A 53,601-nucleotide genomic window follows, 5' to 3' on the forward strand; every position below is an offset into this window, starting at 1 on the left:
GACCCCCTCACCCCGCTCGCGCTGGCGCGCGAGTCGCCCTCTCCCCTCGGGGGAGAGGGGCTAAGCAGTGCACAACCCTTAGCCGACATGGAGTGAAGCCGTTCGAGCGTCTAATAAGGCGATCCATCCTTATGAACGAAGCGGCCGTCCGCGTTCGTGCTCATCATGTCGATATCCGAGCAGGTGGTGACATCCGCCGGGTCGCGCGATCCGATCTCCAGATAGACGGCCGTTTCGCCCAACCTGTTGACCAGGTGGTGGCCATTGCCGCTGTTGCCGGGAAACGCAGCGCATTCCCCCGCGCGCAACAGTGTCTCGCCGCCGTCCTCGACCAGGGTCAGCTCGCCTTCCAGCACGACGACGAACTCGTCCTCGTGCGAATGCCAGTGCCGCTGGCTCGACCAGCCGCCCGGCGGCAGCCGCATCAGATTCACCCCGAAGGCGCTCAAGCCCCCCGCATTGCCGAGCCGCTGACGAATGCGATCGGAGCAAGGCCGGTCGAACGGCGCCGGATAGCCGGAGCCCAGTTGCTTCGGGACCGCGTCGATGTCGATCTTCGGCATGGGCCCGTGCCGGTCAGGGCCTTGGCCGCGCGAGGCTCACTGCCCGTCCGGCAATTCGCCGTTCGCACGGGCGCGGCGTTCCTCGCGGGCCTGGCGAAGCATCTGCTGGTAGCAGCCGGTCCAGCCCCCAGCGCCCGAGGGGGTGCAGCTGTTGATCCCCGACGCGCCAACATATTCCATGCTGCGCGCGCGCGCCGCCCAGCTCTGGCTTTCGGGGCTCGGCTTGATCCGGCGCAGCTCTTGCGGGATGCGGTAACGCTCGCCTTCCGAACGGCGGACGCAGATCGTGTCGCGCGGGCAGCTGTCGTTGCCGAAGATGACCAGCACCTGTTCGTTGGAATTGCGCTGGGCCTGCGCGGGCGCGGCCGGCAGCAGCAGCGGAGCGCCGAGCGCGATGGCGGCCAGAGTCTTCTTCAACATCGCAGACACTCCTCAGATACGCTTGGACAGAGCGATGGCGGCGCGACAGCCGAGCCGGATCGCGTGGAACATGAGCGGGTAAGCGGGCGCCCGCTCGGCGCCGGCGGCGAGCGCGTGATCGCGGTGCGCGACCTCGTCCGCCCGGAATTCGCGGATTCGATCCGACAGCTCGGGATCGGTGTCGCCGAGCGCTTCGAGCTGCTGGCCGTAATGGCGGTCGATCTCGGTCTCGATCGCGGCCGTGCAGGCCATCGCCGCCTCGGGGCCGATCGCGGCCGTGACGGCGCCGAGCGCGAAACCGGCAACATTCCACACCGGCTGCAGCGCGGTCGGGCGGACGCCCCGCTCGAGGATCATCGCATCGAAGCGCTTGCGATGCGCTTCCTCCTGCGCGGCCATGCCGGCAATGACGCGGGCCGCGGGCGCGCGGTCGCCGAGCACGGCAAGCTGTCCGGCATAGATGCGGGTCGCGCCATATTCGCCGGCCTGATCGACGCGCAGCATCGACGCGGCATCGGGTCTCTTGTCGCCAGGCTTCATGCGCGCCTCCTGTTACCCGCCAACAACGCCCAGATGGCGATCGCGGCTGCAAAGGAGAAGATCGCGTTGAAGCCGGCCAGCGACACCCCGCCGAGCGTCCATTGCGGCTGGTCGCATCGGATCAGCGGCGCGTTCATGATCGCCTTCAGCAGATCCTGAGCGTTGGCGGCGGACGGCCCGCGCGAGCATTTCGTGACGCCTTCCCACCAGCGATATTCGACGCCGGCATGAAACACGCCGATCGCGCCGGAAATCGCGATCGCGACCGCAGCAAGGAAAACGAGGGCACGCGACCAGCGCGGCTGTCCCGAAAGGCCATAGGCGAGCAGCGCGAACACGATCGCCGCCTCGTGCGGCCAGCGCTGCCAATAACACATCTCGCACGGATAAAGCCCGCCGATATGCTGCGACGCGAGCGCACCGCCCAGCAGGGCTGCCGGCGCGAGCAGGGCGAGGAGGCGGGCTTTGGCGAGGGTGGTCATTCAGTTTGCGCCCTAAACTCGGTTTGGCCTGAGCCTGTCGAAGGCCTCCCTTCTCCTTCCTTCATTTCGGAAAAAGAACAAGGGAGGGCTTCGACTAGCTCAGCCCAAACCGGATTTGGCGGCTAACAGGCTGAACCGGAGCTTACTTGCCGCGCGACGCCGTCTGGACCTGCGGCAGCTTGGTCAGGCGCTCCAGCGTCTTCACTGCATAATCGAGCTGGAAGTCCTTCACGCCCTGCTTCTCGAGCTGTTCCGAGGTGAGGCGGAAGCGCGGGTCTTCCTTCACGTCGTCCTCGAGGATCGAGTTGTCGACCTTCGCCTGGTTGATCAGGTGGCGGCGCAGGTCCGCCTCGCGGAAGCGCGGCCGATCCTTGTAGTCCGGGTCGCTGAGCTGCGGCACCAGCACGTCCGGTTCGATGCCGCCTTCCTGCACCGACCGGCCCGACGGCGTGTAATAGCGCGCCGTGGTGAGGCGGAGCGCGGTCGTCTGCGACAAAGGCAGCAGCGTCTGCACCGAGCCTTTGCCGAAGCTGCGCTCACCCATCACGATCGCGCGATGCTGGTCCTGCAGGGCGCCTGCCACGATCTCCGACGCCGAGGCGGAGCCGGCATCGACGAGCACGATCACCGGCGCGCCGTGCGTGTCGTCGCCGGGCTTCGCGTAATAGCGTTCGATGTCGTTCTTCTCGCGGCCGCGCTGCGAGACGATCTCGCCGTGATCGAGGAACGCGTCGGAGACCTCGATCGCTTGGTCGAGCAGGCCGCCGGGGTTGGAGCGCAGGTCGACGACATAGCCGGCAGGCTTATGGCCGAGCGACTTTTCGATGCCCATGATCGCGGCGCGGACGCCGGCGCCGGTGTTCTTCGAGAAGGCGTTGATGTTGATGACGCCGACATCGCCCTTCACTTCCCATTTGACCGGCTTCAGCTCGATCACTTCGCGGGTCAGCGTCAGGTCGAACGGCTTGTCGCGGCCGGGCCGGACGATGGTGATCTTGAGCGTCGTGCCGGGCTTCCCGCGCATTTCCTCGACCGCCTCGTCCAGCGTGCCGCCATAGAGCAGCTCGCCGTTCAGATGCGTGATATAGTCGCCGGCCTTGATCCCGGCCCGCGATGCCGGCGTGTCTTCGCTCGCCGCGATCACCTTGACGGCGCCGTCCTCCATCGAAACGGTCAGACCGAGCCCGCCATAATTGCCGTCCGTCTGCGCCTTCATCGACTGGAAGTCGGTCGCATCGAGGAACGAGCTGTGCGGATCGAGGCTCGCCAGCATGCCGTTGATCGCGCCCTTGATCAGCGTCTTGTCATCGACCTTGTCGACATATTCGGCGCGCACGCGCTCGAACACGTTCATGAACTGGTCGAGTTCCTTGTACGTGTCGTTGTCGACGGCGGCGAGGCTGGAGGTTGCCAGCGGCACCAGGGCAAGGGCGCTGGCCAGGGCGGTGGCGCGGAACAGGGGACGGAACATCAAACACTTCCTGCCGGAGTTATCGAATCGAGAATATAGGCTTTTCGACGGGTGTTAAAGGTTAACCGACGAGAGTCGTCGGATTAACCGGCTTGCCGTCCTGCCGGAGCTCGACGGTGATGCCGTTCCGTCCGGCGCGGCCGAGCGGGCTGCCTTCCGCGACGGTGTCGCCGATCCGGGCGATATTGGAGGCAAGGCCGGTCACGATGCTCATATAGCCGTCGCCGTGATCGATGATCGCGATGCCGCCATAGCCTCGGTAGAGGCCGGCGAAGGTCACGCGGCCGGCAGCAGGCGCGACGACGATCGCGCCTGGCTTTGCGGCGATCGACACGCCGCTCGCGCGCATCCCGGACGGCAACGCCTCGCCGAAGCCGCGGACGACCGAGCCCAGCACCGGCAGCCGATAGGACAGGCGCTGCGGCACGGCAGACCCGGCGGCGACCGGCAACGCGTCCGTTAGCTGCGCAGGACGCGGCAGCGGGCCAGGCAGGCTCGCGAGCCGATCGCGCAGCGTGCCCTCCGTCCCGAGCCGCCTGACCAGATCCTCAAGGTCGCGCGCGCTTTCGCCGAGCGCCAGCGCGCGTTCCGCCTCCAGCCGGGCGCTGCCGGCCAGCACGGCCGAGCGGCGGCGCTGTTCGACTTCCAGCCTGGCGAGGCGCTGCTGTTCGAGGCGGCCCTGGCGCTGCCCCTCGCGCAGAGCCGAAAGGGCAAGCGCGGCCTGCCGGTGCAGCGCCGCCGATCGGGCGACTTCGGCCCGCAAGCCCGCCGTCTGCGCCGCGATGCGGGGCGTCACCGTTCCTAAAACGGCGCGGACATGGACGAGATCGTTGAGGCTTCCGGGTTGCAGCAGCGTCGCGGCCGCAGGCCGACGCGCCATCGTCTCCAGTGCGGCGATCAGGCGCACGATCGGCTGTTCCTGGGCAGCCAGCCGTCGCTCCTGCCGGCGCTGAAGCCCGCGCACGATCGCGAGACGAGCCTCGGCCGCCTCGATATCCGCCTCCGATGCCTGAATTCGCGCGGCGACCGCGGCCTGCGCGGCCCGCGCCCGATCGGCCTGATCGAGCGCGGCGCCGGCCTGCGCCTCCAGCCGGGCCGATCGCGCACGCGCGCCATTCGCCTGGGCCTGGGCAGCAGCCAGCCGGGCGCGCGGGTCCGGCGTATTCTGGGCAGCCAGTGCAGTCGCGGCCACCAGCGTACCGAGCGCGAACCAGAGCTTCATCATCCCTCCCGGTGATAGGGATGATTGGCAAGGATCGACGTCGCGCGAAAGAGCTGTTCCATCAGCATCGCGCGGGCCAGCAGGTGCGGCCAGGTCGCAGAGCCGAACGCGAGCAGCAGGTCTGCGGACTGGCGTTCGCCTTCACCGTGACCGTCCGCGGCGCCGATGAGAAAGCGGCATTCGCGCTTTCCTGCATCGCGCCATTTTTCGAGCCGCCTCGCAAACTCAACGGACGTCAGCTGCTCGCCGCGTTCGTCCAGCGCGACCGTCACGCCGTTCGGATCGCGTGGAGGCACGCGCCCGCCTTCGTCCGGCAATTCGGTCAGTTTCAGCGGCCAGGTTATGCGCTTTTCATAGCGCGCGACCAACTCGGCCTCGGGCCCGCGTCCGATCCGGCCGCGCGCGACAATGTGGAGCAGCAAGACCTATGCGTGCGCGGGGTTGGGCGGCTGCGGAGCTTCGCCGAACGCCCACATCCGCTCCAGATTGTAGAAGCTGCGCACTTCCGGGCGGAACAGGTGGACGATCACGTCGCCGGCATCGATCAGCACCCAATCGGCCGCGGGAAGGCCTTCGACGCGGGCGCCGCGGCCAAGCTCGCCCTTCATCCGCTCGACGAGCTTTTGCGCCATCGAGGCGACCTGGCGGGTCGAGCGGCCGGATGCGATCACCATGTGATCGGCAATGCTGCTCTTGCCCTCCAGGGGAATCGAGACGGTCTCGATCGCCTGATCGTCCTCCAGCGAGGACAGGACGAGGTTGTGCAGCGCCGAGACCGGATCGGCCTCGGGCGTACGGGAAGCGAGTGACTGTGCGGCCAAGTGGGTTCCTCAGCTAGAGTGCGTTCGTCGTGAAAGATCAACGCGTGAGAGCGCGCGGCGGTGCCAATGAGGGTCGGCCTGGCGGATGCGGGTCGCCGAACGAGGATCGGGGACAAAGCGCAACAGCACGAGCGCCGGCGGTCTCCAGTTCGTCCAGTTCCTCAGATCGGCCACGGGCCGGACGAAGCGCCGCAACCAGCCCATCGCGGGTGCCGCGTGGGCAGCCCGGTTATACCCCGGCCGCGCAATCACCGCAATCGGAACCCGCCGGGCGATCTCTCGCCACGCGCGCCAGTGATGAAATTGCAACAGATTGTCCGCGCCCATCAGCCAGATGAATTTGTGGCTGGGGTAGCGGCTTTTCAAGGCTGCGAGCGTGTCGACCGTGTAACGCGTGTCAAGCTCCGTCTCGATCGCGGTCGGGCGGATGCGCGTGCCGCGCGCCTGGGTGCGCGCCGAGGCAAGCCGCACCTCGAGCGGCGCCATGCTCTCCGGGTCCTTCAGCGGATTGCCGGGCGAGACCAGCCACCACAGCTCGTCCAGCTCCAGCGCGCGGATCGCGAACAGCGAAATCGCCCGATGCCCGCCATGCGCCGGATTGAAGCTGCCGCCGAGAAGGCCGATGCGAGTCACAAAGGCGATCGCCAGTTTCGGCTCTGATGAACCACGCGCAAGATGCGCAGTTCGGTGCGCGTCACCCTGTAGATGATCAGGAAGGGTGTTCGGCCCAGCCTCCATTTACGGCGCGGCGACCCCTCGATAGGGGGTCCGCCGCCCGGCGTTTCCAGTAGAAAATCGGTCGCTTCACGCACGGCATTATAGAAGCCAACGATCAGATCGTCGCGCTCGCGCCAATAGCCCTCTATGTCGGCGATGTCCTGTTTTGCCGGGTCGGCAAAGACCAGACGCCTCACGCAGCTTCCGCGCGCTTCATGCGCGCCTGAGCAGCGGCGATGCGCTCATCGAACCACGCATCCATCTCTTCTTTCGTATAGGAACGGCCTTCGTCGATAGCGCGCTCGCCCTCTTCGACGAAATCCAGGAAGGATGTTTGTTCTTCAATATAGCTCTTGATTGCCGCCGCCAGTATCCACGAGCGCGACCGGTCCATCCGGGAGGCCAGCGCATCCAGCGTCTTTGCCAATTCCTCGGAAACACGCGCGGTGATGACGGCCGTACTCATTCCCGTCAATTAGCAGTTGTATACATCTGATTCAACCGCGCACCTGCCCCGATCCGCGCCCGGCCCATTTGTAGGTGGTGAGCCCTTCCAGCGCGACCGGGCCGCGGGCGTGGAGGCGGCCGGTGGCGATGCCGATTTCGGCGCCCAGGCCGAATTCGCCGCCGTCCGCGAACTGGGTCGAGGCGTTGTGGAGCACGATCGCGCTGTCCACTTCGGCGAGGAAGCGTTCGGCGGCCGCGGCGTCGGCCGTCACGATCGCATCGGTATGGCCGGAGCCGTGCGCGGCAATGTGCGCGAGCGCGGCGTCGAGGCCGTCGACGATCGCAACGGCGCAGATCGCCTCCAGATATTCGGTGCCCCAATCCTCCGCCGCCGCGGGGCGGATGCGCGGGTCGAGGGCCTGCGCGCGGCCGTCACCGCGCAGCTCGCAGCCGCGCTCCAGCAGCCCTTCGACGAGCGGGATTGCGGCAGGATAATCCGCATCGATCAGCAGCGTTTCCATCGCCCCGCAGACGCCGGTGCGGCGAAGCTTCGCGTCGATCACGATCGCTTCCGCCATCGCCGGATCGGCGGCCCGATGCACATAGACGTGGTTATTGCCGTCGAGATGCGCCAGCACCGGCACGCGCGCATCGGCCTGGACGGCGGCAACCAGCGACTTGCCGCCGCGCGGCACGATCAGGTCGATGCCGCCCGCGGCGCGGAGCATCGCCGAGACGAGCGCCCGGTCCGGATCGTCGACCAGCTGGATCGCGGCCTCGGGCAATCCCGCAGAGCTGAGGCCCGTCCGCATCGCCTGGTGCAGCGCCCGGTTGCTCGCCTGCGCCTCGGAGCCGCCGCGGAGGATCACCGCATTGCCTGACCGCAGGCAGAGCGCCCCCGCATCGGCGGTCACGTTCGGGCGGCTTTCATAGATGATCCCGACCACGCCGATCGGAATGCGGATGCGATCGAGCCTCAAGCCATTCGGCCGCGTCCGCGTATCGATCACGTCGCCAAGCGGAGTAGGCAGCGCCGCGACCGCCTCCAGCGCCGCGGCAATGTTTTCGACACGCGCGGCGTCGAGGCGCAAGCGGTCCTGCATCGCCGCGCTGAGTTTGCCTGCGCGGGCAAGATCCTCATCGTTCGCAGCGAGAATGGCAGATGCTCCGCCGCGCACTGCCGATGCAGCCGCCCGAAGCGCTTTAGCCGTTTGCGCCGGCTCGACGCGCGCGAGCTCGGCCGCAGCCGCGCGCGCCTGTTGCGCCATGTCGGCGATCCGGTTCTCGGCGGACGTCATCGACCAGCCGCCTAGCATGGCCTGCGTGAATTCTGCTACGCTCGCGCAATGACTGGGGTGGAAGCGACAGGGGATCTGGTCACCGGCGCATTGCTGGCCGGCGCGATCGAGCGGACGAGCGGGACGCGGAGCTACGACGACGCGTCGCATGCGCTTTGCCTCAATTGCGGGACGGCCCTGCTCGGCGACTATTGCCATCGCTGCGGCCAGCCCGGGCACGTCCACCGCTCGCTCTCCGCGATCTGGCACGATCTTGCCCACGGCGTGCTGCATTTCGAAGGGAAGATCTGGAACACTTTGCCGCTGCTCGCCTGGCGGCCGGGTGAGCTGACGCGGCGCTTCATTCACGGCGAGCGGGCACGCTTCATCTCACCAATGGCGCTGTTCCTATTCTCGGTGTTCCTGATGTTCGCGCTGTTCAGTGCAATCGGCGCGCATATGGAGGTGCCCGAAAACACGGCACCCACCGAAGTCGCGCAGGCCGCTGCGCGCGCCAAGATCCCGCAGGCCAAGGCAGAGCTGGAGCGGCTGAAGGCGCTTCGCGCCGCCGCCACGACGCCGGAGGAGCGGGAGCGGCTATCCAGTCGCGTCGAGAAAGCGCGGGAGGAGGTGGTCGGCCTGAGCGAGATTACCGGCTGGAAGGCATGGCAGGAAAGCAAGCTGCAGACCGGCTGGGCGCGGCTGGACGCGGGTCTTGCCAAGGCCAAGGAGAATCCGAACCTGGTCCTCTACAAGCTCCAGTCGAGCGCTTATAAATTCTCCTGGGCGCTGATCCCGATCTCGACGCCGTTCGTGTGGCTGCTGTTCGCCTGGAAGCGTCGCTTCAAGGTGTACGACCATGCCGTGTTCGTCACCTATTCGCTGTCGTTCATGTCGCTGATGGTGATCGCGCTCACGATTCTTGGCGAGATCGGCATGCCGGACGACGTTATCGCGATGGCGGCGCTGCTGATACCGCCGATCCACATGTACCGGCAGCTTCGCGGCGCCTATGGGATCGGCCGCTTCAGCGCGCTGGTCCGGCTCGCCGCGCTGCTGATCTTCGCCTTCTGGGCGCTGAGCGCCTATTTCTTCCTGCTAATCGTGATGGGCGTGCTCGGTTAACCTTCTCCATTTCGGATCAGTCTGAGCGCCCTTGATCCGATCCGGACCGTTGCCCGGCTTTCCCGGAGTCCGGTGCCTTCCATACGACGTGCCCGATGGAGCGAGCGAAACGCCGCCGGGTTCGCATTGTCGACAGTCTGGAGGCGGCGCGCGGGCTGTTCGCCCCGGCGCTGACGCGCGCCCGCGACGAGCGGCTTTATGTCGCACATCTGGATGCCGGGCGGCGTCTGATCGGTGTCCGCCTTCGCTTCGCGGCAGAGGGTGAGCCGATCGATCTCCCGGTCCGCGGCATCATCGCCGATGCCGTGGCGCTGGACAGCAACGAGGTGATCCTGGCGCATAACCATCCAAGCGGCGATCCGACGCCCAGCATCACCGATATCGAAACGACGCGAAGCCTGCTCCGGGCCGCGCGCCCGATCGGCCTGACGGTCCGCGACCATCTGGTGTTCGGCGGCGGCGATATGGTCTCGTTCCGCGAACGCGGCCTATTGTGAGCCGCAGCCCTTGATCGCGCGCGGCTCCGGACGCGGCCCACGGGCCTCGAACGCCGCGAAATAGCCGCCGGCATTCGGCATCGGCTCGATCCGGACGAGGCTGTAGCCGACCGCGGCGAATTCGCAGCGGAGCAGCGCGGGCGGCGTGCCGTGCGCCTCGGTCGGGCGATCCGCGTCGACCACGATCACCTGACCGCCCGCTTTCAACGAGGGACGCAGGTTCCACAGGAACTCATAGGGTTCCTCGATCTCATGGTACATGTGGATCATGAACACGCGGTCGAAGCTGTTCGGCGGCAGCTTCGGATCGGCGGCTTCGCCGAGCCTGACCGAGACATTGTCGAGCCGCTCGCGATTCACGCGTTCGGCCAGCGCATTGCGGACCTCGGGCACGATGTCTTCGGCGAGCACGCGGCCTTTCATGCCCACGCGTGCGGCGAGCCGGACGGTGTAATAGCCCTCGCCCGCGCCGATATCGGCGACCGTCATGCCGGGAGCGACGCCGGCCCGGTCCATCACCTCTTCCGCTTCCTTCAATCGGTCGCGGCTTTCCTCGTCCGACCAGCGGCTCGAGACGATCTTGGCGACCGGCCGATGCGCCTTGGGAAATTCGGACGCATGCTCCCGCGCCTCGGCCGCATTATGCTCTGCGGGCACCTGGCAGCCGCTCAGGAGCATCAGCGCGACCGCGGCAGAGAAGCGGTTCATTCCACGTCCTCGACGTCGACCTTTTCGCCCGTCACCCGCTGGCTGAGCGCAGCGGCCATGAACGGATCGAGCGCGCCGTCCAGCACGTCGCCGGGCGCGGTCGAAGTGACGCCCGTGCGCAGATCCTTCACCAGCTGATAGGGCTGCAGCACGTAGGAACGGATCTGGTGGCCCCAGCCGATATCGGTCTTGGTCGCGTTGGTCGCGTTCGCCTCCGCCTCGCGCTTCTGCAGCTCCAGTTCGAACAGTTTGGCGCGAAGCTGGCTGTACGCCTCGGCCCTGTTCTTGTGCTGCGAGCGCTGGCTCTGCGACTGGACGACGATGCCGGTCGGCAAGTGGGTGATGCGCACCGCCGAATCAGTGGTGTTGATGTGCTGCCCGCCCGCGCCCGAAGCGCGGAACGTGTCGATGCGCAGATCGCCTTCGTTCACCTCGATCTCGATATCGTCATCGACGACCGGATAGACCCAGACGCTGGCGAAGCTGGTGTGACGGCGCGCGTTCGAATCATAGGGGCTGATGCGGACCAGCCGGTGCACGCCGCTTTCGGTCTTTGCATAGCCATAGGCGTTCTCGCCCTTCAGCAGCAACGTCGCCGACTTGATGCCCGCCTGTTCGCCGGCGTGATAGTCGATCAGCTCGACCTTCATGCCGTGGCGTTCGGCCCAGCGCGTGTACATGCGCTGCAGCATGCCGGCCCAATCCTGGCTCTCGGTGCCGCCGGCGCCGGCATTGACCTCGACATAGGTGTCGTTGGCGTCGGCCTCGCCCGCGAGCAGCGCCGCGACCTTGTCGCGCTCGGCCCGCTCGGCGAGCCCGGCAAGGCTCGCCACGCCTTCATCGACCAGCGCTTCGTCGCCCTCGGCCTCGGCCAGCTCCATCAGCTCGACCGTGTCGTCGCGCTCGCGCTCGATCGCGCGCGTGGCGGCAATCGCCTCGTCCAGCCGACGGCGTTCGCGCATGACCGCCTGGGCCTGCTTCGGATCGTTCCAGAGCGACTGGTCCTCGACCTTCGCATTCAGCTCGTCGAGACGCCGCAGGGCCCGGTCCCAGTCAAGGAACCGCCGGAGCAGCGCGAGCGCGTCGTTGATCTGGTCGACATAGGCTTGCGCTTCGGCGCGCATTCGAGAGGTTCCTACACGTGGGGCCGGTCGAGGCTCCTAGTAAATCCCGCCCTCGCGCTCAAGGAACTCGCTATCGCGCGGACCCTGGCGGACGGGAACGTCGGGCGGAAGCTGCTTTTCCTTCGGCCTTGCAGCGATCTCTTCGCGGCGAATCGTGCGGCGCGGCTCGCTTTCCGGCTTGAATGCTTCCCAGATCACGGCCGGTTTCGGCTCGGTCAGCGACGGGAAGGTCCCGAACACCTTGCGGCCGGAGCGACGGTCGATCCGCACGAACCGGATGCCGGGCGCCGCGCGGAACGAGACGACCGGCATGTCCTTCAGCGCCTCGCGCGCGAATTGCTTGAAGATGGGCGCCGCGAGCGTGCCGCCCTGCGCATAGCCGCCCATCGCCCGCGGCTGATCATAGCCGACATAGGTGCCGGCAATCAGGTCGGGCGAACCGCCGATGAACCAGACATTGGTCGGGCCGCTGGTGGTGCCGGTCTTGCCGATCAGCGGCCGGTCGAGCTCGCGCAGGGTCTGGGCGGTGCCGCGCAGCACCACGCCTTCCATGATGTGGACGATCTGATAGGCCGTCATCGGATCCATCAGCTGTCGCCCGCGCAAGGGCGGACGCGGCATCGGCTTGCCGTCCCAATCCTTCGCGTTGCAGGTCCGCATCAACGCGCAGCGGCCGTCGGTTCGGTAGATGACCTTGCCGTTCCGGTCCTGGACATAGTCGATCAGCGTCGGCTTCAGCTCGCGACCGAGCGCCACCAGCTGCGAGACGGCATTGGTCATCTTCAGCGCCGTGGTCTCGCCGGCGCCGAGCGCGATCGACAGGAACGGCTTGTAGTTGCCGATCCCCATCCGCGCGATCGTGCGCACGACATTGTCCATGCCGGTCTGCGAGGCGGTGCGCACCGTCATCAGGTTGCGCGACTGCTCGATCGCCCAGCGCAGCGTCTGCGGGCCGGCATAGCCGCCCGAGAAATTGCGGAAGCATTTCTGCCCCAGCAGCGCCGACTGATAGACGCAGAACGGCCCGTCGACGATCAGGGTCGCGGGCGTCATGCCATTGTCGAGTGCCGCCGCATAGACGAACGGCTTGATCGTGGACCCCGGCTGGCGAAGCGCCTGGGTGGCGTTGTTGAAGCTGTGGATACGGCTGTCCCACCCGCCCTGCATCGCCATGATGCGGCCGTTATGCGGATTCTCCACCACCATCGCGCCGGACACGGCGGGGATCGAGCGCAGCGACCAGGTGCTGCCTTCCTGCTCCACCGCGATCACGTCGCCGGGATTGAGCGCGTCGAACGTGGTTCCGCCCTTGCCGGCCACCGGAATGCTCGCGGCCGACGCGGGCATCGTTCCGGTCTCGCCGCTCTGGAAGCCGATCTTCGCCTCGCCGCCCGTCTTTTCGAGCACGATCGCGACGTGCCAATTGGCATAGCCGGCGCCAAGATTGGCGGCGGCGAGGCGCTGAGCCCAATTGCCGTCGATCGGCAGCTTCTTGATCGGGCCATGCCAGCCCTTGCCGCGATCGTAGCGGACCAATCCGTCCCGCAGCGCCGTTTCCGAAAGCTGCTGGAGTCGGGGATCGAGCGAGGTGCGCACCCATAGCCCGCCTGCGTAGAGGCTGTTCGGCCCCGCTTCCGCATTCTCGCCAAAGCGATCGATCAGCTCGCGCCGGACCTCTTCAAGGAAATAGCCGGCATTGGCCTCGAACCGCGTGCCCTGGCGCGGCACCGTGCCGAGCGGCGAGGCGACCGCCGCGTCATGCTCGGCCTTGCTGATGAAGCCGTTGCGCAGCATCTCGCCCAGCACCCAATTGCGTCGGGCAAGCGCGCGGTCTTCGTGCCGTTCCGGATCGTAGTTGGACGGCCCCTTCGGCAGGATCGCGAGATACGCCATCTGCGGCAGCGTCAGCTCCGCCACGTCCTTGTCGAAATAGGCGCGCGATGCAGCCTGCACGCCATAGGCGTTCCGGCCGAGGAATATCTGGTTGAGATAAAGCTCAAGGATCTGCTGCTTGGTGAGCGCGTCTTCGATCCGATAGGCGAGCAGTGCCTCGCGCACCTTCCGCTTGTAGCTGAGCTCGTTGCCCAAAAGCAGGTTCTTCGCGACCTGCTGGGTGATCGTCGACGCGCCCACCGGACGGCCGCGATGGGTCAGGTTCTTGATGACCGCGGAAACGATCCCCGGATAATCGACGCCGCCATGGCTGAAGAAGGTCCGGTCCTCGGCGGAGATGTAGGCCTGCACCAGCTTCTGCGGGAACTCCGGATAGGAAAGCTGAACCCGGCGCTCGCGTGCATAAGAGTGGATCGGCGTGCCGTCGATCGCGCGGACGTTGGTCGGCAGCGGCGGCTGGTAGGTGCGAAGCTTGTCGACGGAGGGCAGGTCGCGCGCGAACATCACCCAGATCAGCGCATAGCCGAGCAGCAGCAGCCCGGCGGCATAGGCGATCCAGCGGAACCAGCGCCGCGCCCATAGCTCGCTCAGCTTTTGCCGATAATCGCCCGCCCGCTTCAGGGTAAAGCGCGAGCCCGCCGTCTCAGACTGTTCCATCCGATCCCGGCTCTAGCAAGTTTCGGCGGCTTTGGAACCGGATATCACCGCTGGGCGAAGCGCCTGGCGAAATGAATCTCGATCGCACGTGCAACCGCCGCGCCGACACGGGCGCGACCGTCCTGGGACGAGAGCAGGCCGCGATCGGCGTCGTTGGTGATATAGCCGGTCTCGAGCAGCACCGAGGGCACGTCCGGCGCCTTCAGCACGACCAGCGCGGCCTTGCGGTGGAAATCGCGGCGGAACGGCAGGACCGACTGCGCCTCTCGGTGAATCTGGTCCGTGAAGGCCGCGGCGTTTTCGAGCGATTCCCGCTGGGCAAGATCGATCAGGATCGAGGTGACGGCCTCGGGCCGGCCGCTGAGATTCACCCCGCGGACGATATCGGCCTTGTTCTCGCGATTGGCGAGCGCGGCGGCCTCGGCATCCGACGCGACTTCCGACAATGTGTAGAGTGTGGCGCCATGCGCTTCCTGGTCGTCGCCGGCGGAGTCCGCGTGGATCGACAGGAAGAGCGACGCGCCCAGCTTGCGCGCCATCTCATAGCGTTCGCGCAGCGCCAGGAAGCGATCGTCGCTGCGCGTGAGCGCGACCCGAACGCGGCCGTGCCTGGCGAGCGCATCGCGCACCGATCGGGCAACGGCGAGCGTCAGGTCCTTTTCCTGTTCGCCGGTCGCAGCCTTGGCGCCGAGGTCATAGCCGCCATGGCCGGCGTCGATCACCACCAGCGGCGCGCCTGCGGGACCGGCAACGCCCGGCATCGGCGGCGGCGGCGGCGGCGGGTCGAGCGGGATCGTCAGCGTGCCGCCCTCGCTCGCGGCCAGGCCCGGCGTCATCACCGCAAGCCCCGCCAGCCCGAGCAGCAACGCCGCTCCGGCCAGGCTCCGTGCGATCAATTTCGTGCCGACCCTCAACTTCCCACGCGTCCCAAAAGGTTTCGGCCGGATTTACCGTGTTCTGGTTAACAAAGCGACTAGTCGCGGATGACCGCCCAGGTGGGCGCGTGATCGCTCGCCTTTTCGCGGCCGCGATAGCTTTTATCGACGCCGGCATCGACGAGCCGGTCGGCCGCCTGCGGGCTCAGCAGCAGATGGTCGATGCGAAACCCCGCATCGCGCTGCCAGCAGCCGGCCTGATAGTCCCAGAAGGTCCAGAGCGGCGTGACCGGATGCCGCGTCTTCAGCGCGTCGGTCCAGCCCTGATACAATAGCCGGCGGAACGCCTGGCGGCTTTCCGGCTGCATCAGCGCGTCGTGCGCCATTGCCGAAACCGAGAACGTATCGGCGTCGGTCGGGATCACGTTGTAATCGCCGGCCAGCACGACCGCCCGCTCCTCGGCGAGCAATTCGGCAGCATGCGCGCAAAGCCGCTCCATCCAGAGCAATTTGTAATCGAACTTGGGACCGGGCACCGGATTGCCGTTGGGCAAATAGATCGACGCGATCACCACCCCGTTCACGTCGGCCTCGAGATAGCGGCTGTGGGTGTCGTCCGGATCGCCGGGCAGGCCACGCCGGCGCTCGACCGGGTCGGCGCCTTTCGCGAGCACGGCGACGCCGTTGAACCCCTTCTGGCCGTGCCACACCGCGCCGTATCCGGCCGCGCGCATCTCTGCTTCAGGGAAGGTTTCGTCGGAGGACTTCAGTTCCTGGAGACACACGACATCCGGCTTCTGCTCGTCCAGATACTCGATGAGGCGAGGCAGCCGGGCCTTGATGCCGTTCACATTGTAGGTGACGATGCGCATGGGAGCGGCGTAGCGGGCCGGCGCAATTCAGGAAAGAGCGCGACCCTAAACCGAGAAGCTCGATCCGCAGCCGCATCCGGAGGCGGCGTTCGGATTTTCGACCTTGAAGGCCGCGCCGCCGAGATTTTCGACATAATCGACCGCGGCGCCGCGCACGAGATCAAGGCTGATGCTGTCGACGACCAGGGTCACCCCGTCGGTCTCGACCTGGGCGTCGTCGCTTTCGATCGAATCGGCCAGGCCGAAGCGATACTGGAAGCCGGAGCAGCCGCCGCCTTCGACCGACAGCCGCAGGATCGCAGGCTTGCCCTGCCGCGCGGCAATGGCTGCGACGCGCTCAGCGGCGGAAGAGGTCAGCTGGATCGGATCGCTCACGGTCGCGATGTAGGAATTGAAAAGGCCGCCGGCAACATGGCCGGCGGCTCCTCTCCATTCCCGATAATCAGTTGGTGCCGATCGTGTCGCCGTCCGGGCCGCCCTGGGCCAGCGGCGCGGTCATCGCGTTGACGCGCTGCTTCATCGCAACCGCCAGTTCGGCCGAATCGAGATAGGGAACCGGGTTCACCGCGCGGCCGTCCATGCGGACTTCATAGTGAAGGTGGCTGCCGGTCGAGCGGCCGGTCGAGCCCATCAACGCGATCACGTCGCCGCGATGGACGCGCTGGCCCTGCGAGACGAGGATCTTCGACAGGTGGCCGTAGCGGGTTTCGAGACCGCGGCCATGCTCCAGCTCGACAAGATTGCCGTAGCCGCCGGTCCAGCCCGCACGCTCGACGATGCCGTCGGCGGTCGCATAGATCGGCGTGCCGGTCGGGCCGGGAATGTCGACGCCGGCGTGCATCGCCGCCGTGCCGCGGAACGGATCGGAGCGGACGCCGTAGAAGCTGCTGAAATTGAGGTTCGCGACCGGCTTCAGCGACGGCACCGACATGCTGCCCTGATCGCCCGACACGGTCTGGCCGACCTGGTCCATCTTCTTCCAGGATTGGAACAGCGCCTTGAACTGGGCGTCGCCGCTATCGGCGGACGCCGCCACCGACGTGGTTGCGATCGCAACCGCAAACACCGAACGCACCGCGCTCTTCACATTGAAAATCCGGCGGAACCGGTTTGCGCGCACCGCGTTGGCTTCGGTTGAGAACAAGACACGTCCTTCCGGCGACCTCTCGATCCGAGCGACCGCGTCGCGCCGGACCTGTGATTTCTTGCCTAGCGGTGCCCCCCGCTCGGCTTGCCGGACTTGTCTGCAATCAGCAGGTTAATGACAACCTACCATGTAGAAGTCTCGGGTTAGACCGGCTCGCTCGCGCGCCGAGTCGTTGAACGGAGGCTTCAAAACCCCGCGAAAATGCCGGGCGACCAGGGATTGCCAGGTCGAAACGGGCTCCAGTCCGGCCGATTCACACCCAAAATTGAACCAGCGCGTGCCGGCGCGGACGTGCCGTTCCTCATCGGCCAGGATGCGTGTCAGGATGCGCGCGGTGACGCGATCGCCCACGCTTTGGAAGCGCTCGATCGTCGCCGGCGTGATATCGAGCCCGCGCGCTTCCAGCACCATCGGCACCACCGCGAGGCGGGCAAGCGGGTCGTGCGCCGTCTCCTCCGCCGCCTGCCATAGTCCGTCATGCGCCGGGAGCGCGCCATAGAAGCTGCCGAGCGCACGCAATCGCCGATCCAGCAGCGCGAAGTGCATCGCCTCCTCGGCCCCGACCCGCATCCAGTCGTCCGCGAACGCGCGTGGGAACGACGCGCCGAACCGCCCGAGCATGTCGAACGCCAGGTCAATCGCGACGAACTCGATGTGCGCCAGCGCATGGATCATCGCGATCCGCGACGCTCCGGACCCGGCGCGCCCGCGCTTCGGCATGCGGTTGGGCGGAAGCAGCTCGGGCGCGTCCGGGCGTGCCGAACGGTCGGGCATCGCGGCCGAGAAACCATGGTCGAGCCGGCCCAAGCGCCACTCACGCGCGGCGGCGCGGGCGGCGCGGACTTTCGCGTGAGGGGTGGCTGTGGCGAGGACCGCGCGGGCGGCTTCGGAAACGTCGGTCATAGCTCCTCCCCGTTCCGGGGAGGATTTTCGTCACAGCTCCTGCGCCGCCTTCAGCACCTCTTCCGCGTGTCCCGGTACCTTCACCTTGCGCCACTCGCGCGCGATCCTGCCTTCCTTGTCGATCAGGAAGGTCGAGCGCTCGATCCCCATATATTTGCGGCCATACATGTTCTTTTCGACCCAGGCGCCGAACGCTTCCAGCAGCTTGCCGTCGGTATCGGTGCCGAGCGGGACCTTCAGGTCGTATTTCTCGGTGAACGCCTTGTGCTTCTTCGCCGTATCCTTCGAGACGCCGAGCAGCGCGACGCCGGCCTTTGCGAACGCCCCGGCAAGCGCGGTGAAGTCCTGCGCTTCCCGTGTGCAGCCGCTCGTGTCGTCCTTCGGATAGAAATAGAGCACCAGCGGCTTCCCGCGCCACGCCGCGAGCGTCGTCTCGGCCCCGTCCGGCCCTTCGAACGCAACCTCGGGCGCCTGATCCCCGATCATCCTCAATCCTCCTCAGCTCGCGCGACGATCCGCGCCCAACAGTCGCGCACGCTCTGCCGCGCCGCCGCATAGGCATCAAGCAGCGCGTCCCAGCTCTCGAACCCGCAGGCGCGGGCGACGAGCGCGCGCGCGGGAGGCGGCGGCTCCTGCGCGTCCGGCGCCACCAGCCGCAGCGTGACCAGCATCCGCGCAAGCACGTCGTGGGCGGCGGCAAAGTCTGCCGGCAGCAGCCCGGCCCCGATCAGCGCCGCGATTGCGGGCCCAAGCCGCGGGTCGAAACCGGTCCGGTGCTCCAGCTGGACCGCATGAACGCAGAATTCGAGATCGACGAGCCCGCCCTCGATCAGCTTCGCGTCGAGCGGACCGGCCGGCGGCTTGTGCCGCGCCATGTCGCTGCGCATCGACACCACGTCCTTCAGCAGCTGCCGCGTATCGCGCGGGCGATTCAGCACCGCGTCGATGACGGCCTGCACCCGCGCCCGCGCCGCATCCGACCCGAACACGGGACGCGCGCGGGTCAGCGCCATATGCTCCCAGGTCCAGGCGCTCTCGCGCTGATAGTCGGCGAAGGACTCGATCGTGACGGCCAGCAGCCCCTTCGATCCCGAGGGCCGCAGCCGCGTGTCGACTTCGTACAGCGGCCCCGCCGCCGTCGGTACGGAAAGCGCGCCCGTCACCCGTTGGGCAAGCCGGTTGTAATAGCGCGTCGCTTCCAGCGGCTTCGGCCCGCCGGAGGCCGCGTCGATCGTGCCGGTGAACAGGTAGATGAGGTCCAGGTCCGAAGCATGGGTCAGCGCCGCGCCGCCCAGCCGGCCCAGCGCGAGGATCACCAGCTCGCTGTCCGGCACGCGGCCGTGCTGCCGGGCATAGTCGGCCGCCGTGGCCGCGGCGAGCACGTCCAGTGCGGCTTCCGCGACCCGCGCATAGCCGGCAGCGACTTCGAGCGGATCGCTGGTCCCTTCGACCAGTTGCACGCCGAGCGCAAAACGCCGTTCGCCCACCGAGCGGCGGACATGATCGAGCAGCCGCTCGTAATCGCCCGCTTCGGCAGCGGCGAAGCTGGCGGCGAGCTCAGCAACGGGAGGGGCGGGATCGAACGCGGTCGCGTCGATCAGCCCGTCCAGGAATTCCGGCCGGCGGCCGAGCGCCGCGGCCAGGGTCGGCGCATGGCTCAATAGGTCGGCCAGCAGCCGCATCAGCGGCGGACGGGCGGCGAGCAGGCGGAAGAAATTGATCGCACTCGGCAGGCGGCCGACAATGTCGTCCATCCGGTGCAGCGCTGCCTGCGGATCGGGTGCGCGGCCAAGCGCTTCGACCAAGCCCGGCAGCACTTCCTCCAGCGCCTCGCGCGCGGCCGGGCTCTGGACCGCGCGCACGCCGCCGCCGCGCCAGCGCTCGATCACCGCGCGCGCCGCATCCGGCGGATCGAAGCCCGCTTCCGCAAGCGCCGGCGCCAGCGCTGCTCCGACCGGCAGTCCCGGCGCTTCGCCATCCTCAAGCGCATCATAGGTGCGGCCGACGCTCTCGACCTGCGGGCGGAGCAGGTCGAGCAGCGCGCCGAAGCCCGCAAGCCCGTGCAGCTGCGCGACATTGTCGAGCGCAGCCATGTCGCGCGGCAGCTCATGCGTCTGGCGATCGTCGACCATCTGGAGCCGATGCTCGATCGTGCGGAACAGGCGATAGGAATCGGCCAGCTCCCGCGCCTCGCCGCCGTCGATGATGCCGGCCGCCGCGAGCGACTGCAGCGCCGGGATCGTCGTCGGCGAGCGCAGAGCCCGGTCGCGACCGCCGTGGATCAACTGGTGGATCTGCGCGAAGAACTCGACTTCGCGGATTCCGCCGCGCCCGCGCTTCAGATCGTACCCCGGGCCGAACGCCTCGCGCCCATGCTGCGCGCGAATGCGGTGCGACATCGCCCGCATCTCCTTGACGGCGCCGAAATCGAGCGAGCGGCGCCACACGAACGGCCGGATCGCATCGAGGAAGCGCTGCCCCAGCGCCCGGTCCCCGGCGGCGGCGCGGGCACGAACGAACGCCGCCCGCTCCCACGCGACCGCGCTCGATTCATAATAGGAAATCAACGCGTCGATCGGCAGCGCGATCGGCGTCACCTCGGGCGACGGACGCAGCCGCAGGTCGACGCGGAACGCATAGCCGTCGGCGTCGCGCGCCTGGAGCAATTCGATCACGCGGCGGCCGATCCGCACCGCCGCCTCGGCCGGCTCCTCGCGCCCGCGATGGGGAAGAGTGGCGGGATCGTAGAGAAAGATCGGATCGATGTCGGACGAGTAATTGAGCTCGCGCCCGCCATGCTTGCCGAGCGCGATCACGGCAAAGCCGCGCGCGGGCTCGCCCGGCGTTCGTTCCTCGATCGCGGCGGCGATTGCCGCATCCAGGCTGCGGTCGGCGAGATCGCTCAGTCCTTCGACCACCGTTTCGAGTGGCAGCGCGCCCGCCAAGTCGCCGATCGCGAGCACCAGCGCGGTCCGCGTCCTCTCCAGCCGCAGCCGCCGGGCGACCGGAGCGCTCTCCAGTCCGGCAGCACAGGCGGCGAGCGCGGCAGCCAGGTCTCCGGCCCGCAGCAGCTCGGCCAGATCGGCATGGCGCTCCATTTGGGCGCGCAGAAAAGGGGCATGGCGCGCGGCCCGATCGAGAGCCTCGGACAGGGGTGCAGCGAGTGTCGCTTCCATGCCACAGTCTTTGGCCCGGCTCTGTTCCGGCCGCAACAACAAGGAAACCTTCACGCAGATCAGGGCGTTGGACCGGTTATGTTCAACCGCGGAAGCAGCGAACAGCCCATGATGGATGGCCGGTTTATCGCCGTTTCGAAGCCCAATCGGGCGGAAGGAATCGGCCGTGCGCTGCAGGTTGCGTTCCGGGACGGCTTCGAGCTTCCCGCCGAGATGCGCGGCTATCTCGACAAGCTAGATCACGTCGCGCTTTAGGGTGCGCACTAACTTTCGTCGTCTTCTTCGTCATGCTGGCCGCCGACGACGTCCACATCGCGGCTGAGGTCGTCGACCTGCCCCATGATCGTCTCGAGCGCGCCGCGGCCGCCATGACCCGGGCTTTCGCGCCGCGAAGGCAGCGAACCTTCGCTCAACAGCGCCTCCAGCGCGACACGGCCGCGCGCGACGCGGCTTTTGATCGTGCCGACCGCGACGCCGCAGATCTCGGCGGCTTCCTCATAAGCGAAACCGCCGGCACCAACCAGGATCAGCGCCTCGCGCTGCGGCTGCGGCAGGTGCATCAGCGCGCGCTGCATGTCCGCCAGCTCGACATGCCGGTCCTGGCTGGCCGGCGCGGCCAGCAGCCGGTCGGCGGCCAGATCGTCCCACTCGCCCTTGAAGCGCGCGCGGCGCATCTGGGAGAGATAAAGGTTGCGCAGGATGATGAAGGTCCAGGCGCGCATGTTGGTGCCGGCCTGGAATCGCTTCCTGGCGGCCCAGGCCTTCAGCAGCGTTTCCTGGACGAGGTCGTCCGCGGTATCGCGGTTGCCCGACAGTGACCGGCCGAAGGCGCGCAAATGAGGGATAACCAGGCCGAGCTGCTCGCGGAACTCGTCGTCCGACAGCGCCGCATGGGGAGCGGCGGCCGGTTCCTGGTCGTGATCGATACGTCGGGCGGTGGCTTCGGCCATTCAGAACCTTGGATGCGAGATGATCGTATGCACGCGCGCCAAAGGCGCGTCACACAAAATAGATGACGATGAAGGCGAGGATGACAAGGGCCAGCCCGATCGCGAGGATATAGCGGACCACCCCGGGCTTCGAGGCCGCGCGGGCTTCGGTTGCCGTACGATGGACTTCCTCTTCCGCCATTTTCATTTCGCCCCTGCCACGGATGGACCCCACGATAACGCAGCCAGCCGTGGCAGGTTCCGGCGCTCAGGCGGGAACGGTCGCCCGATCGAAGAAAAGTGCCTGCGCGATCGCGGCCTTGACGGTCGAGCGCTGGAACGGCTTGGTGATCAGGAAGGTCGGCTCGGGCCGCTCGCCCGTCAGCAGCCGCTCCGGGAACGCGGTGATGAAGATCACCGGCACGGTGAATTCGGACAGGATGTCCTTGACGGCGTCGATGCCCGAGCTGTCGTCGGCCAGCTGGATATCGGCAAGCACCAGGCCCGGACGATGCGCCTTGGCCTGCGCGACGGCTTCATCGCGAGTGACGGCGACGCCGGTCACTTCATGGCCCAGATCGCGGACGATCGTTTCCAGATCCATCGCGATGATCGGCTCGTCTTCGATGATCAGCACCTCGGCGCGGGTCTGCTCCTCGATCTCGGCGAGCGCTTCGGATACGAGCCGGTCGATTTCGTCGGCATCGGTGTCGATCAGATAGCCGGCATCCTCGGGCGTGAAGCCCTCCATCGCGGTCAGCAGCAGCGCCTGGCGCGGCAGCGGCGTGATGCGGGCAAGGCGCGCCCGCGCGATCGATTCGTTGTCGCTGCCTTCGCCGCCTGCTTCGGGCTCGTCGTCATTGGCGACGTTGACCGACCCCCAGATCGCCTGGAAGGTTTTATAGAGACCCAGCCGCGGGTCGACGTCGCGCGGAAATTGATCCGGCGCCTGGACGATCGCCTCCAGCGCCGCCTTTACATAGGAATCGCCGTGCTGCTGGCTGCCGGTCAGGGCGCGCGCGTAGCGACGAAGGAAAGGCAGGTGCGGGGCCAGTTGTTGACCAAGCGACATGTGGGCAAGACTCCAAGCTCTGTGGCCCGTCCAATGGATCGGGCTTCGCAGGCTTGGCAAGCCCCCTCCCCCCAAGCGCCGGACGGGAAAATAATTCTGGCGCGTGGGTGGAACAAACGAAACGCTATTTTGTTTCACGTCCGGCGTTCAGGCGGCTAATAGCGCCTGCGTCGTCCTTTGGTTATGTGATTCCTATACATTTCGGCCCGCGCCGGTTGTTGGGGGGTAGTGTTGGTTCCGAACGCCAAGCGCAAAGTTGAACGAAAGGCAGCGAAGCCGAAAGGCGGCGCGCAAGACAGCAGCGTCGGTCAGGCGCTTCGATCAGTGTACGAGAAGGCCATCGGGGAAGATATTCCCCAGGAGATGCTGGACCTGCTCGGCAAGCTCAAATAGCATTCGCCCATGGCCAGCGCTGCCCCCGCACGCGCGGTGACTGCAGCGGTTTTCGACCGGTTTGCCCGTCTCTCCGCCGGTTTCCGCCTAATCATATTGCTCAGCATCGCCTTGCTGCCGCTCGGCCTCCTGGCCATGCTCGCGTCGCTGCAGATTTCGCGCAGCACGGATCTCGAACGGCGTGCGACGGTCCGGATCGCCTCCACCGAAGGCGCACGACGGCTCGCCTCAGAACTCTCGATCGACGCGGCTGCGCTTGATTCGGCCGCCAACCTGCTGGAACGCGGCGGCAACGAGGCGACGACCTGCTCTCGAACGCTGAGCATACTCTCGACCTCGCTCAACGAGCCAACCCGCTTCGCGATCGTCACGCGGACCGGGCGGCTCGTCTGCGGCTCGGCGGCGGTCGCGGGGCGCCGCGCATCCCCGGACCAGCGCGACGACATCATCGCGAATCTGTCCAAGGATGGCCTGACGCTCACGATTCCCGGCGATACGCAGACTTATTTCGCGCTGGCCTTCTACCCGAGGGAGCAGCTTGCGGGGATCCTGAGGCCGACCACGTTCGTCGCGCCCTATAGTCTTTCGCTCACCAAGGGCGAGCAGACGCTGTCGCTGATCCGCGGCTACCGGCCGGGCGCGCTTCAGCGGCACGAGACGGTCACGACCGCGATTCCCGGCATGCCGCTGTCCCTGATGTTCGACGTGCGCAGCGTCCCGTTCACACCGGCCGAGATGCTGACGATGTCGCTGCCGGTCATCATGTGGCTGGTCGCGGTGCTGATCGCCTGGCTGGTGGTCAACCGGCTTGTGATCGGGCCGCTGGGGCAGCTGCGCGCCAATATCGCGAGCTATCAGCCGGGAGACATCGCCAATCCGCTGCGGCGCATGGCGATCCCGGCGCGCGAAATCGAGGAGCTCGGCGAAACTTTCCAGACGATCAGCCGCACCGTCGCCGCGCACGAGGACGAACTCGCGCGCGGCTTGGCGCGCCAGACCCGGCTGACACGCGAAGTGCATCACAGGGTGAAAAACAACCTTCAAGTCGTCTCCAGCCTGATCAACCTGCATGCGCGCGCGGCTCAGGGACCCGAGGCCAGCGCCGCATATGCCTCGATTGCTCGCCGCGTCGACGCGCTCGCGGTGGTGCATCGCAACCATTATGCGGAGCTCGAGGAAAACCGCGGCGTCAACCTCCGCTCGCTGATCGGCGAGCTCAGCGCCAATCTTCGGGCGACCGCGCCCGGCGAAGCCAATCGGCTCGCGATCCTGATCGACGTGCCGCCGGTCTATGTCGGCCAGGACACGGCCATTCCGCTCGCCTTTCTGGCAACCGAGTTGATCGAGCTGGCGATGACGATCAATCCGTCCGCGTCCATCCGTGTCTCGGTGCTGCGCCAAGCCGAGCCCGATTGCGCATGCCTGGTGGTGGGATCGGCGGCGCTGCAGGATTCCGAACAACTCCGCAAGCTGCTGGCAGGTCGCTATGGTCGGGTTCTCGAAGGCCTGTCGCGACAGTTGCGAAACCCCCTCGAACGCGAGCCGGAAGCGGGCTCGTTCAAGGTCTGCTTTCCGCTGGTGCCCGACGCCGCTCAGGGCACCTACGAATAATTCGAAAAAAAATTCGCGACGGCTGGAACCTGTGTCGTCGAAGCACGTTCTGCACTTCGGATAGTGACCTTTTGCCCCCCCGCTCTCGCTATCCAAGACAATGGGCCCGGACACGTCAGCCTCCCCCCGGTGACGTCTCCGGGCCCAAATTTTTCCGGAATCAGAGCCTCTTGATGGCGTTCCTTCCGGGCGCGGAACAGCTCCGCGGTTCGCGCATTTCACCCCCGCGCGTGCGAGGGTCGCGCCGAATAGGAGACAGACAATGCTTCGCAAATCGATCGCACTGGCCCTGGTCGCCGGGTCGCTGCTCGTTGCCGGTTGCAATACCGTCAGCGGCGCCGGCAAGGATCTTCAGTCGGCCAGCAAGGACACCAAGGACGCCATCAACGGGCGTTAGGATGATCGGGCCTCCTCGGCAGCTGCCGAGGAGGCCTGTTTCTGTCGGCGCTTTTCCGTGAACCAGATCGCGATCAGCGCGAACTCGTAAAGCAGGATCAGCGGCGTCGCGAGCAGCAGCTGCGAGACGATGTCAGGCGGCGTCAGCACCGCGGCGATCACGAACACGATCACGATCGCATAGCGCCGCCCCCGCACCAGCTGCGTGCGGGTCACGAGCCCGGCGCGTTCCAGCAGCATCAGCAACACCGGCGTCAGGAACGCCACGCCGAAGCCGAACATGAATTTGGTGACGAAGCTCAGATAGTTGCCGACACCCGGCAAAGCTTCCTGCTGAACGCCGCCGATATTGCCCTGGAAGCCGAGCAGGAAGTGAAGCGCGATCGGCATCGCCACATAATAGGCGAGCGCGGCGCCCATCGCGAAGAGCACCGGCGTCATGACCAGGAACGGTAGCAGCGCCTGCTTCTCGTTCTTGTACAGGCCGGGCGCGACGAACTTCCAGATCTGGCTGGCGATCACCGGGAAGGCGATCATGATCGCGGCGAAGAAGGCGACCTTCACATTGACGAAGAACGCCTCGAAAATGTCGGTGTAGATCAGCCGACCTTGCCCCGCCTTTAGCAGCGGCTGCACCAGGAAAGCAAAGATCGGCCGCGCGAAATAGAGGCACGCGCCGAAGGCGACGGCGAGTGCGGCGAGCGACCAGAGCAGCCGCCGTCTCAGCTCGATCAGATGCTCAAGCAGCGGCGCGCGCGTTTCGTCGATATCCTTCACCGCTCACCCTCGGACTCGACAGATGGCGGCGGTGTTTCGGCGACGGGTGGCTCGACCGGTGTCGGTGGCGTCTCCGCGGGCGAGGGCACCGGATCGGGCAGCGGCAGCATCTGCGGCGCGTCCTGGGCCGAGGGATGCTCGCGCATGATCCGCTCATTCTCTTCGGCCCATTTCTTTTCCATCTCGGCGAGTTCGGACTCGCGGATCATGGTGTCGATCCCGGCGCGGAAATGGCGCGCGACGCCGCGCGCGCGGCCGACCCAATAGCCGAGCACACGCATCGCCTTGGGCAGATCCTTGGGGCCGATCACCACCAGCGCGACGACGGCGCAGAGCAGCAATTCGGTGGGGGCGATATCGAACATTGCCGCGCGATCTAGGCGATTTGACCCGCTGCCGGAAGGGTATTGAAGGTCACGCGGGTGTTCCTAGATTTCCGTAGCGTCAGGCGGCCTTCTGGAGCCTGGCGGAGTACGGCGTCGCCATTCGGGACGCAAAGGCAGTCAATTTGCTCATGAGGAGACTTTGATATGCGTAGCTTTGACCTGACTCCCTACCGCCGTTCGATGGTCGGCTTCGACCGCCTGTTCGATCTGCTCGAGAACAGCGCGCGCAATGCCGCGTCGAGCGACAACTATCCGCCGTTCGATCTCGAACGGCTTGCCGAGGACCGGTATCGCATCACGCTTGCCGTCGCAGGCTTCAAGAACGACGAGATCGACATCACCGCGCAGCAGAACCTGTTGATCGTCGCCGGCCAGAAGGAGGCGAGCCAGCAGGATCGTTCCGGCATGCTCTATTCCGGCATCGCCAGCCGCAGTTTCGAGCGGCGTTTCGAACTTGCGGATTTCGTCCGCGTCGGCAGCGCCGATCTGGCCGACGGCCTGCTGACGATTGAGCTGGTCCGCGAAATTCCTGAAGCCATGAAGCCGCAGAAGATCGCGATCGGGGGCGAGGCTGCTCGGGAATCGAACGTCCGCACGCTCGAGAACGAAGCCGCCTGAATGAAATTGGGGCGGCCCTCCCCCTGGACGGGCCGCCCCTGTTCGCGGAAGACATGACGACGGGAGCGCCGGGCCGGGACCTACATGCCCGGAGCCTGCGCAACGGCCTGCAAGCTACTCGGCCGCCATCGCGATCTCTTCCAGAACCTCCATGTCGAGGACGCGGACGCGCCCCTGCTCCAGCGCGACGATGCCGGCATCCGACCAGGCGCCGAGCTGGCGATTGATATTTTCGCGGCTGATGCCCGCGAAGGCGCCGAGCTCGCTCTGGCTGAGCTTGAGCGCCACGCCTTCGGCCCCGTTCTGCATCAGCCGCTGGAGCGACCGGGCCAGCCGAGGGCCGGAGGCATAGGCGCGGTCGCTCTCGATCGTGTTGTTCGCATTGCGCAGGCGGCGCGCCATTTCGCGCAGCAGCCGCCAGGCGACGCTGGGGTGCTTTTCCAGAACTTCGCGAAAGGCGTTCGAACTCAGCTTCAGATACTGGCCCTCGCCAAGCGCGGTCACGCTCGCGGTGCGCTCGCCGCCGTCCAGCAGCGCGATTTCGCCGATGACGCTGCCGGGCTCCAGATAATCGAGGATGATCTCGCGGCCATTCGACGCGACCATGCTGACGCGGATCGTGCCGTCGAGCAGGATGATCAGGTAATCGCCGCGATCGCCCTGGTGCAGCAGCACGTCGCCCTTCTTCATCGGGCACAGCGCCGCGCGCGCCAGAAGGTCCTGCAGCTCGGCCGCGCCCCAGGCGGAGAGCAGCGCGCTGCTGGACATGATCCGCGACAGATCCTCGGCGTTCATCACCATTCCCGGCCAAGACACGACAATAAGCCTACGCAACAAACGGGTCCTTTGTCCCCGATTCGCCGCCTCGACGCTGTGACACGTGTCACATCGCGGGGCGCAGGACCAAATCTTCACGACTGAGTAAGCGTTTGGCGCGACAAGAATGGCGCGATGTTCGGCTATTCCAGATTGTTCCGCAGCCGCTGGAAGGCGCTGCTCTGGGCGGCAGGCGTCATCTGGTTCGCAGTCCAGATCTGGGCGCCCGACGACTCGGCGGCGACACCCGCGCCGGACGCGAATGTGCAAAACGTGCTGGAATAGCTTTCGTCCGGCGACCGAAACCCCTATCTGATAACGCATGCCATCCCTGCTCGAACGCTCATCCGGCCGTGAGCGGCTGCGCATCGTCTGCGCACTCGGCTTCTGGGTCGCGACCTATCTGCTCTTCCTCACCTGGAATCAGCTGCAGGATGAATATCCGCTTGTCGTCTTGCAGGGGCGCCGGCTGTTCTCGACTCTGCTGGGCGGATTGCTGTTCTTCGGCTTCACCCGGCTGGCCGATCGCGTGGCCGGTCGCAGCCTCCGGGATCGCACACTGATCCTCGGCACGGCCGCGTTCGGCTGCTGCGCCGCGATGATCATCGGGCGCGCCCTGATCGACATGGTCCTGGCCTCGATCTCCGACGAGCCGGTGACGGCGTTCGAGCGCCACGTTCGCTTCACGATGATCTGGGCAGGCTATTTCACAGGCGGTGCACTGGCCTTTCTGAGCTTCGCGCCCGCCATCGCCGCGCGCGTTCGCGACAACGCAGAGGAACCCGCCGGCCCCCCTCCCGCCAATGCCAACGACACGGACTGGCCGGATGCCTTGTGGGTCAGCCGCGGCCGCGAAACGGTGCGGGTGCCGGTCGACAGCATCGAATGGATCGAAGCCGAAGGCGATTATGTCCGGCTCCACGCGCGGGCGGGCGGCGGTCTGCTGCGCGCGACGCTGAGCGGGCTGGAAACGAAGCTCGATCCGGCGGTGTTCGCGCGCGTGCATCGGTCGGCGATCTGCCGCAGGAGCGCGATCGTCGCGATGCTGCGCAAGCCCTCGGGTGCGATCGCCGTGCGCATCGACACCGGGGCGGAAGTGCCGGTGGGCCGCAGCTACCGCGATGCCGTTGCCGAGCTGCTCGGCCCCACGCGCGAGACCCAGGCCCGCGTGTCCGCGTGACGTTCGGCGCGTAAGCCTTACGTTCGCCGTGCCATTGTGACGTCTGCCGCAGCGGCGGGGGCTCCATCGACCTTCGATTCCTAACGCCGGCCACTTGCGGCAGAGCCGCCTCGTCCTGCCCGGCGCCGCTCCCCCAACCACCCCCACGTGCGTCGGGCAGGACTTCAGGCCATCGGATCAATGAGCCGCAAACAGGCCGGAACGGCGAACCCCCGGGCGATTGCGTGTGAAGGCGAGCGTCGGGTCGATCGGGCCGTCGAAGGCAATGCCGATCGCGATGCCGTCGCCCCAGCGGACATGCCCGACAATCGCCCCGATACCCGGCAACTCGATTTCGATTTCGTCATTGGGCCGCGGCGGGTAGGCGCATTCGCCCTTAAGCCCGCGTGCCGAAATATTCCGAACCGTAAGCGGCATCCGGTTGCGGCTTCCCGCCCGGCCGATCACGCCGCGCAGATACACCGAATAGCGGCGCTCGCGGGTGATCACCTCCCCGTTCCCGATCGCGACGGTTTCGAGCTGCGGATCGTTATCCATCCGCAATGACTACGCCTGCTAGAATGAAGGCTTGGTAAACGCCGCATTGACCATGGAAACCGTTTCGCCTGCGGCTCGTTAGCCCTGCGACGGGGAAACAGGAGGAATGGGATGCGTACGACAATCCTGGCTGCTGCAACGGCCGCGACTCTGCTCGGCGGCTGCGCCACGACCGGCTATGGTGGCCGCGGCTATTACGCCGATCGCTATTATCGCGACGATCCGCGCTACACCGAGCGCGTGCTGACCGACAATGATATGGTCTATGTCGGTCGCGACGGCCGCTATTACTGCAAGCGCGACGACGGCACCACCGGCCTGATCGTCGGCGGCATCGCCGGCGGCGTGCTGGGCGGCATCATTGCCCCCGGCGGTTCGAAGACTCTCGGCGCGATTCTTGGCGCCGGCGCCGGCGCGCTTGCCGGCCGCGCGATCGACAAGAACGACGTCCGCTGCCGCTGAAGCGGCCGCTCGCTTCCATCGGGCGCAGGTAGCCGCTACCTGCGCCCGATGAACACGCTCCCCTCGCCGCCGGTCGCGGCACGCCGTCCGCACAGCATCGATCATCACGGGGTCTCGATCGAGGATCCGTATGCTTGGCTGCGCGACGCCGGCTATCCGGACGTCACCGACGCGGACGTGCTCGCCTATTTGAATGCCGAGAACGCCTATTTCGAAGCGGCGATGGCGCCGCACCAGGCCCTGGTCGACACGCTGTTCAAGGAAATGCGCGGCCGCATCAAGGAAGCCGACGAGTCGGTGCCGCAAAGGGACGGCGACTGGCTCTACTGGCGCTCGTTCGATGAAGGCGCGCAGTACCGCAAATGGTGGCGCTCTCCGGCCGCCGGCGGCGAACGGCACCTGATCCTCGACGAGCCGGCGCTTGCCGAAGGGAAGGAATATTTCCGCCTCGGAGCCATGGACGTCAGCCCCGACGGCCGGCTGCTCGCCTATGCGATCGACGACAATGGCTCGGAACGGTTCACGATCCGGATCAAGAACCTTGAGACCGGCGAGCATTTGCCGGAGGCGATCGAGGGCACGCTCGGCGGCTTCCTGTTCGCGGGCGACGGCGTCTCGCTGCTCTATGGGCTGGTCAACGAGCATTGGCGGATCGACGTCGCCAAGCTGCACCGGCTTGGCACCCCGATCGCCGAGGATGTCGAGCTCTACCGCGAAGCGGACGAGGGTTTCCAGGTCGGGCTCGGCCTCACCCAGTCCCGGCGCTGGATCGCGATCGGCACCGGCGACCACGTGACGAGCGAGGTCCGCCTGCTGCCGTTCGACGATCCCACAGCCGCGCCGATCCTGGTCGCCGAACGCAAGCCCGGCCGCGAATATGACGTCGAGGAGCATGACGGCACGCTGTTCATCCGCACCAACGACACGCATACCAATTTCCGGCTGGTCACCGCCCCGGTCGAGCGCCCGTCGGAATGGACCGAACGCATCGCGCCCTCGGCCGATTTCTACCTGACCGACGTCACCACCTTCGCCGGTTTCTTCGTGGTCGAGGGGCGCGAACACGGCCTCGATCGCATCTATCTGCATGACTATGCCGGCGGGCCGGGCAAGCAGATCGACTTTCCGGAAGCCAGCTACTCGGCCGGGCTCGACGACAATCCCGAATATCAGGTGGCGAAGCTACGCCTGTCCTACGAGTCGATGGTCACGCCGGGCACGGTGCTCGACTATGACGTAGCGACGGGCGACCGTACGATCCTGAAGGTGCAGGAAATCCCGTCCGGCTACGACGCGTCGCAATATGCGACCGAGCGGCTGGAGATTGCAGTGCGGGACGGAACGCGGGTGCCGGTCTCGGTCGTCTACAAGCGCGATTTCGCTCGCCCCGGCCCGCTCTATCTCTACGGCTACGGCGCCTATGGCCTCGCGATCGAACCGGGCTTCTCGACCTCGCGGCTGAGCCTGCTCGACCGCGGCATGGCGTTCGCGATCGCGCATATCCGCGGCGGCGACGATCTCGGCCAGCAATGGTATCTCGACGGCAAGCTGGAAAAGCGCACCAACACCTTCCACGATTTCGTCGATGTCGCCCGCGGCCTGATCGAGCGCGGCTTCACCCAGGCCGGACGCATCGCGATTACCGGCGGCTCAGCGGGAGGCGAGCTGATGGGCGCGGCGATCAACGACGCGCCCGAGCTCTGGGGCGCCGTCGCGGCGCACGTGCCGTTTGTCGACGTGCTGAACACGATGCTCGACCCGACCCTGCCGCTGACGCCGGGCGAATGGCCGGAATGGGGCAATCCGATCGAGGACAAGGCCGCGTTCGATCTGATCCGCAGCTACAGCCCCTACGACAATGTCCGGGCGCAGGCCTACCCGCCGCTGCTGGTGACGGCCGGCCTCAACGATCCGCGCGTCACCTATTGGGAGCCGGCGAAATGGGTCGCGAAGCTTCGCACCGCGAAGACCGACACCAACCTGCTGCTGCTGAAGACCAACATGGGCGCCGGCCATGGCGGCAAGTCCGGCCGCTTCGAGAGCTTGCGCGAAACGGCGGAGGAATTCGCGTTCATCCTGTGGCAGCTGGGGCTCGATCGGCAGGCATCCTAAACTCCGGTTTGGCCTGAGCTTGTCGAAGGCCCCCCTTCCCTTTCGGAGTACAAGGAACAAGGAGGGCTTCGACAAGCTCAGCCCAAACCGGCATGTAGATGCCGTGCAGACCTACGAACTCGTCATTACCCCCGCACCCGCCGACATCGACGAGCTCGGCCACGTCAACAATGCCGTGTGGGTGCGCTGGATTCAGGACGTGGCCACCGCCCACTGGCTGGCGGCGGCAGACCCGACCCATATCGACGCTTATCTATGGGTCGTGGTGCGGCACGAGATCGACTATCTCGGAAATGTCGGCGCGGGCGATGCCGTTAGCGCGCGGACGTGGATCGCAGAGCCTCCGCGAGGCGCCCGGTTTGACCGGCATGTCGCGTTCACCGGACCGGACGGCAAAGTGAAGGTGCGGGCGAAGACCACCTGGGCGATCGTCGATCGCGCGACAGGCCGGGTGCTGCGCGTGCCGGCGGATGTCGCCGCGCGCTTCATCTGAGCGGCGCCAACATTTCTCCCAGATAACAACGCCATTCCAGGCCGGTTCAGCGCATGATTCGTAAACCCGCCGTCTGTTACAGGGATTGGCGATGGTTCTTATGATCAAGCGTATGCGGCACGGTGCCCGTTGGGACGAGGAGTCCGATGATGAGCTGCGCCGGCGGTTTGCCGCGGGCGAGCTGCTGCCCGAAGTCGCGCGCGCGATGAACCGGTCCCAGGAAGCGGTGCGGACGCGCGCCAATGTGCTCCATGTTCCGGTCCGATCCAGCACACGCCGCAGGACCAACGGCGGCGCCGAAGCCTGATCGTCAGGCGGCCGCCGCGTACATCAGCGGTCCATCGGCCAGCATCACCTTGTTCCGCCCTTCGTTCTTTGCGCGATAGAGCGCGCAATCGGCGTCGCCCAGAATCGTCTCGATCTCGTCGCTGAACCCGGCGGCAACGCCGATGCTGACCGTAACGCCGGGCAGCTCGGTTTCGGTATCGAACGTCACGCCCATGCTGATCCGGATCCGCTCGGCGATCGTGCCGGCGCGCATCAGGTCGTGGTTGCGCAGCGCCACCACGAACTCCTCGCCGCCATAGCGCGCGACGATCGCGCCCGAACCCGCGACGCGCGCCACATGGGCGGCGACGTGGCGCAGGATCGCGTCGCCGGTCGCGTGGCCGTGATGGTCGTTGACGCGCTTGAAGTGATCGATGTCGATCACCAGCAGCGCAACCGGCATCGGTGCGCCGTGGCCGGCCGCGGCGCGGGCAAGCGCTTCGCCGAAGCCGCGGCGGTTGGCCAGCCCGGTCAAGGCGTCGGTCTGCGCCTGGCGTTCCAGCATCACATGGCGCTCGTGCGCCCGCTCATGCTCGATGCGCAGGCTGCGGATACGGCTGGCGACCGGCAGGGACAGGATCAGGCATTCGAGCGTGGTGGCGAACATCATCAGCCCGTCCGGCAGCATGGCGTCCGTGATCAGGCCGAAGGCCCGCGCCGGATACATCAGCGACACGCCCATCGGCACGGCCCAGGCCAGCGCAATCGCGCTCGCCATCGAGACGCGCCGGATGCAGGCGCGGATGACGATGCCGGCGGTCAGCAGGATCGCATGGATCGCGACCAGATTGGCCAGAGCATAGAAATCATAGCTCCAGCGGTCCGGCATGATCGCGGTTAGCGTCGCCATGCTGATCGAGGCGAATGCCGCGCCGATGGCCCAGCGTCGCAACCAACGCGGCGTGCTGGCGCCAAGGAATTCGATGACGAACGAAATGCCGGTCGCGGTCGCCCCGACCATCGAGAAACTCAGGATCGCCGAATTCGCGCCTGCCGACAGGGACGGCAGGAAGATATGGATCAGGCCCGAATAGCTGAGCCCATAGACCAGCAGCAGGCCGACATGCGCGCAGTAGAAGAGCTGGAAGCGCCGGCGCATCGCGACGAACAGGCTCAGGTGAAACAGGATCGTCAGCGCCAGCATGCCGACGCCGACGCCGTAGAGCGCCGCTTGGTCGCGCTCGATCGGCACGAAAGAGCGGGCCCGCGCGATCTTCGGCGCGCGCACATAGCTGTAGCTGCGCGCGTCGCCCAGACGCACCACGATCCGGCTGACCGGCCGCATCGGGGACACCAGCATCGAAAGATAGTTGCCGGCGCCCCATTCGCGGCCCGGCTCATTGGGATCATAGCTATAATGTTCAGGCGGCCCCTTGGGCCCGATCAGCCAGACATCGACGGCACTGGAAACATGATTGTCGAGCACCAGCCGCCAGGTCTTGGCGATGGTCAGGTCCGTCGGCATGTGCGGATAGTCGACCCAGATCGTGCCGACATAATCCTTGGGAGTCCGCCGTTCGCAGCGATCCAGGCGTGGCAGGGCCTGGCGCAGATTCATGCCGCTATCGGCAGCGATCCGGCACGCCTCCTCGAGACGCTTGGGCTCGGCTGCACGGGACGGACTGGCGAGGAATAGCAGGAACAGCAGCGCTGCCAGCGCGCCGACCAATGTCGTTCCGCGCTCGTACCAAGATGCCCCCATGCTCACGGAGTGAGGCCTAGTCCGGGAATGGCTACGGGAACGTTAATCGGCGCCGCAAAGGCGTGGACGAACGGGGTTAATGCCCCTCGAACGACATCAGCGAACGCGATTCGACGCCCGCTTCGGCGAGCAGGCGTGCGCCGCCGAGTTCGGGCAGGTCGATGACGAACAGCGCCGCTGGCACTTCGGCGCCGGCCTGACGCAGCAGCGATATGGTGGCAAAGGCGGTGCCGCCGGTCGCGATCAGGTCGTCGACCAGCAATATGCGATGACCGGGGAGGCACGCGCCTTCATGGATTTCCAGCCGGTCGGTGCCGTATTCGAGCGCATAGTCGATGCCGATGCGCGGCCCCGGCAGCTTGCCGGGCTTCCGGACCGGTAGCAGGCCCACGCCCAGCGCCCGCGCGACTGGCCCCGAAAAGATGAACCCCCGCGCCTCGATCCCGGCGATCAGGTCCGCACCATAGGGCCGCGCGAGCTCGACCAGCGCGTCGACGGCCGCAGCAAAGCCGCCGCCGTCGATCAGGAGCGTCGTGATATCCCGGAACTGGATGCCGGGCTTCGGGAAATCCGGAATGGTCCGGATCAGCGATTTGAGATCTATCATAGCGAAGCCGTCATCCCGGCCTTGAGCCGGGATCCACCTTCTTCTCGGCCGGAAAGAAGGTGGGCCCCGGGTCAAGCCCGGGGTGACGACCTCAGGATTTAGCTGTGGGCGAGCTCGCGCTTCTTGCTGGCCCAGATGTTCTGGTACGACATGTAGGTCAGCACCGAGAAGACGAGCAGGAAGATGAACGCGGCCACACCGATGCCGTGACGCCGCTCCAGCTTCGGCTCGGCGGTCCAGGTCAGGAACGCGGCCACGTCCGTCCCCATCTGGTCCACCGTCGGCTTGGTGCCGTCGGTGTACTGGACCTGGCCATCGCTGACGAGCGGCGGCGGCATCGCGATGTTCAGGTTCGCGAAGTACGGATTGTAGTGCAGCCCCTTCGGCGTCTTCGCGGTCGGGAACTTCTTCAGCAATTCCGCCGGCTGATCGCGATAGCCGGTGATCAGCGAATGGACATAGGCCGCGCCGCCTTCGCGCGCCTTCGTCATCAGCGACAGATCGGGCGGCAAGGCGTTGTTGTTGGCGGCACGCGCCGCGATCTCGTTCGCGAACGGCGCCGGGAAGTGGTCGGCCGGAACCGACTTGCGGGTCGCGGGCTCGCCCGTGTCCGGGTTGATCGACGGCTGCTGGATCACCCACTGGTCGGCGATCGCCTTCACTTCGGCGTCGCTATAGCCGAGGTCCTTCAGGTCGCGGAACGCGACGAACTTCAGCGAGTGACAGGCCGAGCAGACTTCCTTGTAAACCTGGAAGCCGCGCTGCAGCTGGGCCCGGTCGAACTTGCCGAACGGGCCATTGCTCTCCAGCGCCAACGGCTTCGGATGGAGGTGGAACTCCTTCTCGGCCGTTTCCGCCGGGGGATTGGTGATCTGATTGTACGCGCCCGTGAAGAAGGCGATCGCAAGGACGAGGCAGAAGCCGAGCCCGACGAAAAAACCGATAATCCGAACCATGGACTGGACCTCTTATTCCGCGGGCTGCGGCTCAGTGCCGGGCATCACGCCGCCGGCGCCGAACGGAGCCGATTCCTTTTCCTCGCCGTGCAGCACGGATTCGGAAATCGAGTTCGGCAGCGGCTTCGGACGCTCGATGGTGGAGACGATCGGCAGGATGATCAGGAAATGCGCGAAATAGTACATTGTCGCGATCTGCGAGATCATCAGATACGGCTCTTCCGCATGGCTGCCGCCGCAATAGCCGAGCACCAGCACGTCGACGATCCAGATCCAGAAGAACGGCTTGTAGAGCGGCCGATAATTGGTCGAGCGGATCGGCGAGCGATCAATCCAGGTCAGGAAGAACATCAGGATGATCGACCCGAACATCGCCAGCACGCCCCACAGCTTCGCCGGCAGGATGAAGTCGACGGTGAAGGCGCGGAGCATCGCGTAGAAGGGCCAGAAATACCATTCGGGCACGATCAGCGCGGGCGTCGAGAGCGGGTTCGCCTCGATATAATTGTCCGGGTGGCCGAGATAGTTCGGCGCGAAGAACACCATGACGACGTACAGCAGCAGGAACACGCCGATGCCGAAGCCGTCCTTGGCAGTGTAATAGGGGTGGAACGGCACCGTGTCCGATTCCGACTTCACTTCGACGCCGGTCGGGTTCGACGATCCCGGAATGTGCAGCGCCCAGATCTTCAGGATCACGACGCCGGCGATCACGAACGGCAATAGATAGTGCAGCGAGAAGAAGCGGTTCAGCGCCGCCTGGTCGGGCGCATAGCCGCCGAGCAGCCACACCTGGATCGACTGGCCGACCACCGGGATCGCGCCGAACAGGCTGGTGATCACCTTCGCGCCCCAGAAGCTCATCTGCCCCCAGGGAAGCACATAGCCCATGAACGCGGTCGCCATCATCAGCAGGAAGATGACGAGGCCGAGCAGCCACACCATCTCGCGCGGCGCCTTGTAGGACCCGTAATAGAGGTTCCGGAAGATGTGGATGTAGATGACGATGAAGAAGAAGCTGGCGCCGTTGGCGTGCATGTAGCGCAGCATCCAGCCCCAGTTCACGTCGCGCATGATGTGCTCGACCGACTGGAACGCGACCGTCTGGTTGGCGGCATAATGCATCGCCAGGATCACGCCGGTCAGGATCTGCAGCACCAGCGCGAGGCCGGACAGGACGCCGAAGTTCCAGAAGTAATTCAGGTTGCGCGGCACCGGATAGCCGCCGCCGATCGCGTTATAGACGAGCCGCGGCAGCGGCAGCCGCTCGTCCAAATAGCGCATGAACGGGTGCTTGGGTTCGTAATGCTGGGCCCAGGGAAAGCTCATGCCTTCGCTCCGACTTCGATCTTGGTATCCGACCGGAAGACATAATCCGGCACTTCGAGGTTGCGGGGCGCGGGCCCCTGCCGGATGCGCGCGGCGGTATCATAGGCGGAGCCGTGGCACGGGCAGAAATAGCCGCCGAACGGCCCCCGATTCTCGCCCTCGCCCGCGCCCAGCGGCACGCAGCCGAGATGGGTGCAGACGCCCATCGTGATCAGCCACTCCGCCTTGCCCGGCTTGGTGCGCTCGGCCAGCGTCTGCGGGTCGCGCAGGCTAGAGACCGGCACCGCATTCGCCTCGGCGATTTCCTTGGGCGTCAGGTGACGCACGAACAGCGGCTGCTTGCGATAGATGGTCTTGATCGCCTGGCCCGGCTGGATCGCCGACAGGTCGACTTCCGTGCTCGCCTCGGCCAGCACGTCGGCCGACGGCGCCATCTGGCTGATCACCGGAATCACGACCGCGGCCGCTCCGACGCCCGCGAAGCTCACTGCCGCGATGTTGATGAAATCGCGGCGGCGGTGGCCCTGTTCCTCGGCCAGTGCTTCCTCGCGTTGCTGATGCTCGACTGTGGCCATCATCTGCCTTGTCTGAAAAACCCCGAAATGACTGACGCGAGCGCTGCGCTCCGGGCGTTCCCCCACCCTTTGACCGGCGATGCTCGCGCAACCGCGACGGACACGTCCGGCACGGCTGGCGCGCTGATAGCGCCGATTGCGGCGGTTGCAAATATTCTGTTTGGCTTCATCAGGCTTGGGCGATGCGTCTTGCCCTTTTCCAGCCCGATATCCCCGGCAATGTCGGCGCGATCCTGCGCAGCTGCGCCTGCTTCGGCGTGCCTGTCGACCTGATCGAGCCGCTCGGCTTTCCGTGGGACGACCGGCGCGTGCGGCGCGCCGGCATGGACTATTTCGACCGGGTCTCGATCACCCGCCATGCCGATTGGGAGTCGTTCCGTGCGGCGACGCCGGGCCGGCTGGTGCTGCTGACCTCCCGCGGCAGCGTGCCCGTCGACAGCGTCGCGTTCGACTCGGGCGACGTGATCCTGATGGGCAGCGAAAGCGCGGGCGCCCCGCCGTATGTCCACGAAGCTGCCGACCTGAGGGTCCGCATCCCGATGGCGCCGGGCCTGCGCTCGCTGAACGTGTCGGTGGCGGCGGCGGTCACTCTGTTCGAAGGGCTGCGACAGACGGGGCAGCTACCGACTTGATTCCCCCACCCCGTTCGTGTCGAGCGAAGTCGAGACACCCGCTTCTCGACTTCATCCGGCAAGGATGAAGTTCATCCTGAGCGCCTGCCTTGGCAGGCAGCCGAAGGGCTCGAAGCGAACGGAGACGAATTTGACCGAGTTAGACGAACAGCAGACCGCCGCCCGCACCTGGTTCGAGGGCCTGCGCGATCGCATCTGCGCTGCGTTCGAGGCGATCGAGCGGGACGCGGGATCGGACGCCCGTTTCGAATACGCGCCGTGGGACCGCACCGACCCGGACGGGACGTCCGGCGGCGGCGGCGTGCGCGGCGTCATGAAAGGCAAGGTGTTCGAAAAGGTCGGCGTCAACGTCTCCACCGTCGGCGGCCGGTTCGAGGGCGAATTCGCAAAGTCGATCCATGGCGCCGGCGACGATCCGCGCTTCTTTGCGACCGGCATCAGCCTGGTCGCTCACATGGCCAATCCGCACGTGCCTGCGGTCCACATGAACACGCGCTTCCTGCGCACGACGAAGCAATGGTTCGGGGGCGGTGCGGACCTGAACCCGCCGCTCCCGCGGGACGAGGACACCGCGGATTTCCATGCCCGCCTGAAGGCCGCGTGCGACGCGCACTCGCCCGATTATTACCCCCGCTTCAAGAAATGGGCAGACGACTATTTCTTCATTCCGCACCGGGGCGTTCACCGCGGCGTCGGCGGCATCTTCTACGATCACCTGGAAGGCGATTTCGACGCCGACTTTGCCTTTACCCGCGACGTCGGCGAGGCGTTCCTGGACGTCTATCCCCGGCTCGTTCGTCGCCGGATGGACGAACCCTGGACCGAAGCCGACCGCCGCGCCCAGCTCGCCTGGCGCGGCCGCTATGCCGAGTTCAACCTGGTCTACGACCGGGGCACGCTGTTCGGCCTGAAAACCGGCGGCAATATCGACGCGATCCTGATGAGCCTGCCGCCCCTTGCGACCTGGGAGTGAAGGCCCGCGCTGACGCGAGCGCGCGTCAGCGCGCGACCGGCAGATCGAAGGACAAGACCAGCGCGACCAACTCCGCCTGGCGGTGGACACCGGTCTTGTCGAAGACCCGCAGGAGATGCGTTCGCGCCGTCGCCTTGGAGATGCCGAGCGCCTGCGCGGTCGCGGCCATGCTCTTGCCCGCGGCGGCGTGGTCGAGAACACGGGCCTCCGCGGGCGTCAGGTCAAACAGGTCAGCGACTACCCTGGCGGCGGAGCCGCTGTCCCTGAGCCGGGGCGCGATGAAGATCGCCGCCACGGCCGTAGCCAAAGCTCCCGCGCGGCCCAGTCTCGGCCGGAGCGGAAGGAGGTGGAGCACGCGGTCGCCGCAGCCATCAGTGCGCAGCGGAACACTGAATCCCTCGCGTCCGAGGGCCCCCGTCTCACAGGCTAGTCGATCGAGGGCCACCGCCAGCGCCTTGTCCGCCCCCGCATGGCACAATACCAACCGGTCCGCGCGACGGCGGAAGACGCCGCCTGCCGCGAGCAGCTCGCGCCCCGCCGCATTCACGTGAACAATCGTCCGGTCCGCCTCGATCAACAGCACCGCGGCGGCGAGCTGGTCGACCACGGCGTCAAACGTGGCGGCCGTCGCGGTCCTAAGATCGAGCAGGCGGCTGATGGTGATCGCGCGCTGGAGATGTGGGATCAACAAAGAAGCCAACGAAACATCGTGATCGGATATCGGACCGGCGGAATAGTGACGTCCCATCGCCAGGCTGCCGATCGCCCCCTCGTCTCGCGACAGGACGATTGCCAGCGCATCGTTCAGCCCTTGCGGATCGGCCCATTCGGTCCGGTAGCGGTTCGTCGTCAGAGCAGCGGGGTTCATGCGGGACAGGACAGCCGGCTCGTCAAACGGATGATCCTGTATCGCGCGAGCGCCGCCCCACTGATCGATGATTTCTGCCCCATAACCGTTCATCGCGGTGAGCCAGGGCTCCTCGACGCCGATCGTGATGTTCAGCGGCGTGTCGCCGGACCTGAGATCGATCAGGCTTAAGGAGGCGTTGGCGAACCCGAGCGCGTCGCGCAGGTGCGTGAGCGTGTCCGGCCAGCGCGCCGGCTCCAGCGCGCAATCGTAGATCATTCCGACCAGCTCGGACAGCATAACGGCCGACAGCAAGCAGAGCCCCCTCTGTTCCTTGCTGCGCCTCGTTTAGCCGAAAGTTGCCTGCATATCCACCAAATGGTGGACGCAGCCGACCCGGCAGTTCTGTCATGATGTTCCCTCGGGCGCGCTGAACTGAGTCATTCAGGGGAGAAAGCCGCATGCACTTCAAGCATCTATTGCTCCTCGCGAGCAGTGTCGCCGCGCCGGCGGCGGCTGCGATCAAATATGATGTAACCGAGCTGAAGCCGCTGCCGGGGTTCGCGCGCGGCGCGGTCGGAGATGAGAGCTACGGCATCAACAATGCCGGCCAGACCGTCGGGCGGATGCGGAACGCCGACCCGTTCACCGGCGCGCGCGCCGCGGTGTGGGACCGCAGCGGCAACGCGACACAGCTCGCCACGCCTGATGCCGCCTGGACCAGCAAGGCGGACGGGATCAACCGCTTCGGGGTAATTTCCGGCGACATCGGCGTCGGCACGCCGGGGGCGAAGGACACCCGGCGGGGCGTTCGCTGGACGAACCCGAACAACTACCAATTCATTGTCCCGGACAATGGCTATTTCTCGAGCGGCGATCTGATCAACGACAATGGTTGGATCGGCGGGATTCGGTTCAATGCGTCGGCGGACGCGGAGTTCGAAGATTTCACCGCCTATGTGTGGAAGCCGGACGGGAGCATTCAATGGGTCAGTCCCGGTTTCCAGCATGGCCGAGTCGAGTGGTTCGGCGCCAATAACAGCAACGTCTTCGCCGGTACCCAGTCGGTGTTCGACGATCAGGTGGGGGACAGCTATGCTGCTGTCACCTGGACGGAAATCGGCGGCCTCACCGCCCTTCCGACGCGTCCCGATCACATCGGGACCTCTGCTTCGGACATCAACGAGGATGGCCTCGTCAGCGGCGGCGACTATGACGGCAACGTCACGGACACCGGGCTCTGGTGGGATGCCGCACACAACCTGCATACGTTGAGCTTCGTGGCGGGCACGACCGGCTCGATCACCACCGGGATCAACAACCGGAACCAGATCGTCGGATTTTCCGCGGATGAGAATGTCTGCGATATCTTTGGCGACCAGACGTGCCGGCGCGCGTCGTTGTGGGACCTGAACGGCAATGCCACGGATTTGAACACGTTGATCGATCCGAAGCTCGGCTACACGTTGCTGTTCGCGAACGGCATCAACGATCTCGGGCAAATCTATGGCGAGGCGATGGACGCGACCGGCCGCCGCTTCCTGTTCCTCGCCCGCCCGGTGCCCGAACCGGCGACCTGGGCGATGATGATCCTGGGCTTCGGCCTCGTGGGCGGCGCTGCGAGGCGTCGCGTACCCGCGATCGCCTGAGCGCAAACGAAAACGGGCGGCGAGTTGCCTCGCCGCCCGTCCGTTCTTCGGCAGTAAGCGGTCGCTTACTGGACCATGTTCTGGGACACGGTGTTGAAGGTCTTCGCGACCTTGCCGCCCAGGTTCGACATGGCGGTGATCGCGGCAACGGCGATCAGCGCGGCGATCAGGCCGTACTCGATCGCGGTCGCGCCCTTGTTGTTGCGGATGATCTTGCGGACGAACTGCATTGGGAATCTCCTTGTACGCTCTACTCAACCTGCTCGGGCCGATATCAGCCGTATCCCGCGTACGCCCGCGACGGTTGAAGGAGTCTTAAACGTGGCCACCGATCATACTTAACTCCGCAAACACCAGGACGGCGGAGCCGGACCCGGCTAGGGACGTGCGATGCCGCTCACTCCGATCCCCGCCGGCCAAGTGGCCACGATCGTCACCTCGCTTGAAATGCGGGCGCGCCCGCCGCTCCGGCCGATGCCGACATCCGACCTGCGCCTGGTCCGCTGGGCCCATCCCGCGCTCGGGAGATATCGCACGCTGTTCCGTCGGGTCGGCGAGCCCTGGCTCTGGTTCTCGCGACTGGCGATGAGCGATGCGGACGTGACCCGGATCATCGAGGACGAGCAGGTCCACGTGTTCGCCGTCGAGGACCGGACGGGAATTGAAGTCGGCATGCTGGAGCTCGATTTCCGCGAATCGGGCCAGTGCGAGCTCGCCTATTTCGGGCTGGTGCCGGAGCTCGCCGGACAAGGGCACGGTCGCTGGCTGATGGCGCAGGCTCTGGCGATGGCGTGGCGGCCGGGCGTCGCGCGGGTCTGGGTGCATACCTGCACGCTCGATCACCCCTCGGCGCTGAATTTCTATCGTGCCCAGGGGTTCGCGCCGTTCGCGCAGGCGGTGGAGACCTTCCCGGACCCGCGGCTCACCGGCCATCTACCGCGAGACGCGGCGCCGCACGTCCCCCTGCTCGCCTAGCTGCCGCCAGCCGGCGACGCCGACCAGCACCAGCAGCAGCGACACCGCCGCCCCGCACACCGCATCGACAAAGGCGTCGAGGAAGCGGTCGAGCCCGCTGCCGCCCGCGAGCGCGCCGATCACGCCGACGATCGATCCGACCGCGGCGGTCAGGACCACGCCCGCGACATAAATGATCGCCGCCATCAGGAAGATGCGCCAGCCATTGCCGCGGCTCGCCTCGAAGCCGGCGGTCAGCCCGGCGATCGGGCCATGCGCTCGCGTGGTGACAAAGCCCACCTCTGCCAAAAAGGTCCGCCCGAAGATGTAGAAGGCGGGCACCACGAACAGCAGGCTGCCGCCAAGCAGCATCAGCCCGATCAGAATGTCCATGAGGACGAACATCAGCAGCAGCTTCGCGCCGGCGGTGAGCGCTTCGCCGACGGTCGGGCGTTCGGGGCCGAGCAGCAGGATCAGCATCGCCAACCGGCCGAGCGCCGCGAGCACTGCGACCAGGATGATCCAGACGAAATTGGCCTCGGTCCAGGCGGCGATCTCCGCGACCCAGGTCTCGCTTTTTCCGCTCGGCACGAACGGCCGCAGCGCATTCAGCAGCAGCGCCGGCAGCATGATGAAGAAGCCGGTGAGCGTCAGCAGGATCTCGCGCTGGCCGTTGAGCAACGCCATCGCATCAGTCCAGGCACGGCCGGCGTCGAACGGGAAAGGTTTGTCCTGCATCGCGCGCGCTTATAGCCGCTGATCCGCTTGAAGCGAGCGCCGCGAGCCCCGATAGCGGCGGCAATGATGATCGACGACGTCGAATGGCAGGTCACGCCCGGCCTGACCGACTATCAAGCGGCGGTGGCCGACATGGAGGCGCGCGCCGAGGCGATCCGGGCGGGGACGGCGCGCGAGCGGATCTGGCTGGTCGAGCACCCGCCGCTCTACACCGCCGGCACCAGCGCGGATTCGGCCGAGCTGATCGACCCGCGCTTTCCGGTGCACGCGACCGGGCGCGGCGGCCGCTACACCTATCACGGCCCCGGCCAGCGGGTCGGCTATGTCCAGCTCGACCTGGACCGCCGCGGTCGCGACGTGCGCTGTTTCGTTCACCAGCTGGAGCAATGGGTGATCGGCGCGCTGGGCGCGCTCGGCGTCGACGCCCGCGCGGTCGAGGGGCGGGTCGGTATCTGGGTCGATACGCCCCGCGGGGAAGCGAAGATCGGCGCCATCGGCGTGCGGGTGCGGCGCTGGGTCACGCTGCACGGCTTTTCGGTGAACGCCGATCCCGATCTGGATCACTTCTCCGGCATAGTGCCTTGTGGTTTGAGCGAATTTCCGGTCGCAAGCCTGGCCTCGATCGGGAACAATGCATCGCTTGATGCGCTGGACAGCGCGCTCCGGACGACACTCCCCGGGTTCCTCGCCGCGCTCGCCAAGGCGTGCGAAAAGAAGAACTCTTGAGGGGCGAAGCTTTTGTGTCTAAGAACGGGGCTGATTTGGCTAACGGAGGGCCACCGAGCCGGCCAAATCGCCAATATAAGGGAGTTTCGAATGCGTGACCTTCTCACGAAAGTTCTGACCGGCTCGATGATTGCCGGCGCTGCTCTGATGGTTTCGGCTTGCGGCAGCAAGCAAGAAGCCAACAACATGGAGACGGCGAACGTCACCGAGATGAACACCACCGACATGAACACCACGACCGACAACATGACTGCTGTCGACGCGGCGAATGGCACCGGCAATATGGCCGGCGACATGAACGCCATGAACTCGAGCGGCAACATGGCGGGCAACAACATGTCCGGCAACATGATGGGCAACAACATGTCCAACGGCGCGGCCGGCAAGTAAGCCTGACCGTTTACAGCTTTCGAAGGGCCGTCCGGGCAATCGGGCGGCCCTTCTTCTTTGACGGTAGGGCGAGCCGTATACGCGCCGATTTATATGACCAGAGCGGTTTGTATCGCACGAAAATGCCGCTAGGCTGCGAACACTCCCGGAGTTTCGTTTCGATGGCTTTACGACTTGCTTCCTTCGTCGCCGCTGCTTTTCTCGCCTTTGCTCCCGCCGCCGCCCCTGCTGCGTTTTTCTGGAAAGCGCCGGACCTGCACGGCGAGCCGGTGACCGGCACGGAGCCGGGCGTTCTGACGGACACGCTGCCGGGCGCGACCCCCGCCGAGATTCGCGCGGCGCTCGTCTGGAACCTGCGCTCCGGCCTCAACGTCGCCGCGCTTCAATGCCAGTTCGAACCGACCCTGCTCACGCGCGATCAGTACAACGCGCTGCTCGACAATCATCGCGACGAGCTGGCGAACGCCTATCAGGTGCTCAGCAATTACTTCAAACGCACCGACAAGAAGAACGGCCAGACCAAGCTCGACCAGTACGGCACCCGCACCTATTCGAGCTTTTCGACGGTGCTCGGCCAATACACATTCTGCGAAACGGCCAGCGCGATCGGCGCCGACGCGATCTTTGCGCCCAAGGGCCAGCTCTACAAGGTCGCCGAAAACCGCATGCGTGAGCTGCGCAAGAGCCTGGCGCTCGCCGGCGAGCAGCAATTCCGCTTCTGGGTCCCGCCCTACACGCCGCTGCTGCCGCCGTTCGACGACCGCTGCTGGAAGAAGAACGACCTGCGCGACCGCAAGGGCTGCGACTGGAGCTGGGGCTAGGAGACCAGCGCCAGTCGCGGCAGCTCGGCCGCCTTCAGCGAGACGCTGACCACACCCGGCACCCGCTCGATCCGCGCCGCCAGCTCGGCGTCCAAACTAAAGTCGCGGCCCAGCCGCACGTCCGCTTCGCCGGCCGCCGTCTTGGCGAGCAGCCTCAGCTCGCCCCGCCCGCCGCGTAGAGGCTCGACCAGCGCCTTCAGCGCCGTCATCGCAGTCGCGTCATCCAGCTCGATTTCCAGCACCAGCCGCGTGTTCGTCGAGAGTCCCTCGAACGGGCGGATGCCGCGGATGGTGACGCGCGGCGTCTCCTCCCCGGCACGCTTGTCGAGCTCGACCGACAGCAGACCGCAGCCGCCGGTGCGCGCCGCTTCCTCCAGATCCTTCGCCGCAGCGTCGTCGAAACAGCTCGCGACGAACTGTCCCGAAGCGTCGGAACAGGTCGCAAGCAGATAACGGCGTCCTTTCGCGGAGGTGCGCCAGCGCACATCCTCGACCAGGCCGGCCATCGTCCCCGGCACCCGCTCTTCGCCGATATTGGCGCCGCACAGAGCGCCGTAGCTCTTCGCACCATGCGCGTCCGCGAGGTGGCGGTAGCGGTCGATCGGATGGGCCGAGAAATAGAAGCCGAACGCCTCCTTTTCCTGGGTCATCCGCTCGGCGAGCGACCAGTGCGCGTTCTGCGGCAGCTTGATCGCGGCGACGCTGGCCTCGCCCATGCCGAACAGCCCGCCCTGCCCGCTGGTGCGCTGCTCCTCGGCGCGCGCGGCGACGGCGAGCATCGTTTCGGCGACCGCGAACACGCCCGCCCGCTCCGGCTCGATGGAATCGAACGCGCCGGCGCCGGCAAGGCTTTCCATCTGGCGTCGGTTGAGCAGCTTCGGATCGACGCGGTTCGCGAAATCGTCGAGCGACTTGAACGCACCGCCCTTCGTCCGCTCTTCGACCAGCAACTCCATCGCCCGCTCGCCGACATTCTTGAGCGCGCCGAGCGCATAGCGCACGGCCAGTCCTTCGCCCGCCGCTTCCACGCTGAACTCCGCCTCAGACACGTTCACGTCGGGCGGCAGCACGGACACCTCGAGCCGCCGCATGTCGTCGACGAACACGCAGAGCTTATCGGTCTGCGCCATGTCGTAGCACATCGACGCGGCGTAGAAATCGTGCGGGTAATGAGCCTTCAGCCAGGCAGTCTGATAGGCGAGCAGCGCGTAGGCGGCCGCGTGGCTCTTGTTGAAACCATAGCCGGCGAATTTGTCGATCAAGTCGAACAGCTCGTTCGCCTTTTCGGCGGGGATGCCGTTCACCTTCGCGCAGCCCTCGACGAAGATTGCGCGCTGCGCATCCATTTCCGCCTTGATCTTCTTGCCCATCGCGCGGCGCAGCAGGTCGGCGCCACCAAGCGAATAGCCGGCAAGGATCTGCGCCGCCTGCATCACCTGTTCCTGGTAGACGAAGATGCCGTAGGTCTCCTTCAGGATGCCCTCCAGCAGCGGTTGCGGGTATTCGATCTCCTCCTGACCGTTCTTGCGGCGGCCGAACATCGGGATGTTGTCCATCGGCCCCGGCCGATAGAGCGCGTTGAGGGCAATGATGTCTTCGAACACGGTCGGCTTCACCGCCGCCAGCGTGCGGCGCATCCCTTCCGATTCCAGCTGGAACACGCCCACCGTCTCGCCGCGCTGGAGAAGCTTGTAGACCTCCTCGTCGTCCCAGGTCAGCGCATCGAGATCGACCGCGATGCCGCGCTTTGCCAGCATCTCGATCGCCTTCTTCAGCACCGACAGGGTCTTGAGCCCCAGGAAGTCGAATTTCACCAGCCCGGCGCCTTCGACATATTTCATGTCGAACTGGGTGACCGGCATGTCGGAGCGCGGATCGCGGTACAGCGGGATCAGCTCGGCCAACGGGCGGTCGCCGATCACCACGCCGGCGGCATGGGTCGAGCTGTGGCGCGGAAAGCCTTCCAGCTTCATCGCCAGATCGAACAGCCGCTTCACTTCGCGGTCGTTCTTGTATTCGGCGGCAAGCTCCGAAACTCCGTTCAGCGCGCGTTCCAGCGTCCACGGATCGGTCGGGTGGTTCGGCACCAGCTTCGCCAGCCGGTCGACCTGGCCATAGCTCATCTGCAGCACGCGGCCGGTGTCCTTCAGCACCGCGCGCGCCTTCAGCCGGCCGAAGGTGATGATCTGCGCGACCGTGTCACGGCCATAGCGCTGCTGGACGTAGCGGATGACCTTGTCGCGATGGGTTTCGCAGAAGTCGATGTCGAAGTCCGGCATCGACACGCGTTCCGGGTTCAGGAAGCGCTCGAACAGCAGGCCCAGCTTCATCGGGTCCAGATCGGTGATCGTCAGTGCCCAGGCGACCACCGATCCCGCGCCCGAACCACGGCCCGGCCCCACCGGAATATCGTTCGTCTTCGCCCATTTGATGAAGTCGGCGACGATCAGGAAATAGCCCGGGAATCCCATCTGGATGATGACGTCCAGCTCGAACTCGAGCCGGGTGAAGTAATCGGGGTATTTTTGCCGGAGATCGCTTTCGCTGACCTCCTCACCGGTTTGGGCTGAGCCTGTCGAAGCCCTCCCGTCCTCTTGCTGAGGTGCAGAAAAAGAAGGGAGGCCTTCGACAAGCTCAGGCCGAACCGCGTGTGAGTGCAGGCTCTCGATCCTCCGCAGCCGCGCGATCAACCCCGCCCGCGCATCCTCGCGCAGTGTCGCCGCCTCGCCCTCGCGATCGCCGGCAAGGCTGGGCAGGATCGGCTTGCGCTTCGGCGCCGCGACCGCGCAGCGCTGGGCCACCACCAAAGTGTTGGCCAGCGCCTCCGGCAGGTCCTCGAACAGCTTCTGCATTTCAGGCAGCGGCTTCAGCCAGGCGTCGGGCGAGCTTTTGCGCCGGTCGTCGCTGTCGAGATAGGCGCTGTCCGCAATGCACAGCATCGCGTCGTGCGCCGCGTGGAAATGATCGTCGCCAAAGCATGCCGGATTGGTCGCGACCAACGGCAGGTCATGGGCATAGGCGAGGTCGATCAGATGCTTTTCGGCGCGCGCCTCGATCTCGTTCATCCGCCGCGACAGCTCGATATACAGCCGGTTCGGGAACAGCCGCTCCAGCCGGTCGACATAGTCGATCGCCTCCGCCGCCTGCTCCTCGGCGAACAATCGCGCCAGCGCGCCTTCCGCGCCGGCAGTGAGGCAAAGCAGCCCGTCGGTCTTGCCGGCCAGCGCCTCGAACGGAACATGTGGGTCCTGCTCGATCGGGCGATCGAGATGGGCGGCCGAAACCAGCTCGCACAGATTGCGGTAGCCGGTCTCGTCCTGCGCGTAGAGCACGAGCCAGTCGAGCGCCGGCGGCGCATCGCCGCGCGGCGGCCGCGCGACGCCCAGCATCGCACCGATGACCGGCTGGACGCCCGCCTTCATCGCGGCCTCCGAAAAGGCCATCGCCGCGTAAAGGCCGTTGCGGTCGGTCAGCGCTGCGGCCGGAAATCCGTGCCGCTTGGCGAGCTTGACGATGTCCTTCGGGTCGAGCGCGCCTTCGAGCATCGTGTAAGCGGAAAAGATGCGGAGAGGCACGAACGGCGCATGAGGCATGACGCCTGTATGGGGACGCCGACCGATTCAGGGAAGGAAAAGCCGAGGGTTATCCCCACCAATCCCTCCCTCTCCCATCGGGCGAGGGCGACTCGCGGCAACGCAGCGAGCGGGGTGAGGGTGAGGGTGAGGGCGTCGACCATTCAAAACCCCGTCGCCCTCACCCGCTCGGGCTAGCGCCCGAGTCGACCTCTCCCGACGGGAGAGGTAGGGAGCGACATGGCCCAGGCCGTTTCCGCGCCATGCGACCAGGCTTCGGCCGCGAACGTTCCGGGCAAGGCGACCGCCCGCCCCTCCGCTGTCCTCCTCGCGACGATCCTCGCATCCAGCCTGTCGTTCGTCGACGGCTCGGTCGTGAACGTGGCGCTGCCGACGATCGGGCACAGCCTCGGCGCGGACGCGGCCGACCTGCAATGGATCGTCAACGCTTATCTGCTGCCGCTGTCTGCCTTTCTGCTGCTGGGCGGGGCCGCGGGCGATCGTTATGGCCGCCGGCGAATGTTCCTGTCGGGCATCGCCGCCTTTGCGCTCGCTTCGATCCTTTGCGCTGCGGCGCCAAGCATGGAGCTGCTGATCGCCGGCCGCGTGATCCAGGGCGCCAGCTCGGCGCTGTTGATGCCGAACAGCCTCGCGATCCTGGGATCGTCGTTCGAAGGCGAGCGGCGCGGCAAGTCGATCGGCACCTGGGCCGCGGCCGGCGCCGTTGCCGGAGCCATCGGACCGCTGATCGGCGGGGTGCTGGTGGATGCCGTCAGCTGGCGCGCGATCTTCCTGGTCAACCTACCGCTTGCGGGTGGCGCGCTGTGGCTCGGCGCACGCTTCGTTCCTGACAGCAGGAACGGCGATCGCGCGCGCCTCGATTGGATCGGCGGTGCGCTGGCGACGCTTGGGCTCGCCGGCCTGACCTGGGGTTTGACCGTCCTGTCCGGTCCTGCCCCGATCGGCGGCGGCCCTGTTTCGGTCGCGCTTGGTCTGGCCGCGCTCGGCCTGTTCCTGCTCCTCGAGCGTCGCCGCGGCGACCGGGCGATGATGCCGCTGGGGCTGTTCGCCACCTCCAGCTATATCGGTCTGTCGATCCTGACCCTGCTGCTTTACGGCGCGCTGGGCGGCCTGTTCGTGCTGTTCCCCTATCTGCTGATCGAGGCCGGCCATTATTCGGCGGTGAAGGCGGGCGCGGCGCTGCTGCCGCTGCCGGTGATGATCGGCGTCGCGTCGCGGTTCATGGGGCAGCTCGCCACCCGCATCGGGCCGCGCTGGCCGCTGACCGTCGGGCCGCTTGTGGTCGCCGGCGGCTTCGCGCTCGCCAGCAGGATCGACCCCGCCGCAAGCTATTGGACAGGCGTGCTGCCGCCGCTGCTGCTGATCGCGATCGGCATGGCCGGCGCGGTGGCGCCGCTGACGACGGCAATGATGAACTCGGTCGATCCCCAGCATGTCGGCACCGCCAACGGTGCGAACAGCGCCCTTGCCCGCACCGGCGGCCTGCTCGCGACCGCGCTGCTCGGCTCGGTGCTGAGCCGGCACGGCGCGGCGCTGGTGCAGGCCGTCGGCACGGCCAGCTGGTTCGCCGCCGGAGCCTGCGTCGTCGCAGGGCTGGCGAGCCTGTTGCTGCTGGAGCAGCACAGGCTCAAGCCGAAATGACAGGTCTTATGCCCGCTCTACGGCCAGGCTTTCAGGGCTGGTGAGGCCGAACAATCCGCGCTGGCGTTCCAGTTCGTCATACAGGTGCACGTTCAGCGCACGCGACCCGTCCGCCAGGATCGATGTGAACATGCCGACCTCGGCATGGCGGCTGTTGTCCCAGCCGGGATAGGCGGTGATCGGATACAGGCACACGCCCTCGATCCGCGCGCCGCGCGCCATCGCGTTGCGCGTCTCGTCGCAGACATAATGGAACCAGGCCGGACGTCCGGACCCCTCGGCGCCGGTCTCCGCGATGAAGATCGGCTTGTCGTAGCGCGCCGCGACTTCGATCAGCATGTCGGCGAGCCGCCGGTATTCGTGATGCCCCATCGGAATGGTCGGCCCGTGATAATACCATTGATTGTGCGGGTAGAAATTGAGGCCGATCAGGTCGATCGCGTCGGGGCGGCCGCCCAGCTCCGGATCCATCCGGCCGGTCAGCATGTCGTCGGCCTCGAACTGCGCGCGGCGATAATTGTCCGCGTCGACCATTTCCTGCGGGGTATGATCGCGCGGCGCGACATGGATCAGCGGCTCGGCGCCGATGAACCGCACCTCGGAATCGACCGCGCGGATGGCGTCGACCGCCGCCAGCCAGCAACGCACCAGGTGCTGTTTGATGGTGCCGTCCTCGACCTCGACCGGAGGGAAATATCCGGTCTCGACCGCCCAGGAGAAAAAGGAAATCTCATTGACCGGGCACACCATCGCCGGCTTGCCGGTGCGCTCGCGGTGGATGCGCACCGCCTCCGCAGCGAAATCGGCGAACATTTTCTCGAACTCACGCGTGCCGGGCTTCAGCCAATCGGGGCTGCCGTAATGATAGAGATCCCAGATGACCTGCACGCCGGCTTCCGCCGCCGCGTCCAGCATCGGCGTCCAGCAGTCCCAATCGCGGTGCAGCCGGTCGCGGCCGATCAGGTGCCAGCGCAGGCCGTCGCGGATCGCGGTCAATCCCAGCTCGGCGCAACGCCGATAATCGGCAAAGGCATGGGTGTCGTGGCCGGTCGCCTTGATCAGATCGAGCCGCACGCCATCCTTGCGGCGCTGCGACGAGCATTCGAAGCCAGCCATGAAGAAGCTGGTGAAGGGGGTGTCGTCGGTCATCCCCCGATGAACCCAGAGGCTCCGCGCGGGTTCCCCTTTCCCTCTATAGCAGCTTCTCGATGTCCGCCTCGATGTCCTCCGGTTTCGTCGTCGGCGCATAGCGGCGAACGACCTTGCCGGAGCGGTCCACCAGGAACTTGGTGAAGTTCCACTTGATCGAGCTCAGACCCATCAGGCCCGGCGCCGCCTTCTTCAGCCATTCATAAAGCGGGTCGGCGGCGGGCCCGTTGACCTCGATCTTGGCGAATACAGGAAAGGTCACGTCGTAGGTGAGCGAGCAGAAGGACGCGATCTCCTCCGCATTGCCGGGCTCCTGGCTGCCGAACTGGTTGCACGGAAAGCCCAGCACCTCGAAGCCGCGATCCTTGTACTTGCGATAGAGCGCCTCGAGCCCCGCATATTGCGGCGTGAAGCCGCATTTGCTGGCGACGTTGACGATCAGCAGCACCTTGCCCGCATGATCGGCGAGCCTCTCCGTCCCGCCGCCCGGCGTCCTGACGTGGAAATCGAGCACCGTCGCCATCGCGTTCCTCCTGCTATTCGAGCCGTCCCTCATGCAGCCTGAGCACCCGGTCCATCCGCATCGCTATGCGCTCGTTATGGGTCGCGACCAAAGCCGCCGACCCTTCGTCGCGCACCAGTCGCAGGAACTCATCGAATACGATGTCGGCGGTCGCCTCGTCGAGGTTGCCGGTGGGTTCGTCGGCCAGCACCAGCGCGGGCCGGTTAGCGAGCGCGCGGGCCACGGCGACCCGCTGCTGCTCGCCGCCAGACAGCTGGCTCGGCCGGTGGGTCAGCCGGTGACCCAGCCCCAGCGCGCTCAGCAGCGCCTCCGCCCGCACCTTGGCCGGCGCAGGTTCAGCGCCGCGGATCAGCTGCGGCAGCACGACATTCTCGGCCGCGCTGAAATCCGGCAGCAGGTGATGGAATTGATAGACGAACCCGATCCGGTCGCGCCGCACCTGCGTCCGCGCATCGCTGTCGAGCTTCGAGACTTCGTCGCCGCCGATGCGGATCGATCCGCCGAACCCGCCCTCCAGCAGGCCCACGGCCTGCAGCAGGGTCGACTTGCCCGATCCGCTCGGCCCAAGCAGCGCGACGATCTCGCCCGGCGCCACAGCCAGATCGATCCCGCGCAGCACCTCGATCGTCGCCCCGCCCTGGGTGAAGGAGCGGGTGAGGCCGGCCGTCGCCAGCACCGCGTCATTCATACCGAAGCACCTGCACCGGGTCCGTGCTCGCCGCCTTGAACGCAGGATACAGCGTCGCGAGG

62 protein-coding genes and 1 pseudogene (1 of these 63 only partly in view) are annotated in these 53,601 nt (G+C 66.5%); 21 read left to right on the forward strand and 42 right to left on the reverse strand.

The window, feature by feature from the left end:
* Nucleotides 1–110: 110 nt before the first annotated feature.
* The 12 genes from SCH01S_RS14770 to SCH01S_RS14825 all read right to left on the reverse strand — a co-directional run bounded on the left by SCH01S_RS14770 (nt 111) and on the right by SCH01S_RS14825 (nt 8,131).
* Nucleotides 111–563, reverse strand: coding sequence for a cupin domain-containing protein (locus SCH01S_RS14770; protein WP_046349606.1), 453 nt, complete (start codon nt 561–563; stop codon nt 111–113).
* 36 nt (nt 564–599) lie between these two features.
* Nucleotides 600–983, reverse strand: coding sequence for a hypothetical protein (locus SCH01S_RS14775; RefSeq protein WP_046349607.1), 384 nt, complete (start codon nt 981–983; stop codon nt 600–602).
* A gap of 12 nt (nt 984–995) precedes the next feature.
* Entirely contained in the window at nt 996–1,523 is a 528-nt protein-coding gene (locus SCH01S_RS14780; protein WP_046349608.1) for a demethoxyubiquinone hydroxylase family protein, read from the reverse strand.
* Nucleotides 1,520–2,005: a disulfide bond formation protein B gene (locus tag SCH01S_RS14785; RefSeq protein ID WP_046349609.1), complete on the reverse strand. Its 486-nt coding sequence runs from the start codon at nt 2,003–2,005 to the stop codon at nt 1,520–1,522. The genes SCH01S_RS14780 and SCH01S_RS14785 overlap by 4 nt, the downstream gene beginning before the upstream one ends.
* Nucleotides 2,006–2,147: 142 nt before the next feature.
* Complete coding sequence (locus SCH01S_RS14790) at nt 2,148–3,476, reverse strand: S41 family peptidase (RefSeq protein WP_046349610.1); 1,329 nt, start codon at nt 3,474–3,476, stop codon at nt 2,148–2,150.
* A gap of 61 nt (nt 3,477–3,537) precedes the next feature.
* The gene (locus SCH01S_RS14795; protein WP_046349611.1) at nt 3,538–4,701 is read right to left on the reverse strand and encodes a murein hydrolase activator EnvC family protein; all 1,164 of its coding nucleotides are present in this window, start codon (nt 4,699–4,701) and stop codon (nt 3,538–3,540) included.
* Entirely contained in the window at nt 4,698–5,120 is a 423-nt protein-coding gene (locus SCH01S_RS14800; RefSeq protein WP_046349612.1) for a 23S rRNA (pseudouridine(1915)-N(3))-methyltransferase RlmH, read from the reverse strand. The genes SCH01S_RS14795 and SCH01S_RS14800 overlap by 4 nt, the downstream gene beginning before the upstream one ends.
* A gap of 3 nt (nt 5,121–5,123) precedes the next feature.
* Nucleotides 5,124–5,519 (reverse strand): ribosome silencing factor, encoded by a 396-nt coding sequence (gene rsfS / locus SCH01S_RS14805; protein ID WP_046349613.1) that lies wholly within the window; start codon nt 5,517–5,519, stop codon nt 5,124–5,126.
* 9 nt (nt 5,520–5,528) lie between these two features.
* Nucleotides 5,529–6,152, reverse strand: coding sequence for a nicotinate-nucleotide adenylyltransferase (locus SCH01S_RS14810; RefSeq protein ID WP_046349614.1), 624 nt, complete (start codon nt 6,150–6,152; stop codon nt 5,529–5,531).
* Nucleotides 6,149–6,433 carry a type II toxin-antitoxin system RelE/ParE family toxin gene (locus SCH01S_RS14815; protein WP_046349615.1) on the reverse strand — a complete coding sequence of 95 codons (285 nt, stop codon included), beginning with the start codon at nt 6,431–6,433 and terminating at the stop codon, nt 6,149–6,151. The genes SCH01S_RS14810 and SCH01S_RS14815 overlap by 4 nt, the downstream gene beginning before the upstream one ends.
* Nucleotides 6,430–6,702 (reverse strand): CopG family ribbon-helix-helix protein, encoded by a 273-nt coding sequence (locus SCH01S_RS14820; RefSeq protein ID WP_046349616.1) that lies wholly within the window; start codon nt 6,700–6,702, stop codon nt 6,430–6,432. Before SCH01S_RS14820 ends, SCH01S_RS14815 begins: the two co-directional genes overlap by 4 nt.
* Nucleotides 6,703–6,733: 31 nt before the next feature.
* Nucleotides 6,734–8,131: a glutamate-5-semialdehyde dehydrogenase gene (locus SCH01S_RS14825; RefSeq protein WP_084689604.1), complete on the reverse strand. Its 1,398-nt coding sequence runs from the start codon at nt 8,129–8,131 to the stop codon at nt 6,734–6,736.
* On the opposite strand from SCH01S_RS14825, the gene SCH01S_RS14830 reads away from it, so the two are divergent.
* Together SCH01S_RS14830 and SCH01S_RS14835 are read left to right on the forward strand one after the other, a co-directional pair.
* Nucleotides 8,030–9,085: a DUF3667 domain-containing protein gene (locus SCH01S_RS14830; RefSeq protein ID WP_046349617.1), complete on the forward strand. Its 1,056-nt coding sequence runs from the start codon at nt 8,030–8,032 to the stop codon at nt 9,083–9,085. The two genes, SCH01S_RS14825 and SCH01S_RS14830, sit on opposite strands and share 102 nt — an antisense overlap.
* Before the next feature lie 95 nt (nt 9,086–9,180).
* Complete coding sequence (locus SCH01S_RS14835) at nt 9,181–9,582, forward strand: JAB domain-containing protein (RefSeq protein WP_046349618.1); 402 nt, start codon at nt 9,181–9,183, stop codon at nt 9,580–9,582.
* Here SCH01S_RS14835 and SCH01S_RS14840 read toward each other — a convergent pair.
* From SCH01S_RS14840 to SCH01S_RS14885, 10 genes are all read right to left on the reverse strand, one after another.
* Nucleotides 9,574–10,290 (reverse strand): class I SAM-dependent methyltransferase, encoded by a 717-nt coding sequence (locus SCH01S_RS14840; protein ID WP_046349619.1) that lies wholly within the window; start codon nt 10,288–10,290, stop codon nt 9,574–9,576. The genes SCH01S_RS14835 and SCH01S_RS14840 overlap by 9 nt on opposite strands.
* Nucleotides 10,287–11,414, reverse strand: a complete 1,128-nt coding sequence (gene prfB, locus SCH01S_RS14845; protein WP_046349620.1) for a peptide chain release factor 2 — start codon at nt 11,412–11,414, stop codon at nt 10,287–10,289. The genes SCH01S_RS14840 and prfB overlap by 4 nt, the downstream gene beginning before the upstream one ends.
* 36 nt (nt 11,415–11,450) lie before the next feature.
* On the reverse strand, nt 11,451–13,964 hold the full coding sequence (locus SCH01S_RS14850; RefSeq protein WP_046349621.1) for a penicillin-binding protein 1A: 2,514 nt from the start codon (nt 13,962–13,964) through the stop codon (nt 11,451–11,453).
* 44 nt (nt 13,965–14,008) lie between these two features.
* Nucleotides 14,009–14,860, reverse strand: a complete 852-nt coding sequence (locus tag SCH01S_RS14855) for an N-acetylmuramoyl-L-alanine amidase family protein (RefSeq protein ID WP_052733967.1) — start codon at nt 14,858–14,860, stop codon at nt 14,009–14,011.
* 77 nt (nt 14,861–14,937) lie between these two features.
* Entirely contained in the window at nt 14,938–15,711 is a 774-nt protein-coding gene (xth, locus tag SCH01S_RS14860) for an exodeoxyribonuclease III (RefSeq protein ID WP_046349623.1), read from the reverse strand.
* A gap of 45 nt (nt 15,712–15,756) precedes the next feature.
* Complete coding sequence (gene erpA / locus SCH01S_RS14865) at nt 15,757–16,095, reverse strand: iron-sulfur cluster insertion protein ErpA (RefSeq protein ID WP_046349624.1); 339 nt, start codon at nt 16,093–16,095, stop codon at nt 15,757–15,759.
* 58 nt (nt 16,096–16,153) lie between these two features.
* A complete protein-coding gene (locus SCH01S_RS14870) occupies nt 16,154–16,855 on the reverse strand; it encodes a M23 family metallopeptidase (RefSeq protein ID WP_052733968.1) in 702 nt (233 codons plus the stop codon).
* A gap of 114 nt (nt 16,856–16,969) precedes the next feature.
* Nucleotides 16,970–17,761: a ferritin-like domain-containing protein gene (locus SCH01S_RS14875; RefSeq protein WP_046349625.1), complete on the reverse strand. Its 792-nt coding sequence runs from the start codon at nt 17,759–17,761 to the stop codon at nt 16,970–16,972.
* A 30-nt stretch (nt 17,762–17,791) separates the two neighbouring features.
* Complete coding sequence (locus tag SCH01S_RS14880; RefSeq protein ID WP_046349626.1) at nt 17,792–18,247, reverse strand: peroxiredoxin; 456 nt, start codon at nt 18,245–18,247, stop codon at nt 17,792–17,794.
* 2 nt (nt 18,248–18,249) lie between these two features.
* Nucleotides 18,250–20,937 (reverse strand): bifunctional [glutamine synthetase] adenylyltransferase/[glutamine synthetase]-adenylyl-L-tyrosine phosphorylase, encoded by a 2,688-nt coding sequence (locus SCH01S_RS14885; protein ID WP_046349627.1) that lies wholly within the window; start codon nt 20,935–20,937, stop codon nt 18,250–18,252.
* 108 nt (nt 20,938–21,045) lie between these two features.
* Here SCH01S_RS14885 and SCH01S_RS16650 point away from each other — a divergent pair, with 108 nt between their 5' ends.
* Nucleotides 21,046–21,192: a hypothetical protein gene (locus tag SCH01S_RS16650; protein ID WP_157033010.1), complete on the forward strand. Its 147-nt coding sequence runs from the start codon at nt 21,046–21,048 to the stop codon at nt 21,190–21,192.
* Between the two features lie 8 nt (nt 21,193–21,200).
* On the opposite strand, the gene SCH01S_RS14890 is transcribed toward SCH01S_RS16650, so the two are convergent.
* Genes SCH01S_RS14890 through SCH01S_RS14900 form a run of 3 tightly spaced genes read right to left on the reverse strand, consistent with a single transcriptional unit; the run spans nt 21,201 to nt 22,938 of the window.
* The gene (locus tag SCH01S_RS14890; RefSeq protein ID WP_046349628.1) at nt 21,201–21,887 is read right to left on the reverse strand and encodes a sigma-70 family RNA polymerase sigma factor; all 687 of its coding nucleotides are present in this window, start codon (nt 21,885–21,887) and stop codon (nt 21,201–21,203) included.
* 49 nt (nt 21,888–21,936) lie between these two features.
* The gene (locus SCH01S_RS16850) at nt 21,937–22,074 is read right to left on the reverse strand and encodes a hypothetical protein (protein ID WP_046349629.1); all 138 of its coding nucleotides are present in this window, start codon (nt 22,072–22,074) and stop codon (nt 21,937–21,939) included.
* Between the two features lie 60 nt (nt 22,075–22,134).
* Nucleotides 22,135–22,938 carry a response regulator gene (locus tag SCH01S_RS14900; protein WP_046349630.1) on the reverse strand — a complete coding sequence of 268 codons (804 nt, stop codon included), beginning with the start codon at nt 22,936–22,938 and terminating at the stop codon, nt 22,135–22,137.
* Between the two features lie 228 nt (nt 22,939–23,166).
* Here SCH01S_RS14900 and SCH01S_RS16855 point away from each other — a divergent pair, with 228 nt between their 5' ends.
* From SCH01S_RS16855 to SCH01S_RS14910, 3 genes are all read left to right on the forward strand, one after another.
* Nucleotides 23,167–23,331, forward strand: coding sequence for a NepR family anti-sigma factor (locus SCH01S_RS16855; protein WP_245612288.1), 165 nt, complete (start codon nt 23,167–23,169; stop codon nt 23,329–23,331).
* Between the two features lie 9 nt (nt 23,332–23,340).
* Nucleotides 23,341–24,942, forward strand: coding sequence for a sensor histidine kinase (locus tag SCH01S_RS14905; protein ID WP_046349631.1), 1,602 nt, complete (start codon nt 23,341–23,343; stop codon nt 24,940–24,942).
* A 262-nt stretch (nt 24,943–25,204) separates the two neighbouring features.
* Nucleotides 25,205–25,339: an entericidin A/B family lipoprotein gene (locus SCH01S_RS14910; RefSeq protein WP_046349632.1), complete on the forward strand. Its 135-nt coding sequence runs from the start codon at nt 25,205–25,207 to the stop codon at nt 25,337–25,339.
* On the opposite strand, the gene tatC is transcribed toward SCH01S_RS14910, so the two are convergent.
* Together tatC and tatB are read right to left on the reverse strand one after the other, a co-directional pair.
* A complete protein-coding gene (tatC, locus tag SCH01S_RS14915) occupies nt 25,336–26,115 on the reverse strand; it encodes a twin-arginine translocase subunit TatC (RefSeq protein ID WP_046349633.1) in 780 nt (259 codons plus the stop codon). The genes SCH01S_RS14910 and tatC overlap by 4 nt on opposite strands.
* A complete protein-coding gene (gene tatB, locus SCH01S_RS14920) occupies nt 26,112–26,480 on the reverse strand; it encodes a Sec-independent protein translocase protein TatB (protein WP_046349634.1) in 369 nt (122 codons plus the stop codon). The genes tatC and tatB overlap by 4 nt, the downstream gene beginning before the upstream one ends.
* A gap of 165 nt (nt 26,481–26,645) precedes the next feature.
* Between tatB and SCH01S_RS14925 the strand changes: the two genes are divergently transcribed.
* The gene (locus SCH01S_RS14925) at nt 26,646–27,119 is read left to right on the forward strand and encodes an Hsp20 family protein (protein WP_046349635.1); all 474 of its coding nucleotides are present in this window, start codon (nt 26,646–26,648) and stop codon (nt 27,117–27,119) included.
* Between the two features lie 114 nt (nt 27,120–27,233).
* Here SCH01S_RS14925 and SCH01S_RS14930 read toward each other — a convergent pair whose 3' ends face one another.
* Nucleotides 27,234–27,920, reverse strand: coding sequence for a Crp/Fnr family transcriptional regulator (locus tag SCH01S_RS14930; RefSeq protein ID WP_369385567.1), 687 nt, complete (start codon nt 27,918–27,920; stop codon nt 27,234–27,236).
* A 150-nt stretch (nt 27,921–28,070) separates the two neighbouring features.
* Here SCH01S_RS14930 and SCH01S_RS16655 point away from each other — a divergent pair, with 150 nt between their 5' ends.
* Nucleotides 28,071–28,220: a hypothetical protein gene (locus SCH01S_RS16655; RefSeq protein WP_157033012.1), complete on the forward strand. Its 150-nt coding sequence runs from the start codon at nt 28,071–28,073 to the stop codon at nt 28,218–28,220.
* A 37-nt stretch (nt 28,221–28,257) separates the two neighbouring features.
* Nucleotides 28,258–29,115, forward strand: a complete 858-nt coding sequence (locus SCH01S_RS15945) for a LytR/AlgR family response regulator transcription factor (RefSeq protein WP_052733970.1) — start codon at nt 28,258–28,260, stop codon at nt 29,113–29,115.
* Nucleotides 29,116–29,292: 177 nt separating this feature from the next.
* Here the strand turns inward: SCH01S_RS15945 and SCH01S_RS14940 are convergent, their stop codons facing one another.
* Nucleotides 29,293–29,652: a hypothetical protein gene (locus SCH01S_RS14940; RefSeq protein ID WP_052733971.1), complete on the reverse strand. Its 360-nt coding sequence runs from the start codon at nt 29,650–29,652 to the stop codon at nt 29,293–29,295.
* A 111-nt stretch (nt 29,653–29,763) separates the two neighbouring features.
* Here SCH01S_RS14940 and SCH01S_RS14945 point away from each other — a divergent pair, with 111 nt between their 5' ends.
* The 4 genes from SCH01S_RS14945 (at nt 29,764) to SCH01S_RS14960 (ending at nt 33,026) form a co-directional block, all read left to right on the forward strand.
* On the forward strand, nt 29,764–30,114 hold the full coding sequence (locus tag SCH01S_RS14945; RefSeq protein ID WP_046349636.1) for a glycine zipper 2TM domain-containing protein: 351 nt from the start codon (nt 29,764–29,766) through the stop codon (nt 30,112–30,114).
* Nucleotides 30,115–30,162: 48 nt separating this feature from the next.
* Nucleotides 30,163–32,226, forward strand: a complete 2,064-nt coding sequence (locus SCH01S_RS14950) for a S9 family peptidase (protein ID WP_046349637.1) — start codon at nt 30,163–30,165, stop codon at nt 32,224–32,226.
* 103 nt (nt 32,227–32,329) lie between these two features.
* A complete protein-coding gene (locus tag SCH01S_RS14955) occupies nt 32,330–32,719 on the forward strand; it encodes an acyl-CoA thioesterase (protein WP_046349638.1) in 390 nt (129 codons plus the stop codon).
* A gap of 100 nt (nt 32,720–32,819) precedes the next feature.
* The gene (locus tag SCH01S_RS14960) at nt 32,820–33,026 is read left to right on the forward strand and encodes a hypothetical protein (protein WP_046349639.1); all 207 of its coding nucleotides are present in this window, start codon (nt 32,820–32,822) and stop codon (nt 33,024–33,026) included.
* A gap of 3 nt (nt 33,027–33,029) precedes the next feature.
* On the opposite strand, the gene SCH01S_RS15950 is transcribed toward SCH01S_RS14960, so the two are convergent.
* The 5 genes from SCH01S_RS15950 to petA all read right to left on the reverse strand — a co-directional run bounded on the left by SCH01S_RS15950 (nt 33,030) and on the right by petA (nt 38,215).
* Nucleotides 33,030–34,748: a sensor domain-containing diguanylate cyclase gene (locus SCH01S_RS15950; protein ID WP_084689606.1), complete on the reverse strand. Its 1,719-nt coding sequence runs from the start codon at nt 34,746–34,748 to the stop codon at nt 33,030–33,032.
* A 76-nt stretch (nt 34,749–34,824) separates the two neighbouring features.
* Nucleotides 34,825–35,355 (reverse strand): adenine phosphoribosyltransferase, encoded by a 531-nt coding sequence (locus tag SCH01S_RS14970; RefSeq protein ID WP_046349640.1) that lies wholly within the window; start codon nt 35,353–35,355, stop codon nt 34,825–34,827.
* 98 nt (nt 35,356–35,453) lie between these two features.
* Complete coding sequence (locus SCH01S_RS14975; protein WP_046349641.1) at nt 35,454–36,311, reverse strand: cytochrome c1; 858 nt, start codon at nt 36,309–36,311, stop codon at nt 35,454–35,456.
* A 12-nt stretch (nt 36,312–36,323) separates the two neighbouring features.
* A complete protein-coding gene (locus SCH01S_RS14980) occupies nt 36,324–37,640 on the reverse strand; it encodes a cytochrome b (protein WP_046349642.1) in 1,317 nt (438 codons plus the stop codon).
* Nucleotides 37,637–38,215 carry a ubiquinol-cytochrome c reductase iron-sulfur subunit gene (gene petA, locus SCH01S_RS14985; RefSeq protein WP_046349700.1) on the reverse strand — a complete coding sequence of 193 codons (579 nt, stop codon included), beginning with the start codon at nt 38,213–38,215 and terminating at the stop codon, nt 37,637–37,639. The genes SCH01S_RS14980 and petA overlap by 4 nt, the downstream gene beginning before the upstream one ends.
* A gap of 182 nt (nt 38,216–38,397) precedes the next feature.
* Between petA and SCH01S_RS14990 the strand changes: the two genes are divergently transcribed.
* Nucleotides 38,398–38,847, forward strand: a complete 450-nt coding sequence (locus SCH01S_RS14990; RefSeq protein WP_046349643.1) for a tRNA (cytidine(34)-2'-O)-methyltransferase — start codon at nt 38,398–38,400, stop codon at nt 38,845–38,847.
* Between the two features lie 130 nt (nt 38,848–38,977).
* Nucleotides 38,978–39,820, forward strand: coding sequence for an oxygen-dependent coproporphyrinogen oxidase (gene hemF / locus SCH01S_RS14995; protein WP_046349701.1), 843 nt, complete (start codon nt 38,978–38,980; stop codon nt 39,818–39,820).
* A 25-nt stretch (nt 39,821–39,845) separates the two neighbouring features.
* Here the strand turns inward: hemF and SCH01S_RS15000 are convergent, their stop codons facing one another.
* Nucleotides 39,846–40,967, reverse strand: a complete 1,122-nt coding sequence (locus SCH01S_RS15000) for a helix-turn-helix transcriptional regulator (RefSeq protein ID WP_046349644.1) — start codon at nt 40,965–40,967, stop codon at nt 39,846–39,848.
* A gap of 1,259 nt (nt 40,968–42,226) precedes the next feature.
* Here SCH01S_RS15000 and SCH01S_RS17505 point away from each other — a divergent pair.
* Nucleotides 42,227–42,316: pseudogene (locus SCH01S_RS17505) on the forward strand (PEPxxWA-CTERM sorting domain-containing protein); the annotation flags it as partial.
* A gap of 65 nt (nt 42,317–42,381) precedes the next feature.
* Here SCH01S_RS17505 and SCH01S_RS15010 read toward each other — a convergent pair.
* Complete coding sequence (locus tag SCH01S_RS15010; RefSeq protein WP_046349646.1) at nt 42,382–42,546, reverse strand: Flp family type IVb pilin; 165 nt, start codon at nt 42,544–42,546, stop codon at nt 42,382–42,384.
* A 160-nt stretch (nt 42,547–42,706) separates the two neighbouring features.
* On the opposite strand from SCH01S_RS15010, the gene SCH01S_RS15015 reads away from it, so the two are divergent.
* The gene (locus SCH01S_RS15015; RefSeq protein WP_046349647.1) at nt 42,707–43,291 is read left to right on the forward strand and encodes a GNAT family N-acetyltransferase; all 585 of its coding nucleotides are present in this window, start codon (nt 42,707–42,709) and stop codon (nt 43,289–43,291) included.
* On the opposite strand, the gene SCH01S_RS15020 is transcribed toward SCH01S_RS15015, so the two are convergent.
* Nucleotides 43,250–44,008 (reverse strand): hypothetical protein, encoded by a 759-nt coding sequence (locus SCH01S_RS15020; RefSeq protein ID WP_046349648.1) that lies wholly within the window; start codon nt 44,006–44,008, stop codon nt 43,250–43,252. The genes SCH01S_RS15015 and SCH01S_RS15020 overlap by 42 nt on opposite strands.
* Before the next feature lie 63 nt (nt 44,009–44,071).
* Between SCH01S_RS15020 and lipB the strand changes: the two genes are divergently transcribed.
* The 3 genes from lipB to SCH01S_RS15035 all read left to right on the forward strand — a co-directional run bounded on the left by lipB (nt 44,072) and on the right by SCH01S_RS15035 (nt 45,945).
* A complete protein-coding gene (gene lipB / locus SCH01S_RS15025; RefSeq protein ID WP_046349649.1) occupies nt 44,072–44,734 on the forward strand; it encodes a lipoyl(octanoyl) transferase LipB in 663 nt (220 codons plus the stop codon).
* 90 nt (nt 44,735–44,824) lie between these two features.
* Nucleotides 44,825–45,124, forward strand: a complete 300-nt coding sequence (locus tag SCH01S_RS15030; RefSeq protein WP_052733973.1) for a hypothetical protein — start codon at nt 44,825–44,827, stop codon at nt 45,122–45,124.
* Nucleotides 45,125–45,285: 161 nt separating this feature from the next.
* Nucleotides 45,286–45,945: a hypothetical protein gene (locus tag SCH01S_RS15035; protein WP_046349650.1), complete on the forward strand. Its 660-nt coding sequence runs from the start codon at nt 45,286–45,288 to the stop codon at nt 45,943–45,945.
* Here the strand turns inward: SCH01S_RS15035 and dnaE are convergent.
* Nucleotides 45,942–49,538 carry a DNA polymerase III subunit alpha gene (gene dnaE / locus SCH01S_RS15040; RefSeq protein WP_046349651.1) on the reverse strand — a complete coding sequence of 1,199 codons (3,597 nt, stop codon included), beginning with the start codon at nt 49,536–49,538 and terminating at the stop codon, nt 45,942–45,944. The two genes, SCH01S_RS15035 and dnaE, sit on opposite strands and share 4 nt — an antisense overlap.
* Nucleotides 49,539–49,757: 219 nt before the next feature.
* On the opposite strand from dnaE, the gene SCH01S_RS15045 reads away from it, so the two are divergent.
* Nucleotides 49,758–51,179, forward strand: a complete 1,422-nt coding sequence (locus SCH01S_RS15045) for an MFS transporter (protein ID WP_046349652.1) — start codon at nt 49,758–49,760, stop codon at nt 51,177–51,179.
* A 6-nt stretch (nt 51,180–51,185) separates the two neighbouring features.
* On the opposite strand, the gene SCH01S_RS15050 is transcribed toward SCH01S_RS15045, so the two are convergent.
* The 4 genes in view from SCH01S_RS15050 to SCH01S_RS15065 are tightly spaced (at most 43 nt apart) and all read right to left on the reverse strand, a layout consistent with a single transcriptional unit that may run on beyond the window.
* Complete coding sequence (locus SCH01S_RS15050) at nt 51,186–52,328, reverse strand: glycoside hydrolase family 1 protein (protein ID WP_046349653.1); 1,143 nt, start codon at nt 52,326–52,328, stop codon at nt 51,186–51,188.
* 43 nt (nt 52,329–52,371) lie between these two features.
* On the reverse strand, nt 52,372–52,851 hold the full coding sequence (locus SCH01S_RS15055) for a glutathione peroxidase (RefSeq protein WP_046349654.1): 480 nt from the start codon (nt 52,849–52,851) through the stop codon (nt 52,372–52,374).
* A gap of 13 nt (nt 52,852–52,864) precedes the next feature.
* The gene (locus SCH01S_RS15060; protein ID WP_046349655.1) at nt 52,865–53,539 is read right to left on the reverse strand and encodes an ABC transporter ATP-binding protein; all 675 of its coding nucleotides are present in this window, start codon (nt 53,537–53,539) and stop codon (nt 52,865–52,867) included.
* Nucleotides 53,532–53,601, reverse strand: the final stretch of a protein-coding gene (locus tag SCH01S_RS15065; protein WP_046349656.1) for a lipoprotein-releasing ABC transporter permease subunit. Its footprint extends 1,181 nt past the window's final position; only the last 70 of its 1,251 coding nucleotides appear in the window; the start codon falls outside the window, past its right edge; its stop codon occupies nt 53,532–53,534. Before SCH01S_RS15065 ends, SCH01S_RS15060 begins: the two co-directional genes overlap by 8 nt.

Origin of the sequence: Sphingomonas changbaiensis NBRC 104936, from assembly GCF_000974765.1 — a bacterium.
In the GTDB taxonomy this organism is placed as follows: Bacteria; Pseudomonadota; Alphaproteobacteria; order Sphingomonadales; family Sphingomonadaceae; genus Sphingomonas_B; species Sphingomonas_B changbaiensis.

Bases quoted from the DNA above. Each gene is read 5' to 3' on its own strand.
- SCH01S_RS14770 (WP_046349606.1), bottom strand. From the start codon at position 563: ATGCCGAAGATCGACATCGACGCGGTCCCGAAGCAACTGGGCTCCGGC.
- SCH01S_RS14775 (WP_046349607.1), bottom strand. From the start codon at position 983: ATGTTGAAGAAGACTCTGGCCGCCATCGCGCTCGGCGCTCCGCTGCTG.
- SCH01S_RS14780 (WP_046349608.1), bottom strand. From the start codon at position 1,523: ATGAAGCCTGGCGACAAGAGACCCGATGCCGCGTCGATGCTGCGCGTC.
- SCH01S_RS14785 (WP_046349609.1), bottom strand. From the start codon at position 2,005: ATGACCACCCTCGCCAAAGCCCGCCTCCTCGCCCTGCTCGCGCCGGCA.
- SCH01S_RS14790 (WP_046349610.1), bottom strand. From the start codon at position 3,476: ATGTTCCGTCCCCTGTTCCGCGCCACCGCCCTGGCCAGCGCCCTTGCC.
- SCH01S_RS14795 (WP_046349611.1), bottom strand. From the start codon at position 4,701: ATGATGAAGCTCTGGTTCGCGCTCGGTACGCTGGTGGCCGCGACTGCA.
- SCH01S_RS14820 (WP_046349616.1), bottom strand. From the start codon at position 6,702: ATGAGTACGGCCGTCATCACCGCGCGTGTTTCCGAGGAATTGGCAAAG.
- SCH01S_RS14830 (WP_046349617.1), top strand. From the start codon at position 8,030: ATGACTGGGGTGGAAGCGACAGGGGATCTGGTCACCGGCGCATTGCTG.
- SCH01S_RS14825 (WP_084689604.1), bottom strand. From the start codon at position 8,131: ATGCGACGCGTCGTCGTAGCTCCGCGTCCCGCTCGTCCGCTCGATCGC.
- SCH01S_RS14835 (WP_046349618.1), top strand. From the start codon at position 9,181: ATGGAGCGAGCGAAACGCCGCCGGGTTCGCATTGTCGACAGTCTGGAG.
- SCH01S_RS14840 (WP_046349619.1), bottom strand. From the start codon at position 10,290: ATGAACCGCTTCTCTGCCGCGGTCGCGCTGATGCTCCTGAGCGGCTGC.
- prfB (WP_046349620.1), bottom strand. From the start codon at position 11,414: ATGCGCGCCGAAGCGCAAGCCTATGTCGACCAGATCAACGACGCGCTC.
- SCH01S_RS14850 (WP_046349621.1), bottom strand. From the start codon at position 13,964: ATGGAACAGTCTGAGACGGCGGGCTCGCGCTTTACCCTGAAGCGGGCG.
- xth (WP_046349623.1), bottom strand. From the start codon at position 15,711: ATGCGCATCGTCACCTACAATGTGAACGGCATCAAGGCCCGGCTGCCT.
- SCH01S_RS14875 (WP_046349625.1), bottom strand. From the start codon at position 17,761: ATGACCGACGTTTCCGAAGCCGCCCGCGCGGTCCTCGCCACAGCCACC.
- SCH01S_RS14880 (WP_046349626.1), bottom strand. From the start codon at position 18,247: ATGATCGGGGATCAGGCGCCCGAGGTTGCGTTCGAAGGGCCGGACGGG.
- SCH01S_RS14885 (WP_046349627.1), bottom strand. From the start codon at position 20,937: ATGGAAGCGACACTCGCTGCACCCCTGTCCGAGGCTCTCGATCGGGCC.
- SCH01S_RS16650 (WP_157033010.1), top strand. From the start codon at position 21,046: ATGATGGATGGCCGGTTTATCGCCGTTTCGAAGCCCAATCGGGCGGAA.
- SCH01S_RS14890 (WP_046349628.1), bottom strand. From the start codon at position 21,887: ATGGCCGAAGCCACCGCCCGACGTATCGATCACGACCAGGAACCGGCC.
- SCH01S_RS16850 (WP_046349629.1), bottom strand. From the start codon at position 22,074: ATGAAAATGGCGGAAGAGGAAGTCCATCGTACGGCAACCGAAGCCCGC.
- SCH01S_RS14900 (WP_046349630.1), bottom strand. From the start codon at position 22,938: ATGTCGCTTGGTCAACAACTGGCCCCGCACCTGCCTTTCCTTCGTCGC.
- SCH01S_RS14905 (WP_046349631.1), top strand. From the start codon at position 23,341: ATGGCCAGCGCTGCCCCCGCACGCGCGGTGACTGCAGCGGTTTTCGAC.
- SCH01S_RS14910 (WP_046349632.1), top strand. From the start codon at position 25,205: ATGCTTCGCAAATCGATCGCACTGGCCCTGGTCGCCGGGTCGCTGCTC.
- tatB (WP_046349634.1), bottom strand. From the start codon at position 26,480: ATGTTCGATATCGCCCCCACCGAATTGCTGCTCTGCGCCGTCGTCGCG.
- SCH01S_RS14925 (WP_046349635.1), top strand. From the start codon at position 26,646: ATGCGTAGCTTTGACCTGACTCCCTACCGCCGTTCGATGGTCGGCTTC.
- SCH01S_RS14930 (WP_369385567.1), bottom strand. From the start codon at position 27,920: ATGGTGATGAACGCCGAGGATCTGTCGCGGATCATGTCCAGCAGCGCG.
- SCH01S_RS16655 (WP_157033012.1), top strand. From the start codon at position 28,071: ATGTTCGGCTATTCCAGATTGTTCCGCAGCCGCTGGAAGGCGCTGCTC.
- SCH01S_RS15945 (WP_052733970.1), top strand. From the start codon at position 28,258: ATGCCATCCCTGCTCGAACGCTCATCCGGCCGTGAGCGGCTGCGCATC.
- SCH01S_RS14940 (WP_052733971.1), bottom strand. From the start codon at position 29,652: ATGGATAACGATCCGCAGCTCGAAACCGTCGCGATCGGGAACGGGGAG.
- SCH01S_RS14945 (WP_046349636.1), top strand. From the start codon at position 29,764: ATGCGTACGACAATCCTGGCTGCTGCAACGGCCGCGACTCTGCTCGGC.
- SCH01S_RS14950 (WP_046349637.1), top strand. From the start codon at position 30,163: ATGAACACGCTCCCCTCGCCGCCGGTCGCGGCACGCCGTCCGCACAGC.
- SCH01S_RS14960 (WP_046349639.1), top strand. From the start codon at position 32,820: ATGATCAAGCGTATGCGGCACGGTGCCCGTTGGGACGAGGAGTCCGAT.
- SCH01S_RS15950 (WP_084689606.1), bottom strand. From the start codon at position 34,748: ATGGGGGCATCTTGGTACGAGCGCGGAACGACATTGGTCGGCGCGCTG.
- SCH01S_RS14970 (WP_046349640.1), bottom strand. From the start codon at position 35,355: ATGATAGATCTCAAATCGCTGATCCGGACCATTCCGGATTTCCCGAAG.
- SCH01S_RS14975 (WP_046349641.1), bottom strand. From the start codon at position 36,311: ATGGTTCGGATTATCGGTTTTTTCGTCGGGCTCGGCTTCTGCCTCGTC.
- SCH01S_RS14980 (WP_046349642.1), bottom strand. From the start codon at position 37,640: ATGAGCTTTCCCTGGGCCCAGCATTACGAACCCAAGCACCCGTTCATG.
- petA (WP_046349700.1), bottom strand. From the start codon at position 38,215: ATGGCCACAGTCGAGCATCAGCAACGCGAGGAAGCACTGGCCGAGGAA.
- SCH01S_RS14990 (WP_046349643.1), top strand. From the start codon at position 38,398: ATGCGTCTTGCCCTTTTCCAGCCCGATATCCCCGGCAATGTCGGCGCG.
- SCH01S_RS15000 (WP_046349644.1), bottom strand. From the start codon at position 40,967: ATGCTGTCCGAGCTGGTCGGAATGATCTACGATTGCGCGCTGGAGCCG.
- SCH01S_RS15010 (WP_046349646.1), bottom strand. From the start codon at position 42,546: ATGCAGTTCGTCCGCAAGATCATCCGCAACAACAAGGGCGCGACCGCG.
- SCH01S_RS15015 (WP_046349647.1), top strand. From the start codon at position 42,707: ATGCCGCTCACTCCGATCCCCGCCGGCCAAGTGGCCACGATCGTCACC.
- SCH01S_RS15020 (WP_046349648.1), bottom strand. From the start codon at position 44,008: ATGCAGGACAAACCTTTCCCGTTCGACGCCGGCCGTGCCTGGACTGAT.
- lipB (WP_046349649.1), top strand. From the start codon at position 44,072: ATGATGATCGACGACGTCGAATGGCAGGTCACGCCCGGCCTGACCGAC.
- SCH01S_RS15030 (WP_052733973.1), top strand. From the start codon at position 44,825: ATGCGTGACCTTCTCACGAAAGTTCTGACCGGCTCGATGATTGCCGGC.
- SCH01S_RS15035 (WP_046349650.1), top strand. From the start codon at position 45,286: ATGGCTTTACGACTTGCTTCCTTCGTCGCCGCTGCTTTTCTCGCCTTT.
- dnaE (WP_046349651.1), bottom strand. From the start codon at position 49,538: ATGCCTCATGCGCCGTTCGTGCCTCTCCGCATCTTTTCCGCTTACACG.
- SCH01S_RS15045 (WP_046349652.1), top strand. From the start codon at position 49,758: ATGGCCCAGGCCGTTTCCGCGCCATGCGACCAGGCTTCGGCCGCGAAC.
- SCH01S_RS15050 (WP_046349653.1), bottom strand. From the start codon at position 52,328: ATGACCGACGACACCCCCTTCACCAGCTTCTTCATGGCTGGCTTCGAA.
- SCH01S_RS15055 (WP_046349654.1), bottom strand. From the start codon at position 52,851: ATGGCGACGGTGCTCGATTTCCACGTCAGGACGCCGGGCGGCGGGACG.
- SCH01S_RS15060 (WP_046349655.1), bottom strand. From the start codon at position 53,539: ATGAATGACGCGGTGCTGGCGACGGCCGGCCTCACCCGCTCCTTCACC.